This is a genomic window from Jidongwangia harbinensis (genome assembly GCF_020216025.1).
In the GTDB taxonomy this organism is placed as follows: Bacteria; Actinomycetota; Actinomycetes; order Mycobacteriales; family Micromonosporaceae; genus Actinoplanes; species Actinoplanes harbinensis.
In genome coordinates this window covers 170,272-227,942 of record NZ_JAIWNC010000012.1, presented here as the reverse complement: position 1 = coordinate 227,942, position 57,671 = coordinate 170,272, and the positions used below count along the sequence as shown (strand labels likewise).

The 57,671-nt window shown below is 72.4% G+C and carries 45 protein-coding genes and 1 pseudogene (2 of these 46 only partly in view); 24 read left to right on the top strand and 22 right to left on the bottom strand.

Translation table 11 applies throughout. From position 1 onward, the window contains the following. Positions 1-426: the 3' portion of a sigma-70 family RNA polymerase sigma factor gene (locus LDL48_RS18505; RefSeq protein WP_225256397.1), read on the top strand. The gene continues 423 nt to the left of window position 1, outside the view; only the last 426 of its 849 coding nucleotides appear in the window; its start codon lies beyond the left edge, outside the window; the stop codon is at positions 424-426. Between the two features lie 36 nt (positions 427-462). Here the strand turns inward: LDL48_RS18505 and LDL48_RS18500 are convergent, their stop codons facing one another. Continuing rightward, on the bottom strand, positions 463-978 hold the full coding sequence (locus LDL48_RS18500) for a hypothetical protein (RefSeq protein WP_225256396.1): 516 nt from the start codon (positions 976-978) through the stop codon (positions 463-465). A 182-nt stretch (positions 979-1,160) separates the two neighbouring features. On the opposite strand from LDL48_RS18500, the gene LDL48_RS18495 reads away from it, so the two are divergent. Continuing rightward, positions 1,161-3,491 (top strand): HelD family protein, encoded by a 2,331-nt coding sequence (locus tag LDL48_RS18495; protein WP_225256395.1) that lies wholly within the window; start codon positions 1,161-1,163, stop codon positions 3,489-3,491. Positions 3,492-3,555: 64 nt separating this feature from the next. On the opposite strand, the gene LDL48_RS18490 is transcribed toward LDL48_RS18495, so the two are convergent. Next, entirely contained in the window at positions 3,556-4,500 is a 945-nt protein-coding gene (locus tag LDL48_RS18490; RefSeq protein WP_225256394.1) for a sigma-70 family RNA polymerase sigma factor, read from the bottom strand. 136 nt (positions 4,501-4,636) lie between these two features. Further along, complete coding sequence (locus LDL48_RS18485) at positions 4,637-5,170, bottom strand: PIG-L deacetylase family protein (protein ID WP_225256393.1); 534 nt, start codon at positions 5,168-5,170, stop codon at positions 4,637-4,639. A gap of 249 nt (positions 5,171-5,419) precedes the next feature. On the opposite strand from LDL48_RS18485, the gene LDL48_RS18480 reads away from it, so the two are divergent. After that, positions 5,420-5,917, top strand: coding sequence for a DUF456 domain-containing protein (locus LDL48_RS18480; protein ID WP_225256392.1), 498 nt, complete (start codon positions 5,420-5,422; stop codon positions 5,915-5,917). A gap of 135 nt (positions 5,918-6,052) precedes the next feature. On the opposite strand, the gene LDL48_RS18475 is transcribed toward LDL48_RS18480, so the two are convergent. Beyond that, positions 6,053-7,558: a D-alanyl-D-alanine carboxypeptidase family protein gene (locus tag LDL48_RS18475; protein ID WP_225256452.1), complete on the bottom strand. Its 1,506-nt coding sequence runs from the start codon at positions 7,556-7,558 to the stop codon at positions 6,053-6,055. Further along, positions 7,558-7,989 carry a hypothetical protein gene (locus tag LDL48_RS18470; protein ID WP_225256391.1) on the bottom strand — a complete coding sequence of 144 codons (432 nt, stop codon included), beginning with the start codon at positions 7,987-7,989 and terminating at the stop codon, positions 7,558-7,560. The genes LDL48_RS18475 and LDL48_RS18470 overlap by 1 nt, the downstream gene beginning before the upstream one ends. Positions 7,990-8,211: 222 nt before the next feature. On the opposite strand from LDL48_RS18470, the gene LDL48_RS18465 reads away from it, so the two are divergent. Continuing rightward, positions 8,212-8,568 (top strand): histone-like nucleoid-structuring protein Lsr2, encoded by a 357-nt coding sequence (locus LDL48_RS18465; protein ID WP_225256390.1) that lies wholly within the window; start codon positions 8,212-8,214, stop codon positions 8,566-8,568. A 40-nt stretch (positions 8,569-8,608) separates the two neighbouring features. On the opposite strand, the gene LDL48_RS18460 is transcribed toward LDL48_RS18465, so the two are convergent. The 4 genes from LDL48_RS18460 to LDL48_RS18445 all read right to left on the bottom strand — a co-directional run bounded on the left by LDL48_RS18460 (position 8,609) and on the right by LDL48_RS18445 (position 11,697). Beyond that, the gene (locus tag LDL48_RS18460) at positions 8,609-9,508 is read right to left on the bottom strand and encodes an LLM class flavin-dependent oxidoreductase (RefSeq protein ID WP_225256389.1); all 900 of its coding nucleotides are present in this window, start codon (positions 9,506-9,508) and stop codon (positions 8,609-8,611) included. Positions 9,509-9,512: 4 nt separating this feature from the next. After that, positions 9,513-9,977, bottom strand: coding sequence for a MarR family transcriptional regulator (locus LDL48_RS18455; RefSeq protein ID WP_225256388.1), 465 nt, complete (start codon positions 9,975-9,977; stop codon positions 9,513-9,515). Between the two features lie 90 nt (positions 9,978-10,067). Next, positions 10,068-11,210: a PP2C family protein-serine/threonine phosphatase gene (locus LDL48_RS18450; RefSeq protein WP_225256387.1), complete on the bottom strand. Its 1,143-nt coding sequence runs from the start codon at positions 11,208-11,210 to the stop codon at positions 10,068-10,070. 91 nt (positions 11,211-11,301) lie between these two features. Then, positions 11,302-11,697 carry an ATP-binding protein gene (locus tag LDL48_RS18445; protein WP_225256386.1) on the bottom strand — a complete coding sequence of 132 codons (396 nt, stop codon included), beginning with the start codon at positions 11,695-11,697 and terminating at the stop codon, positions 11,302-11,304. 204 nt (positions 11,698-11,901) lie between these two features. Here LDL48_RS18445 and LDL48_RS18440 point away from each other — a divergent pair, with 204 nt between their 5' ends. Then, on the top strand, positions 11,902-13,749 hold the full coding sequence (locus LDL48_RS18440) for a sigma-70 family RNA polymerase sigma factor (protein ID WP_225256385.1): 1,848 nt from the start codon (positions 11,902-11,904) through the stop codon (positions 13,747-13,749). A 10-nt stretch (positions 13,750-13,759) separates the two neighbouring features. After that, positions 13,760-14,758 carry a glucose-6-phosphate dehydrogenase (coenzyme-F420) gene (fgd, locus tag LDL48_RS18435; protein ID WP_225256384.1) on the top strand — a complete coding sequence of 333 codons (999 nt, stop codon included), beginning with the start codon at positions 13,760-13,762 and terminating at the stop codon, positions 14,756-14,758. On the opposite strand, the gene LDL48_RS18430 is transcribed toward fgd, so the two are convergent. Both LDL48_RS18430 and LDL48_RS18425 read right to left on the bottom strand, forming a co-directional pair. Continuing rightward, entirely contained in the window at positions 14,716-15,219 is a 504-nt protein-coding gene (locus LDL48_RS18430; protein WP_225256383.1) for a hypothetical protein, read from the bottom strand. The two genes, fgd and LDL48_RS18430, sit on opposite strands and share 43 nt — an antisense overlap. After that, positions 15,216-16,601, bottom strand: a complete 1,386-nt coding sequence (locus LDL48_RS18425) for a glycosyltransferase family 2 protein (RefSeq protein WP_225256382.1) — start codon at positions 16,599-16,601, stop codon at positions 15,216-15,218. Before LDL48_RS18425 ends, LDL48_RS18430 begins: the two co-directional genes overlap by 4 nt. A 405-nt stretch (positions 16,602-17,006) precedes the next feature. Between LDL48_RS18425 and LDL48_RS18420 the strand changes: the two genes are divergently transcribed. The 5 genes from LDL48_RS18420 (at position 17,007) to LDL48_RS18400 (ending at position 20,986) form a co-directional block, all read left to right on the top strand. Further along, entirely contained in the window at positions 17,007-17,879 is an 873-nt protein-coding gene (locus LDL48_RS18420) for an LLM class F420-dependent oxidoreductase (RefSeq protein WP_225256381.1), read from the top strand. Then, positions 17,876-18,535, top strand: a complete 660-nt coding sequence (locus LDL48_RS18415) for an HAD family hydrolase (RefSeq protein WP_225256380.1) — start codon at positions 17,876-17,878, stop codon at positions 18,533-18,535. Before LDL48_RS18420 ends, LDL48_RS18415 begins: the two co-directional genes overlap by 4 nt. A gap of 75 nt (positions 18,536-18,610) precedes the next feature. Beyond that, complete coding sequence (locus LDL48_RS18410) at positions 18,611-20,272, top strand: sodium:solute symporter family protein (protein ID WP_372472145.1); 1,662 nt, start codon at positions 18,611-18,613, stop codon at positions 20,270-20,272. Between the two features lie 27 nt (positions 20,273-20,299). Continuing rightward, positions 20,300-20,629, top strand: a complete 330-nt coding sequence (locus LDL48_RS18405; protein WP_225256378.1) for a hypothetical protein — start codon at positions 20,300-20,302, stop codon at positions 20,627-20,629. Positions 20,630-20,737: 108 nt separating this feature from the next. Further along, the gene (locus LDL48_RS18400; RefSeq protein ID WP_225256377.1) at positions 20,738-20,986 is read left to right on the top strand and encodes a hypothetical protein; all 249 of its coding nucleotides are present in this window, start codon (positions 20,738-20,740) and stop codon (positions 20,984-20,986) included. Between the two features lie 75 nt (positions 20,987-21,061). On the opposite strand, the gene LDL48_RS18395 is transcribed toward LDL48_RS18400, so the two are convergent. Next, positions 21,062-22,201, bottom strand: coding sequence for a PQQ-dependent sugar dehydrogenase (locus tag LDL48_RS18395; protein WP_225256376.1), 1,140 nt, complete (start codon positions 22,199-22,201; stop codon positions 21,062-21,064). Positions 22,202-22,340: 139 nt separating this feature from the next. Between LDL48_RS18395 and LDL48_RS18390 the strand changes: the two genes are divergently transcribed. From LDL48_RS18390 to ggt, 5 genes are all read left to right on the top strand, one after another. After that, positions 22,341-25,409, top strand: a complete 3,069-nt coding sequence (locus LDL48_RS18390; RefSeq protein ID WP_225256375.1) for a M14 family metallopeptidase — start codon at positions 22,341-22,343, stop codon at positions 25,407-25,409. 144 nt (positions 25,410-25,553) lie between these two features. Continuing rightward, positions 25,554-27,038 (top strand): alpha/beta hydrolase, encoded by a 1,485-nt coding sequence (locus tag LDL48_RS18385; protein ID WP_225256374.1) that lies wholly within the window; start codon positions 25,554-25,556, stop codon positions 27,036-27,038. 54 nt (positions 27,039-27,092) lie between these two features. Next, entirely contained in the window at positions 27,093-28,856 is a 1,764-nt protein-coding gene (locus LDL48_RS18380; protein ID WP_225256373.1) for an ABC transporter ATP-binding protein, read from the top strand. Further along, positions 28,856-30,775 (top strand): ABC transporter ATP-binding protein, encoded by a 1,920-nt coding sequence (locus LDL48_RS18375; protein ID WP_225256372.1) that lies wholly within the window; start codon positions 28,856-28,858, stop codon positions 30,773-30,775. The genes LDL48_RS18380 and LDL48_RS18375 overlap by 1 nt, the downstream gene beginning before the upstream one ends. A 73-nt stretch (positions 30,776-30,848) precedes the next feature. Then, a complete protein-coding gene (gene ggt, locus LDL48_RS18370; RefSeq protein WP_225256371.1) occupies positions 30,849-32,648 on the top strand; it encodes a gamma-glutamyltransferase in 1,800 nt (599 codons plus the stop codon). A gap of 1,436 nt (positions 32,649-34,084) precedes the next feature. Here ggt and LDL48_RS18365 read toward each other — a convergent pair. From LDL48_RS18365 to LDL48_RS18340, 6 genes and pseudogenes are all read right to left on the bottom strand, one after another. Further along, on the bottom strand, positions 34,085-34,714 hold the full coding sequence (locus tag LDL48_RS18365; RefSeq protein ID WP_225256370.1) for a hypothetical protein: 630 nt from the start codon (positions 34,712-34,714) through the stop codon (positions 34,085-34,087). After that, positions 34,711-36,114, bottom strand: coding sequence for a selenium-binding protein SBP56-related protein (locus LDL48_RS18360; RefSeq protein WP_225256369.1), 1,404 nt, complete (start codon positions 36,112-36,114; stop codon positions 34,711-34,713). Before LDL48_RS18360 ends, LDL48_RS18365 begins: the two co-directional genes overlap by 4 nt. 58 nt (positions 36,115-36,172) lie before the next feature. Next, complete coding sequence (locus LDL48_RS18355) at positions 36,173-38,260, bottom strand: ATP-binding protein (protein ID WP_225256368.1); 2,088 nt, start codon at positions 38,258-38,260, stop codon at positions 36,173-36,175. Between the two features lie 438 nt (positions 38,261-38,698). Next, positions 38,699-39,292 (bottom strand): annotated as a pseudogene (trmB, locus tag LDL48_RS18350) (tRNA (guanosine(46)-N7)-methyltransferase TrmB); the annotation flags it as partial. A gap of 69 nt (positions 39,293-39,361) precedes the next feature. Then, entirely contained in the window at positions 39,362-40,342 is a 981-nt protein-coding gene (locus LDL48_RS18345; RefSeq protein ID WP_225256367.1) for a TolB family protein, read from the bottom strand. Positions 40,343-41,163: 821 nt separating this feature from the next. Beyond that, complete coding sequence (locus LDL48_RS18340; RefSeq protein WP_225256451.1) at positions 41,164-41,769, bottom strand: hypothetical protein; 606 nt, start codon at positions 41,767-41,769, stop codon at positions 41,164-41,166. Positions 41,770-41,922: 153 nt separating this feature from the next. On the opposite strand from LDL48_RS18340, the gene LDL48_RS18335 reads away from it, so the two are divergent. Beyond that, entirely contained in the window at positions 41,923-42,705 is a 783-nt protein-coding gene (locus tag LDL48_RS18335) for an alpha/beta hydrolase (RefSeq protein ID WP_225256366.1), read from the top strand. Between the two features lie 160 nt (positions 42,706-42,865). Here LDL48_RS18335 and LDL48_RS18330 read toward each other — a convergent pair whose 3' ends face one another. Together LDL48_RS18330 and LDL48_RS18325 are read right to left on the bottom strand one after the other, a co-directional pair. Next, positions 42,866-44,407 (bottom strand): GAF domain-containing protein, encoded by a 1,542-nt coding sequence (locus LDL48_RS18330; RefSeq protein WP_225256365.1) that lies wholly within the window; start codon positions 44,405-44,407, stop codon positions 42,866-42,868. A 116-nt stretch (positions 44,408-44,523) separates the two neighbouring features. Continuing rightward, positions 44,524-45,438, bottom strand: a complete 915-nt coding sequence (locus LDL48_RS18325) for a proteasome assembly chaperone family protein (protein WP_225256364.1) — start codon at positions 45,436-45,438, stop codon at positions 44,524-44,526. Positions 45,439-45,571: 133 nt separating this feature from the next. On the opposite strand from LDL48_RS18325, the gene LDL48_RS18320 reads away from it, so the two are divergent. Further along, on the top strand, positions 45,572-46,066 hold the full coding sequence (locus LDL48_RS18320) for a GNAT family N-acetyltransferase (RefSeq protein ID WP_225256363.1): 495 nt from the start codon (positions 45,572-45,574) through the stop codon (positions 46,064-46,066). A 7-nt stretch (positions 46,067-46,073) separates the two neighbouring features. Here LDL48_RS18320 and LDL48_RS18315 read toward each other — a convergent pair whose 3' ends face one another. After that, on the bottom strand, positions 46,074-47,702 hold the full coding sequence (locus LDL48_RS18315; RefSeq protein WP_225256362.1) for a methyl-accepting chemotaxis protein: 1,629 nt from the start codon (positions 47,700-47,702) through the stop codon (positions 46,074-46,076). A 62-nt stretch (positions 47,703-47,764) separates the two neighbouring features. Continuing rightward, positions 47,765-50,110, bottom strand: a complete 2,346-nt coding sequence (locus LDL48_RS18310; protein ID WP_225256361.1) for a putative bifunctional diguanylate cyclase/phosphodiesterase — start codon at positions 50,108-50,110, stop codon at positions 47,765-47,767. Between the two features lie 252 nt (positions 50,111-50,362). On the opposite strand from LDL48_RS18310, the gene LDL48_RS18305 reads away from it, so the two are divergent. From LDL48_RS18305 to treY, 6 genes are all read left to right on the top strand, one after another. Beyond that, on the top strand, positions 50,363-51,079 hold the full coding sequence (locus LDL48_RS18305; protein ID WP_372472140.1) for an EcsC family protein: 717 nt from the start codon (positions 50,363-50,365) through the stop codon (positions 51,077-51,079). Between the two features lie 63 nt (positions 51,080-51,142). Further along, positions 51,143-51,748, top strand: coding sequence for a hypothetical protein (locus LDL48_RS18300; protein ID WP_225256360.1), 606 nt, complete (start codon positions 51,143-51,145; stop codon positions 51,746-51,748). Positions 51,749-51,787: 39 nt separating this feature from the next. Further along, a complete protein-coding gene (locus tag LDL48_RS18295) occupies positions 51,788-53,359 on the top strand; it encodes a Na+/H+ antiporter (protein WP_225256359.1) in 1,572 nt (523 codons plus the stop codon). Next, positions 53,356-53,622: a UBP-type zinc finger domain-containing protein gene (locus tag LDL48_RS18290; protein ID WP_225256358.1), complete on the top strand. Its 267-nt coding sequence runs from the start codon at positions 53,356-53,358 to the stop codon at positions 53,620-53,622. Before LDL48_RS18295 ends, LDL48_RS18290 begins: the two co-directional genes overlap by 4 nt. Positions 53,623-53,794: 172 nt before the next feature. Then, positions 53,795-55,906, top strand: a complete 2,112-nt coding sequence (glgX, locus tag LDL48_RS18285) for a glycogen debranching protein GlgX (protein ID WP_225256357.1) — start codon at positions 53,795-53,797, stop codon at positions 55,904-55,906. Continuing rightward, positions 55,906-57,671, top strand: partial view of a malto-oligosyltrehalose synthase gene (treY, locus tag LDL48_RS18280; RefSeq protein WP_225256356.1) — the 5' portion only. Its footprint extends 547 nt past the window's final position; the window shows 1,766 of its 2,313 coding nt (coding positions 1-1,766); it begins with the start codon at positions 55,906-55,908; the stop codon falls past the right edge of the window. The genes glgX and treY overlap by 1 nt, the downstream gene beginning before the upstream one ends.

Below are 57,671 nucleotides of genomic sequence, written 5' to 3'. Positions count from 1 at the left end.
TTCAGCCTGCAGGGCTTCGCCACCGCGGGCGCCGAGGACCTGGTGACCGAGCCCAGCCCGGGACCGGAGGAGCTGCTGGTCCGCCGGGAACGCCTGGGTTACCTGCGGCACGCGGTCGACGCGCTGCCGGACCGGCTGCGGGCCGTGGTCGTCGGGTACTTCTTCGAGGAGCGGCCGATGGCGCAGATCGCGCGGGAGCTGGGCGTGACCGAGTCCCGGGTGTCGCAGCTGCGCTCGGAGGCCCTGGGCTTGCTGCGCGACGGGCTGAACACGCACCTGGATCCGGCGCTGGCCAGCCAGAACACCGACATGCAGGGCTGTGTGGCGCGCCGCCGGGCGGCGTACTACCAGGCCATCGCGACCCGCGGGACGCTCGCCAGCCGGCTCGCGGTCACCGGACCGGACGGTCTGCCCGCGGCCGCGTAGCCCGGTCCGGCCCTCGCCGAGGGCCGGACCGGACGGTCAGGCGTTGGCGCAGGTACCGGCCCGCTTCTGGATGGCGATGGCCCGGGTGACGCCCTTGGCGTAGAGCGCCAGGCCCTCCTTGGCGGGCTCCAGCTTCCAGGCGTCACCCTCGTAGACCATCGTGTACGACTGCGCCGCGACCAGCTGCTTCGCGATCACCACGGCCTTGTCGGTGCCCTCCATCCGGGCGCTGGACAGCTGGATGGCGAGGCCCTTGCGCGCGCACGCGGTGTTCAGCTTGACGTAGTCGTCCTTGCTGATCGCCTGCTTGCCCCTGGCGGTGTACATGTCCCAGGCGCCGGCGAAGTCGCCGCCGCTGAAGCGGTCGAACACGGTCTGGGCGGCCGCCTTGGCGCCCTCGATGGTCTTGGGTTCGGGGCCGTCGACGGCGGCGGCCGCCGCGTTTCCGGCGGGGGCGGGTTCGTCGTCGGAGCAACCGGCGGAGAAGGTGAGTACGGCGAGCGCGGCGAGGGCCAGCGTGGCGGGGCGCCGGAACGGGTGGTTGTGGTCCATGACCGGCTTAATCCCGATGGGCCGTTCGGCGTAACGGCCCCGATCGCGGGATGACGGATTCCTGACACCCATCCATGCGATGGTTGTCGTTCTCACACCGCTGCCGTGGTGCGTACCGATCGGCTATTCTGACCGTTTGCGGGAGAACGAAAAAAGCGACCTAAACGGTCGCCGACCTCGGAATGCTACCACAACAGGGAGTGGCTTTGTCAAGCTCCACCGCCGTTTCGAGGAACGATGACATCCGGACCGAGCAGACCTATCTGACCACGCTGTACGAGCGTCTCGACCAGCTGCGTGACCAGGCCGACCGCAGGCTGCGCGGCATCCTGCTGGAGTCCGGCGGTACGCCACAGGGCCGGTCCCAGCGGGAGGCGACCCGCAGCCACTACGCGGAACAACTCGCGCAGATGAATTCGGTGGAGAACGGCCTGTGCTTCGGCCGGCTCGATTTCACCGCGGAGAACCCCCGCTACATCGGGCGGATCGGGCTGTTCGCGGAGAACCCGGACCACGACCCGTTGCTGATCGACTGGCGGGCCCCCGCCGCGCGACCGTTCTACCTCGCCACCGCGGTGTCGCCCGAAGGGGTGACCCGTCGCCGGCATCTGCGCACCCGGGGCCGCGAACTGGTCGGCATCGACGACGAGGTGCTCGACCTCGAGGCCGGGAACGGCGCCGGCCGGGAGGACGTGACCGGCGAGGCGGCGCTGCTGTCCGCGCTCACCGCCGGGCGTACCGGGCGGATGCGCGACATCGTCGAGACCATCCAGGCCGAGCAGGACGAGGTGATCCGGGCCGGGCTGGCCGGCGTACTCGTGGTCCAGGGCGGCCCGGGCACCGGGAAGACCGCGGTGGCGCTGCACCGGGCGGCGTACCTCCTCTTCGCCCACCGGGCCCAGCTCACCCGCCAGGGTGTGCTGATCCTCGGTCCGAACGCGACCTTCCTGCGCTACATCTCCCAGGTGCTGCCGTCCCTGGCCGAGACCGGGGTGCTGCTGGCCACGCTCGGCGACATGTACCCGGGGGTACGGGCCCGTGCCGTGGAACGCCCGGCGACCGCCGCGCTCAAGGGCCGGACCGACCTGCTGGACGTGCTCGCCGAGGCGGTCGCCGACTGGCAGACCGTGCCGGAGACCTATGTGGAGGTCGACCACGACGGCTACCCGCTGCGGATCGACCGTGCGGTCTGCGAGGACGCCCGGGCGGTGGCCCGCCGCTCCGGCCGGCCGCACAACCTGGCCCGCGCGCTGTTCGTCACCGAGGTGATCCACGCGCTGTCGCTGCAGATCGCCGAGCGGATCGGCGCCGACCCGCTGGGCGGGGAGAACCTGCTCTCCGAGGCGGACCTCGCGGAGACCCGGCGGGAGCTGCGCGAGGACATCGACGTGCAGGCCGCGCTGCTGGAGATGTGGCCGGTGCTCACCCCGCGGCGGGTGCTCCGGGAACTGCTCAGCGACCCGGACCGGCTGGACTCGGCGGCCCGCACGCTCACCGCGGAGGAGCGGGCGCTGCTGCTGCGCGACCACGACGCCGCCTGGGCGCCGGCCGACGTGCCGCTGCTCGACGAGCTGGCCGAACTGCTCGGCGAGGACGACACGTTGCGGAAGCGGTCCGCGGACGCGCGGCGGCGACAGGCGGTCGAGTACGCCGAGGGCGTGCTGGAGATCGTCGCCGGATCCCGCTCGCTGGACTTCGAGGACGTCGAGGAGGAGATCCTGTCGGCGGTGGACGTGGTCGACGCCGGCCGGTTCGCCGAACGGTACGAGGAGATCGACACCCGGACCGCGGCGGAACGGGCGGCGACCGACCGTACCTGGGTGTTCGGTCACGTCATCGTGGACGAGGCGCAGGAGCTGTCGCCGATGGCCTGGCGGCTGCTCATGCGCCGGGTGCCGAGCCGGTCGATGACCGTGGTGGGCGACGTGGCGCAGACCTCCGAGCTGGCCGGCACCACCACCTGGGACCAGGTCTTCGAGCCGTACGTGGCGCAGCGCTGGCGGCTCGCCGAGCTGACCGTCAACTACCGCACCCCGGCGGAGGTCATGGCGGTGGCCGCGGACGTCCTCGCCGCGGTCGACCCGTCGCTGCAGCCACCCCGCTCGGTACGGTCCTCCGGGGTGCCGCCGTGGGCGGCACGGGTGGCGCCGGATGCGCTGGCCGGCGCGCTGGTCGAGGCGGTCCGGCGGGAGACCGCCGAGGTGGCGGACGGACGGCTGGGCGTGCTGGTCCCCGAGGGCCGGGAGGCCGCGCTGGGCCGGGAGTTGCTGGCGGCGCTGCCCGAGGCGGCCGTCGGCGAGCAGCCCGACCTGCGCAACCGGGTGGTTCTGATGACGGTACGCCAGGCCAAGGGCCTGGAGTTCGACGCGACGATCGTCGTCCAGCCCGACGAGATCATCGCCGAGTCCCCGCGCGGCCTCTCCGACCTGTACGTGGCGATCACCCGGGCCACCCGCCGCCTGGGCGTCCTCCACACCTCCGACCTTCCCAAGGTCCTCACCGCCCTCGCCTGACCCCGCGTCGCGCCGCACCGCGACGCGACGCGGGACCGCGCCGGGCCGGGCGGGCGGCCCGGCGTCAGGCGGCCGGCATGCGGACGGCGTGGGTGGTGTGGCCGTGGGTGTTGGTCAGGGACAGGCGGCTGTGCAGGGTGGTGTTGCCGGCGATGGCGGCGTAGTACGTGGCGCGGCGGCGGGCGGTGATCGACTCCGGGTTCTCCGGTGCGGGCGCCAGGTCGGGGTCGAGCTGGGTGTTCAGGCCGTCCTTGAGCAGCGACAGGGCCTCCGCGCGCAGCTGACTGATCCGGCTCTCGGTGACGCCCAGGTCGGCGGCGATGTCGGCCATCGGGCGCTCGTTGAGGAAGTACTCGGTCACCACGATCTGCAGCCGTTCCGGCAGCGCGGCGATCGCGTGGTGCAGGTAGCCGATCTGCTCGCGGCGCAGCAGCATGTCCTCGGGGCCCGGGGACGGCTCGGCGACCAGGTCGTCGGCGCTGGCCGTGGTGAAACCCTGCAGCGACAGTACGGTGGCGCGCTGCACGTCGTTACCGGTGCGGTGCAGGTCGTTCGTGGTGGTGCCGAGCGCCTGGGCGAGTTCCTCGTCGGTCGGGGTCCGGCCCAGCGTGGTGGTGAGCTGGTGGCGGGTGGCGTCGGTGGCCCGCGCCTTGGTGCGTACCGAGCGGGTGGCCCAGTCCAGCGCCCGCAGCTCGTCCAGGATGCCGCCGCGGATGCGGGTGGCGGCGAACCGGTGGAACGGGATGCCACGGTTCGGGTCCCAGCTGCGTGCCGCGGTGACCAGCGCGTGCAGGCCGGCGCTGGTGAGGTCGTCGCGGTGGATGTGGTTGGGGATCCGGCTGAGCATGTCCCGGACGAGGTGGCCCACCAGCGGCATGTGCTGGCGGATCACGTCCTCCTGCTCGGCCGCGGTCAGCGCCGGCGTTCCGGTGGAGGCGCCGTCGGCGGCGAGCGCCGTCAGAGCGGTGTCGGCGAGAAGGTCGGCATCGGTCGTAACGGTGCTGGTCATGTGGTTCCCCCGTGTGTTGTCGGCACCCCGTGGCTGGTGGGTGGCGCCGGCTGACAAGGGAGAACTTTGGGTGACTCCGGGTACAGGATTCGGTGGCGGACAGTTGCGTACCGGTTGCTTCAGAACCGGCCCCGGATCACAGGTCCCAGACGAAGCGGGTGGGTGCGAAAGCCTCCGCGTACCGGACCCGGGCGAGCGCGCCGAAATGGCGCGCGGAGGCCGCGGCGACCTCCGGGTCGGCGACCACGGCGAGCTTCCGGTCGAGGTACGCGGTCACGTCCACGAACACCGACGGCTCGAAGCGCAACGTCGACGGGCCCGGGTAGTGCAGGACCCGGCTGCCGTGCCGGGCGGCGGACAGCGTGGCCGCCACTGCCGCCCGGTGCTCGGCCGACGAGTCGTCCGGGGCCGGTAGGTAGATCACGTCGGCGTCCACCCCGGTGATCACGTTCTCGATGGCGGCGATGGTGACCGCGTCGGCGCGTACCTCGGTGTCGGTCTTGCCCGCCACCAGCAGGCAGTCGAGTGCGCGGGCCGAGGTCTCGGCCGGGTCGCCGGACAGCACCAGCATGGTGACCGAATCACCGGCCGCGCGATGGGCGGCCAGCGTGGCCGCGCAGCCGGTCTCGATGTCGCCGGGATAGGCGCCGACCGCGAGCACGCTGCGCATCTGTACCTCCGCGGACGTCGGCCACCGGGGGGTCGGCGGCACGGGTTGTCCATCGGCGGCCGGCCGGCCGGGATGAGGCATCCGGCCGGTTCGATTCGGGGCGCTCCGGCGGATTCGGTCCGGGGCGTTCGGCCGGTTCGATTCGGTCTTGCTCCGGGGCGGGCGAGGCCGGTCGGTGCCGGTGTCCGGCTCGGCGCGGGTCGGCGGGCCTGGTTGAGGGAAGCGGGGCGCTGGGGCAGGGTGAACGCCATGGATCTCAGCGACAGCGGCACCACCGTCACCATCGTCGCCGGCCTCACCATTCTGGTCGGCGTGCTGGGCGTGCTGATCCCGGTGCTGCCCGGCCTGATCCTGTGCTGGCTCGGCGTCCTGTTCTGGGCGGCCCTGAGCGACGCCGGCAGCGGCCGTTGGGTGGTGTTCGCCCTGGCCAGCGTGGTTGCGCTGGCGGGCATCGTGGTGAAGTACGCCTGGCCCGGCAAGCGCCTCAAGGACACCGGCGTGCCGACGTCCTCGCTGCTGGCCGGCGGTGTGCTCGGGCTGATCGGGTTCTTCGTGGTGCCCGTGGTGGGGCTGGTGCTCGGTTTCGTGCTCGGCATCTGGCTCGCGGAACGGACCCGGCTCGGGGCGGGCCAGGCCTGGCCGTCCACCCGTGGCGCGCTGACCGCGGTCGGGCTGGCGATGCTGGTGGAGTTCGCGGCGGCGCTGGCCATCGCGGTGGTCTGGGTCTTCGGCCTGCTGGCAACCTGACGCCCGCCCGGCGGGCCGCCCGGCTGCGCGGCGGGCCGCCCGGCTGCGCGGCTGCCCGGCCGGTGGGCCGGTGGCGGGCGGGGTGGCTGACCGGCGGCGGGCCAGGTGGGCCGGCTGGGTGGCGGGTGGGATGGCTCAGCGGGGGAGCTGGCCGCCGGGGCGGCGGCGGATGCGCTGCCGGCGGCGCTGGGTCAGCAGGAGCAGCAGCGGCGTGGCCGCCAGGACCACCGCGACCGTGGCCGCCGCGGCCAGGGACAGCAGGCGCGACGGCGCGTCCCGGGCCGCGGCCGGCGTGACCGGACGGTCGTCGTCCGGCGTCGACCGCGGAGGTACGTCGCCGGCCGTCGCGGTACCGGCCTGGTCCGCGCCGTCCGGCTCGACCAGTTTGCCGACCGCGGCGCCCTTCGGCTGCGCGAAGCCCCAGTCCAGCAGCGCCGCGCCCTGCTGCCAGCCGCGCAGTGGACGGGCCTCCGCGCCGAGCAGCGTCACCACCAGCCGGCGGTCACCGCGCCGCGCCGCGCCGACATAGCTGTGCCGGGCCAGCTTGGTGAAGCCGGTCTTGCCGCCCAGCGCGCCGGCATAGTTGTAGATCAGTTTGTTCTCGTTCTGGAACTGGAAGCCGCCCTTCTTCAGCGCCTTCTGCGCCGGCATGCGGGCGTTCCGGGTGAGCGCGTACCGGCGGAAGTCGTCCCGCTCGAAGCACACCCGGGCGATCAGCGCCAGGTCGTACGCGCTGGTGAACTGACCCGGGCCGTCCAGGCCCGACGGAGTGACCGCATGGGTCTGGAACGCGCCGAGCCGTTTCGCCAGCGCATTCATCTCGGCAATGGTCGCCGCCACGCCGCCGTCGCCGCCGGCCAGCCGGGCCAGCGCGTTGGCGGCGTCGTTGCCCGAGTTGAGGAGCAGGCCGAGCCACAGCGTGGACACCGGATACCTGCCGCCGCGAACCAGGCCGACGGCCGAACTGCCGGGCTCGATCTCCAGGTCGCCGGTGGTGATCGTGACGGTCGTCCTCGGGTTGAGCCGGGGCAGCGCGGTCGCGGCGAGCAGGAGCTTCTGGACGCTGGCCGGGGTCGCGTAGGCGTGTGGGCCGCAGCCGCCCAGCACCTCGCCGGTGTCCAGGTCGGCCACCAGCCAGCTGGTCGCGGTCACCGCCGGTGGGGCCGGTGCCCCGGCCGGAATGACCAGGCCGTCGGTGGCCAGGGCGTCCCCGCCGACGGCGCGCAGGACCGGGTCGTCCTTGGGCGGGGTGGGCCGTGGCGGGCGGCCGGGCGGCGGCGCGACCTTGGGGCGCGGGCAGGGCACGGTCGCCCTCCGGCCGGCCGCGACGCCGGTCACCGGCAGCGGTCCGGCGGCAGCGAGCGGTCCGGCGGCGGCGAGCGGTGGTGCGGCGGTGAGCGGTGGTGCGGCGGTGAGCGGTGGTGCGGCGGCGAGCGGTGGTGCGGCGGCGAGCGGTGGTGCGGCGGCAGTGAGCCGCTGTGCGACGGCAGTGGCCGGTGGTGCGGCGGCCGGCGGGGGAACGGCGGCCGCGGGCGCCGGCGCGGCCGGCAGCGCAAGCGTGGCCGCGGTCAGTGCCGCCGCCGGGACACGCCAGCGGGCCGGGACACGCCAGCGGGCCGGGGCCGCGGTGATGCCACGCATCACGGCCAGGTGGTTCCCGCGTCGAGGCGGCGTTGCAGCAACTGTGCCAGCGGCACGGTCTCGCCGTCCCCGCCGCCGGCGCCGACCACCAGGCGCGGCGTGCTCGGTGACACCTCCGCACCGGCGAACCGGGCGCGGAGCGACGACGGGACGGTCAGCACGTAGTAGGCGCCGTCCGCGCCCACCGCGACGGATCGGTTGGCCTTCAGATACCAGCCGCGGAGGGTGGTGCGGTAGCTGGTGCGGCCGTCGAACGAGCGGGCCCGCAGCACCGACGGGGCGAGGCCGCGTTCGCCCGCCTGCCGGACGAAGTCGGCCAGCAGTGCCGCGGCCTGCTGCGCCTCCGCGGCGCGGCCGGCCTCCAGCGCGGCGGCGTGTCCGGCGACGGCCTGCCGGCGTTGTTCGTGCCAGGCGGCGCGCTCGTCCTCCATGCCGACGACCCTAACGGCATCCGCGCGGTGACGGCCAACCGGGTTTTCCGGTCCGCGATCGGTCTCCGGGCGCCCGGTCCATTCCCCCGAATACCCGAGCAATTAATGCGGTGATCCACCTGGCGCGAAAAAAGAATTGCGGGATCCGCAGGAAGAGTTGCGCCGGATGGTGCACTCGGGTGACACTGAGCGCGGCTATTCGCAAAACCCACGGGAGTCGTCATGGCGCGGCAGGTAATCACCACTCTCATCGACGATCTGGACGGAAAGAAGGCCGATCGGACGGTCGAGTTCAGTCTGGACGGGACGAGCTACACGATCGACCTTTCCGATGCCAATGCCGGAAAGCTGCGCAAGGCGCTGGACCCGTTCATCAACGCCGGCACCCGGGTCGGCCGGAGCGGTTCGGGCCGCGGCCAGCGTCACGCCGCCACGGTGGGCGCCGGGCGCACGGCGAGCAGCCGCGACGAGAACAAGGCGATTCGGGAGTGGGCGGCCCAGAACGGACACCAGATCTCCGAGCGTGGTCGTATTCCACAGAGCGTGAGCGACGCGTACCGCTCAGCACACCGGCGCTGACACATCCGTTTAACGAACCCGCGACAGCCGTATTAAGCGTCTATAGCGCGCGCAGCCGGGGGAGGAGCCCGGCCACCGATTCCAGCACCTTCTCATCCCCGGCGTACCAACTCGACGCCCGTGGCCAGTGCGCCACCACATCGGTGAAACCGAGTGCCGCGGCCCGGCCCACGGCGTCGGTGAATGCGTCGGTGCTGCTCATCGAGAACACCGGCGACGAATCCAGGTTCAGATAACGGGCCACCGCGCCGGCCGGTCGGCCGGCGTCGGCCAGGGCCGCGTCGAAGCGGCTCGCCGCGGTGGCCACGGACGCCCACCACGCCTCCTCGTCGTCCGGCGCCTGGGCGCCGGTGGTGACCCAGCCGTCGCCGTACCGCGCGGCCAGGCCGAGCGCCCGGGGACCGTTGGCGGCGACCACGAACGGCGGCCTCGGGCGCTGCACCGGTCCGGGTGTGCTGCGCGCGTCCACCGCGGCGAAGTACGAACCGGACCAGGTGACCCGGTCCGTGCGGAGCAGGCCGTCCAGCAGTTCCAGGAACTCGGCGAACCGGTCCACCCGCTGCCGCGGGGTGAGTTCCGGCCGGCCCAGGACGGCCGAGTCGAACCCGATGCCGCCCGCGCCCACCCCGAGCAGCAGCCGGCCCTCGGAGATGTCGTCCAGCGCGGTGACCTCGCGGGCGAAGTGCACCGGGTGCCGGAAGTTGGGCGAGGCCACGAACGTGCCGAGCCGGATCCGGCGGGTCACCATCGCGGCCGCGGTCAGCGTCGGTACGGCGTCGAACCAGGGCCCGTCCGCCAGGTCGCGCCAGCCGAGATGGTCGTACGTCCAGGCGTGGTCGAAGCCGTACTGCTCGGCGCGCTGCCAGCGGCGGCCGGCCACGGACCAGCGTTGGTCGGGGAGGATCACGATGCCGATACGCACGGGCGACACCGTACCCAATTGATCAGGCGGAACGAAGGTCCTCGTCGGCGGCCCGGCCGGCGGCGGGCACCGCGGCGTCGAAGGCGGCCAGCGCGCGGACCAGATCGTCCCGGTCCTGGGCGGTCATCCGGTCCAGCACCTCGGCCAGCGCGTGCCGGCGCCGTTCCCGGAGATCCGCCAGCAGCCGGCGGGCCGCGGCGGTGAGCAGCAGCCGCACCTCCCGGCGGTCCCGCGGATCGGGCACCCGGCGGAGCAGGCCGGTGGCCTCCAGCCGGTCGCACAGCCGGCTCGCCGAGGACGGCACCACGTCGAGCGCCTCGGCCAGGCGGCTCATGTTGGTGTGCCGGTTGCGGGACACGATGCTGAGTACCCGCAACTGGGCCGGCGGTACCGCCGGTGACTGCGCCAGCCGGGCACCGTCGAGCACGGCGAGCAGCGATTCCACGGTTGATTCCACCGCCGCGGCGGCACCCGAGACGCGCTCCATGCCGGTCCCCTGTGTTCAGGTGAGAAGGTTGCCCGCCAGCCCTACCCACTGGGGGCGGGACTCAAGCGTGGTTTCCCGATCGGCGCCGGTTCAGCGCCGCCAGTCGAGGCAGACCGTCACCGCGTCGTCGGCCGGGTCGCGGCCGGCGTGGTGTTCACGCAGTCCGCGCATCACCGTACCGACCGCCTCGGTGGCCGGTTGCAGCCGCGCCCCGCGCAACGCCCGCAGCAGGCCGGACTCGCCGAACGGTGGGCTGCCGCCGGGCGCCGCGGCGTGCACCCCGTCGCTGACCACGAGCAGGCGGTCGCCCGGTTCGAGCTGGAACCGCTGGATCTCGTAGCGGCTCTCGGCGAACATGCCGAGCGGCAGCTGCTGCTCCAGGTTCACCGTGCGGGGCTCACCGCCACGCATGATCATGGCGCGCGGCGAGCCGGCGTCCACCGCGTCCACCTGGCCACTCACCAGGTCGATCTCGAGCAGCAGGGTGGCCGCGTGCCGGTCGCCGCCGTGGCACGAGTGCACCGCGTCGGACGCCAGCTCGGCCTGTTCGACGATGTTGGCGCCGGCCCGGCGGGCGTTGCGCATGGCGTTCACCGCGACCGTGGTGAGCAGTGCCGCCTCCAGCCCGGCACCGAAGCCGTTGAGCACGGTAACGGTCAGCCGGTCGCCGGTGACGGCCCAGTCGAAGTGGTCGCCGTGCACGTCGTACGCCGGTTCCAGCTGTCCCGCCACCAGGAACCGTTCGTCGCCGAGCGACCGCCCCGGCAGCAGTTCCCACTGCAGTTCGGCCGCCATGGTCAGGCGTTCCCGGCGCTGGACCCGGCGGTACCGGTCGGTGTCCCGGTCGGCCGCCCGCAGCGCGACGGCGAGTTCGTCGGCGATGCCGGCGAGCTGATCGGTCAGTTCCTGGTCCGGCGGCCGGGCGGTTTCGACGGCCAGCACGCCGAGGCGTTCACCCCAGGCGGTCAGCGGCAGGTGCGTCCGGCCGGCGCCGTCCGGTGTGCCGTCCACCACCGGGCGCTGGCTGCCGAAGCACCGCATCGCCGCCGGTCCGCCGTCGACGCCGTCCGGGTCCAGGACCGGCCGGACGCCGGTGAGCGTCAGATCGCCGAGCAGCACCTCGACCTCGGCGGCGGCGAAATGCCGGCGCAGGTGCTCCGACACCACCTCGGGGAGGCGGTCGGGCGGCGCCGCGCGCAGCAGTGCGCCGACGGGCGATGGACGGTCGGACACGGGGGACTCCTCGTACGCGAAACGCAATATTTGCCGTGGGGCAAGAATAATAGAGCCACCGGTGCCGGTGGATCCGCCCCGGAGGGCCGCGTCAGGCGAAGGACTTCTCGAAGTGGATGAGGCTGCCGCTGCGCGGGGTGGACTGCAGCCGGACGTTCTCGCCGAGCGCCCTGATCAGGAACAGCCCGCGGCCACGGTCGCTGTCCGCGGCGGGGGCGGCGGGCACCGCGGCGGCGTCGAAGCCCGACCCGTTGTCCAGCACGTCGATCGCGCAGTGGTCCTCGCCGACGTCGAGCCGTACCTCGAACTTGTCCGCCCCGGCCGCGTGCTTCACCACGTTGGCGCACGCCTCGGTCAGCGCGATCTCCAGATCGGCCCCGGACTGCCGGTCCACGTGCAGCAGGTTCAGTGCGCATCGCAGCAGCCGCCGCACGGTGGGCACACTGTCGGCCTCGAGCGGCAGATTGAGCCGTACCGACATGCGCATCCGTGCCAGCTCCTCTCGCATTGATCGGCGACGTACGGTGTCCTCTCTGTGCCCGCGCACCGCGTCCGCTAATCCAGCGGGGGCGAACCTCGCTCATCCGTGGCGCGGCGGAATTCGTGTTATCGGGTGGGGGCCGACGCGTCTCCCCTTGCGGCGGCCGGAACCCGGCCGCCGTGCACAGCCGCACCACGGGAAGGTCAGCACATGCCGCAACAACCCGACACCGCGACGGTGGTCGCCGCCCGCGCCGGCGACCCGGCCGCGGTCGACCGGCTGGTCGCCGGGTACCTGCCGCTGGTCTACACGATCGTCGGCCGGGCCCTGGACGGTCACGCCGACACCGACGACGTGGTGCAGGACGTGATGGTGCGGGTGCTGCGGAATCTCGGCGATCTGCGCGAGCCGGACGCGTTCCGGTCCTGGCTGGTGGCGATCACCGTGCGGCAGATCCGCGAGCGCTTCCGGTCCCGGCGCGGCACCGCGGACGTGCTGCTGCCCGAGGACCTGCGCGACCCCGGCGCCGACTTCACCGACCTGGCCATCACCCGGCTGGAGCTGTCCGGGCAACGGCGGGAGACCGCCGAGGCGACCCGCTGGCTGGACGAGGAGAACCGGGAACTGCTGTCGCTGTGGTGGCTGGAGGCGTCCGGCGAGCTGACCCGGGACGAGATCGTGACGGCCCTGGACGTCAGCCGCCAGCACGCGGCGGTCCGGGTCCAGCGGATGAAGGGCCAGCTGGAGACCGCGCGGGCGGTGGTACGCGCGCTGGCCGCCACGCCGCCCTGCCCGGACCTGCGGCCGATGCTCGCGGACTGGGACGGCCGGCCGGGCGCGCTGTGGCGCAAGCGGATCGCCCGGCACACCCGCGACTGCCGGCACTGCGCACCGGCCTGGTCCGGTCTGGTGGCGGCGGAACGGCTGCTGGCCGGCATGGCCCTCGTGCCGCTGCCGCACGCCTTCGGGGTGACCGGCGGCCTGACGGCCGGCAGCGGCGCCACCGCCGGCGGATCCGGTGCCGGCCAGGCGCTGGCCGGCAAGATCGCGGCGAAGGCGGCCGTGGGCGTGTCCCGGCGGGTACTCACCGCGGTCCTGGCCACCACCGCGGTGGCCGGCGGCGGCGCGGCCGTGGTCGTCCACCAGAACTCCGGTCCGCAGCCGGTCACCCAGGCCGCCGTGCTGTCCACCGGTGCACCCGCCCCGCGGCTCAGCCGCCCGGCGCCGGCACCGGTCGCGACGTCCGCCAAGCCCTCGCCCAGCGCCACGCCGAGCCGGACCACCCGCAAGCCCCGGCCGAAGGCGGCGGCACCGGCCGCGCGTACCTCGGTGAAGAAGGGGGTCGGCGTCTGGCAGTTCGCCGGCGTCAAGGCCGCGCTCGACGACGTCGGCGCCGGCTGGTACTACAACTGGTCACCGGCCGACGACGACATGCCCGGCCCGTCCGGGGTCGAGTTCGTCCCGATGGTCTGGGGCGCGGACAACGCGGTGGACGGCACCCTGGCCAAGGCGAAGCGGGAAGGCGAGGTCCTGCTCGGCTTCAACGAGCCGGACATGGACGGCCAGGCCGACATGACGGTGGAGCGCGCGCTGGAACTCTGGCCCCGGCTGGAGGCCACCGGCATGCGGCTGGGCAGCCCGGCGGTGGCGTTCGGCGGGGACACCGACGGCGGCTGGCTGGACCGCTTCATGGCCGGCGCGAAACGCAACGACCTGCGGGTCGACTTCATCACACTGCACTGGTACGGCTCCGACTTCAGCGCCGCCGCGGTCGGGCAGTTCCTCTCCTACGTCGACGCCGTGCACGACCGGTACGGCCTGCCGATCTGGGTGACCGAGTACGGCCTGATGAACTTCACCGGCTCCCCGAAGTACCCGACCGGCGCCCAGGCGGCCGCGTTCATCGCCGGCTCCACCAAGGGGATGGAACGCCGTTCCTACGTCGAGCGGTACGCCTGGTTCGGCCTGCCGGCGGTCGGCGACAGCGTGCAGTTCGGGCTGTACCGGGACGGCTCCACCCCGACGCAGGCCGGCCGGGCGTACCGCGCCGCGGGCTAGAGTCGGATCCATGATTCGGTTCGGGTATAAGGCATCGGCGGAACAGTTCCCGCCCGCGGAACTGCTCGGCTACGGCGTCCAGGCGGAACGGCTCGGCTTCGACTCGGTCTTCGTCAGCGACCACCTGCAGCCGTGGCGGCACGACGGTGGCCACGCCCCGGCGGCGCTGCCCTGGCTGGGTGCGCTCGCCGCCCGTACCGAACGGGTGCTGATCGGCACCAGCGTGCTCACCCCGACGTTCCGCTACCACCCGGCCGTCGTGGCGCAGGCGTTCGCCACCCTCGGCTGCCTGGCGCCCGGCCGGGTGGTGCTCGGCGTCGGGTCGGGGGAGTCGCTCAACGAGGTCCCGCTGGGCACGGTCTGGCCGGACGGCAAGGAACGCTTCGCCCGCCTCAAGGAGGCGGTGACGCTGATCAAGCGGTTGTGGACCGAGGAGCGGGTCAGCTTCGAGGGCACCTACTACCGCACCGAGCACGCCACCGTGTACGACAAGCCGGAACGGCCGGTGCCGCTGTACATCGGCGCGTCCGGCCCGGCCGCCACCCGTCTGGCCGGCCGCGTCGCGGACGGCTTCATCACCACCAGCGGCAAGGGTCACGAGCTGTACACCGACACGCTCCTGCCGGCCGTCGCCGAGGGGGCCGGCAAGGCGGACCGCACGGTCGACGACCTGGACCTGCTGATCGAGGTCAAGGTGTCGTTCGATCCGGACCTGGAGAAGGCCCGCAACGACACCCGGTACTGGGGTGCGCTGGCGCTGTCGCCGGAGGAGAAGACCGGCGTGGAGGACCCGGTGGAGATGCAGCGCCGGGCCGACGCCCTGCCGGTCGAGCGGACCGCGACCCGGTGGATCGTCTCGTCCGACCCGGCCGAGCACGCCGCCAAGGTCGCCGAGTATCTCGACATGGGGTTCAAGCACCTGGTGTTCCACGCGCCGGGCCCGGACCAGGACCGGTTCCTGCGGCTCTACAGCGACGAGGTGTTGCCCCGCCTGCGCGACCGCGGCTGAGCGTCGCTGGACATCGGGGCCCCGCGTCGCTGCGCCCCGATCCGCGCCGCGATCGCGACGCCGATGTCGGCACCCCGAAGACCGTTCTCGGGTACGCCGAGCAGCAGCTCGCCGACCGCCACACCGCCGACCCGGAGCAGCATCCAGACCCGGGTGACGGCGCCGCCGGCGATGTCCGGCAGCGGCTCGCGCAGATCCACCTCGAGCACCAGCGTCGGCTCGCGCGGCTCGGCGGCCGGCTCCGGCGCGGGCGGGACGGCGGTGGGGTGCACCGGGTCCCGGGGCCGCGGCACGTTGGCCACCGGGTCCCGCGGCCGCGGCACGTTGGCCACCGGGTCCGCCGCCGGGGGGCGCCCGCCGCGACGGTGCCAGGCCGGTTCGCCGGGCCACGGCCGGTCACCGGAACGGGCCTGCAGCAGGGTGCGCGGATCCGGCGGCCCGGGGTTCGTCGACCGGCTCATCGGCGGTGCCGGTCACCGGGCAGGGCGCGCAGGTGGGTGGTCCGGTCCGGTGCCGTCCCGGGCTCACCGCCGTCGCCCGGGATGACGGTGAGTTCCGGCCGTCCGGGATGCCGTTCCCGGTACTCCAGCCGGCGCCGGCCGCCGCCGACCTCGCGCGGGGGCGCGGGGTTCAGCAGCCGGTCGTCCGGCTCGAACCGCCGCCGCCGGCCGCCGATCTCCGGTACACCGGTGCCGTAGACCGCCCCGGCCCGGCGCCGGCGGTCGTCCGGCTCGAGCTGGTGCACGCCGGAGTCGTCCGGCTCGAGCCGGTGCACGCCGGAGTCGGCGGGATCGGCCTGGTGCGGGCCGGAGCTGGCCGAGTACAGGTGGTGGGGGCCCGAGGCGGCCGGGTGCAGGTGGTGCACGCCGGAGTCGCCCGGATCGAGCCGGTGCACGGCCGGGTCGCCCGGTGCGGCGTGCCGGCCGGCCGGTGTTCCGTCGCGGGTGGAGCGTCGCGGGGACGTCGGGTACCGGACGCCGCCGGTGGTCTCCTGGCGGGCGGCGCTGCGGTCGTAACCGATGCCGGTGAGCGTGTCGTACAGGCTGCCGCCGGTTGCCGGGGCGGGATTCGTGGGGAAGCGGGACGCGGCGCCGGACGGGTTCGCGTACCGGGATCCGGTCGTCTCCCGGCGGTCCGGCCCGAGGCGCGCCGGGACCGGGGGGCCGGACCGGTGGCGCCGCCATTCGCGGAGCACGGTGCGCAGCGCCCGCAGGGCGGGCCGGCGCGCGGGCTGCGGGCCGGACCGGCGCGGATAGCCGACGCTGGACACCTCGACCACCCGCAGGCCCTGCGCCGCCGCCCGGACGGCCAGCAACGGGTCGATCTCCGGCCCGTCGCCCCACGCGGGTGTTCCGCGGCGCCGGTCCGGCAGGTCTACGGCCGGCAGGTCGAGCACCGGCAGGACGGCCCGCCAGTAGGCGTGGTAGCCCGATCCGACGTCGGTGAACCGGGCGCCGAACAGGAGGTTGACCAGCCGGCACAGCAGCGCGTTGAGGAACCGGTCCAGCCGGCCGCCGACGAGGTCGCCGCCGCCGGGCCGGTATCGCGATCCGTGTACCACGTCCGCGCCGGCCCGCAGCGCCTCGACGAACCGGGGCAGCTCGCCCGGGTCGGCGCTGCCGTCGGCCGCCAGGGTGACCACGACGTCGCCGGTACTCGCGGCGAATCCGCGGGCCAGGGCGTGACCGGGGCCGCCACGGGCGGGTGGCAGCACGCGTACGCCGGGTCCGTACCCGGAGACCGTGCCGTCGTCCACGACGATCACCTCGTGCACCGGCGGCAGCCCGGCCAGGACCCGGGGCAGATCGTGCGGTTCGTTTCGGGGCGCGAGGACGACGCTCACCGAGGGTGACGGTTGGCCGGCGGTTCCGGATGCCGGGGCGGGCGGCGAAGGAGGCATGGCGGTGCTCCTCGACGGTTGCGATGCGGGTGGTCCCCGCTGGCGGTCGGGGGCCGCTCTCAACCTAGCAACCGATTACCGAGAGTCAACTCACCGAAACGGTGGCCGGGTGGCACCGTCCGGCTACCCCGTACTTGTGCTGCTGGAGGTGGTGTCGGCCGGTCGGGCGGGGGCCGTTACGGCCGAGAGCGACATCACTCTCAGTTACGGCACGCGGGGAGGAGTGCGGTGATCTTGGGGTAAACCGGTCGGCGGCCGGCGGCGGCACCACGGGCGCGTCCTCTCGTCACCCTCCGTACATCTCAAGGTCGCTGTTGGTATGACCGGCGGCGGAGTTAGGGTTCCCCTGTGAAACTTGGTCTGCACATCTCCGACTTCACCTGGCCCGACGGACCGGCCCGGCTGGCCCCTGTGCTCGCCGACATCGCCTCGGCGGCCGACGAGACCGGTTTCGACCGGATCAGCGTCATGGACCACCTGTGGCAGATCAGCGCGTTCGGCCCGCCGGAACACGAGATGCTCGAGGCGTACACCACCCTCGGTTTTCTCGCCGCACACACCCGGCGGGCGAAGCTTCTCACGATGGTGACCGGCGTCGTCTACCGCGAACCCGGACTGCTCGCCAAGGCGGTCACCACGCTGGACGTCCTCAGTGGGGGCCGGGCCATGCTCGGCATCGGCGCGGCCTGGAACGACGACGAGTCGCGCGGTCTGGGCCTGCTCTTCCCGCCCACCGCGGAACGTTTCGAGCGGCTCGAGGAGGCGCTGCGGATCTGCCGGCAGATGTTCGACGGCGACGAGACGCCGTTCCAGGGCCGGCACTACCGGCTGGACCGGCCGCTCAACTCGCCGGCACCGCTGAGCCGGCCGCGCCCGCCCATCCTGATCGGCGGCGGCGGGGAGAAGAAGACGCTGCGGCTGGTCGCCCAGTACGCCGACGCCTGCAACCTGTTCGGCGGCGTGGACGTGGTGCGCAAGTTCGACGTGCTCCGGCAGCACTGCGCGGACGTCGGGCGGGACTTCGACGAGATCGAGAAGACCGTGATGTACGCCTTCGACCTGGGCGAGAACGGCGAGCGCGTGGGCGCGGTCATCGAGGACCTCCGGCGCCTCGCCGAGGCCGGGTTCACGGTCGCCCACGGCAGCCTGCGGCACTCGTGGAAGATGAGCCAGTTCGACCTGTTCCGCGACGAGATCATCCCGGCGGTGGAGAACCTGTGAGCCGGATCCGGGCCGTCGTCTTCGACCTCGACGGCGTCATCATCGACACCGAAAGTGTCTGGGAGGACGTGCGCCGGGGGTACGTGGCGGAGCACGGCCGCGAGTTCCTGCCCGACAGCCAGCAGCGGATGATGGGCATGAGCACCCCGGAGTGGGCCCGGCACCTGAGCGACGAGGTGGGCGTCGGTGGCACCCCGGAACGGGTCGCCGCCGACGTGCTGGGCCGGATGGCCGAACGCTACCGGGAGGCGTTGCCGCTGATCCCCGGCTCGGTCGAGGCGGTACGCCGGATCGCCGCGAACTACCCGGTGGCGCTGGCCAGTTCGTCGGCCCGGATCCTCATCGACCAGGTGCTCGCGACGGCCGGCCTGGCCGAGGTGTTCCGGGTGACGCTCTCCACCGAGGAGGTGCCGCGGGGCAAGCCGGCGCCGGACGTGTACCTGGCCGCCGTGGAGAAGCTCGGACTCGCGCCGGAGGCGTGTGCCGCGGTGGAGGACTCCAGCAACGGCCTGCGCTCCGCGGCGGCGGCCGGGCTGGCCGTGGTGTGCGTCCCGCACGGCGTGTACCCGCCGGCGCCGGACGCGCTCGCCCAGGCCGACCTTGTGGTCGACTCGCTGGCCGACCTGACCGTGGCGGCGATCGGCGGGCTGCGTTAGCACATTCAGGTGTGAAAGATCTTCACTACGGGTACACCGCGGCCGACCCGGTCTTGGAGGTGGCCCGTGGAGATTGTGGCGGCGGAGGGGCTTCGGCTCGATCTTGACGTATTCGACTATCTGATCCTGGTGATCTATTTCGCGACCGTCCTGGGCGTCGGGTTCGCCGCCCGCAGGGCCATCAAGACCAGCGCCGACTTCTTCCTCTCCGGACGGTCGATGCCCGCCTGGGTCACCGGCCTGGCGTTCGTCTCGGCCAACCTGGGCGCCCTCGAGATCATCGGCATGGCGGCCAACGGCGCCCAGTACGGCCTGATGACGCTGCACTACTACTGGATCGGCGCGGTGCCGGCCATGGTGTTCCTCGGCATCGTGATGATGCCGTTCTACTACGGCTCCAAGGTGCGCAGCGTCCCCGAGTTCCTCCGGCTCCGGTTCAACCGCCCGACCCACCTGCTCAACGCGATCACGTTCGCCATCGCCCAGGTGCTCATCGCCGGCGTGAACCTGTACGCGCTCGCGCTGATCCTGGACGCGCTGCTGGGCTGGCCGCTCTGGGTGTCGATCGTGGTGGGCGCCGCGATCGTGCTGATCTACATCAGCATCGGCGGTCTGTCCTCCGCCATCTACAACGAGGTGCTGCAGTTCTTCGTCATCCTGGCCGGCCTGATCCCGATCACCATCGTCGGCCTGGTCAAGGTCGGCGGCATCGACGGGCTGTTCGACTCGGTACGGGACAGCCGGCTCGGCGACCAGGCACTGCACACCTGGCAGGACACGGCGAGCACGGCCAACCCGCTCGGCGCGAACTGGATCGGCATCGTGTTCGGCCTGGGCTTCGTGCTCTCCTTCGGGTACTGGACGACGAACTTCGCCGAGGTGCAGCGCGCGCTCTCGGCCAAGGACATGAGCGCGGCGCGGCGTACCCCGATCATCGGCGCCTTCCCGAAGCTGTTCATCCCGATCATCACGGTGATCCCCGGCCTGATCGCGATCATCACCATCCGCGGCCTCGGCGCCGAGGAGGGCGACCTGGTCTACAACAACGCGATCCCGCTGCTGATGAACGACCTGCTGCCGAACGGCGTGCTGGGGGTGGCGGTGACCGGTCTGGTGGCGTCGTTCATGGCCGGCATGGCGGCCAACGTCAGCGGGTTCAATACCGTGTTCACCTACGACATCTGGCAGCAGTACGTGCGCCGGGACCGGTCCGACGAGTACTACCTGCGGATCGGCCGCTGGGCCACGGTCGGCGGCATCGTGGTGGGCATCGGCACCGCGTTCATCGCGGCCGGCTTCAGCAACATCATGAACTACATCCAGGCGCTGTTCTCGCTGTTCAACGCGCCGCTGTTCGCCACCTTCATCGTGGGCATGTTCTGGAAGCGGATGTCCGCCTGGGCCGGCTTCTGGTCGTTGCTGCTGGGCACCCTGTCCTCACTCACGCTGTACCTGCTCTACCTGGCCGACGTGGTCCCGTTCAACTCCGACCTGGAGGAGAGCTTCTGGGGTGCCGGCCTGGCGTTCGTCACCGCCGTGGTGGTCGCGGTCGCGGTCACGCTGTTCACCCCACCCCGGCCGGAGAACGAACTGCGCGGCCTGGTCTACGGCCTGGCCGGCCCGACCACCTCGGGTCAGGCCGTGCTGGCCGCGGACAAGGTGTGGTGGCGCAACCCGGTCCTGCTCGGCACCATCGCGGTGGTCCTGGCGTTCGTGCTCTACATCCCGGTCTGGTAGGCCGCGCGGCCCCGGAAAGGAACCATCATGGCTGACGAAACGAACCGCCCCGACGACGACATGCTCGCCCAGGGCGAGGAACTCGAACGCCGGTCGGCGGCGGCCAAGCTGTTCGACGTGCGGCTGGTGATCGGCGGGCTGTTCGTCGTGTACGGCGTGATCGTCGCGCTGCTCGGCCTGTTCGACAGCGCCGCCGAGATCGACAAGGCGCAGGGTGTCCGGATCAACCTCTGGATGGGCCTGGCGATGCTGGGGCTGGGCGGGTTCTTCCTGCTCTGGCGCTGGTGGCGCCCGTTGCAGATCAGCGTTCCGGAGCCCGGTGCGGACGACGACCAGCGGCGTCCCGGCGGCCACTGAGCGCTCGGCCGAGCTTCCTGATTGTCGGGGCGGTGCGGACCGGTTGCAGTCCGGTTGCACCGCCCACGGCTTCTCCAGTCGGCGGACCGGCGCCCGATAGCAGGGGGCATGGAACCCCTCGCCCCAGTGAGCTTCAGCAGCGCCGGGCGACACCCGGTCGGCTGGCAGATGCAACTACGTGTCGACTATGTCGTCAATCAGGTCATGCAGACGCACCGCGGTCAGTCCGAGGAGGTGGTGGCCCGGGCAATCAACGAGTCCTTGCGGACGTTCGGCGTGGTGCCGAACGGCCGGCAGATCGCCCAGTACGCCGCGGTGATCGCGCAGCTACCGCAGCTGCCGCCGCGCGACGCCTGACGCCCAGCTCTGGTGTACCACTGGAGCGCTCCAGTGGTACACCAGCGTCGCTTCCCGGCCCGGTGATTCCCCCGATCAGCGGGCCGGGAAGCGCAGGATGCGGTCGTCGCCGGACTTCTCGTCGCCGCGGCCGTCGGTGTTCGACGTGGTCAGCCACAGCGCGCCGTCCGGTGCGACGGCCACCGTGCGCAGTCGCCCGTACCGGCCGGAGAACTCGGCCTTCGGTGCGCCGCCGCCCAGCGGGACCGTCCACAGCCGTTCGCCGCGCAGCGCCGCCACGTACAGCGTGTCGCCGCTGACCGCCGCGCCGGACGGCGACGCCTCGTCGGTGCTCCAGGTGACCAGCGGGTCCGCGTACCGGCTGTCGCCGGCCTTGCCCTCGACCTCGGGCCAGCCGTAGTTCTTGCCCGGCTTGATCACGTTGACCTCGTCGACCCGGTTCTGGCCGAACTCGACGCCGTACATCGTGCCGTCGGCGTCCCAGGCCAGGCCCTGCACGTTGCGGTGCCCGAGACTCCAGACCGGCGAGCCGTCGGTGGGGTTGCCGGGCGCCGGTTCGCCGTTCGGGGTCAGGCGCAGGATCTTGCCGTTGGTGTCGCCCGGGTCCTGCGACGCGCCGCCCTCGCCGGCGTCGCCGGTGCCGACGTACAGCATGCCGTCCGGGCCGAACGCGATCCGGCCGCCGTTGTGGATCCCGGCCTTGTCCAGGCCGTCGAAGATCACCTCGGGCTTGGCGTCGCTGCCCAGCTTGAACCGGACGATCCGGTTGTCGTCGTCGCCGGTGTAGTACGCGTACACCCAGCGGGTCTTCGGGTAGTCCCGGGCCAGCGCCACGCCGAGCAGGCCACCCTCGCCGCCGGCATCCACCCCGGCCACCCGGTACGCCTCCCGGGGCGCGCCGCCACCCGGCGTGACCTGCACGATCACGCCGGAGTCCCGCTGCGCGACCAGGGCGCTGCCGTCCGGCAGGAAGGCCAGCCCCCACGGCACGTTGAGATCCGTCGCCACGGTTTCCGGCGCACCGAGGTCCGGGGTGCCGGTCGGCGCGGTGGACGGCGCCGCGGGGGCGGACCCGGAGCCGGCGGGGGACGGCACCGCGAACGACGGCGCCGGCGGCTGCGCGCCGCTCTCGTCGCCGGAGCAGGCGGTCAGCAGCGCGCCGGCGGTCACCACGGTCAGGGCGAGCCGCGCGCGGGTGGGTGTCGCAGATGTCATGCTCTCTACCGTGCCACGTGGTCCCAACCTGCACTTTAGGTAACCTGATCTTGACCGATCCAACCGGATGAATGATTGACACCCCTGCTCCGGGCGGAGAGGGTCCACTCACGACCTTCCTACCCATGGAGGCCTCTAGATGAGGACACGACGTTGGGTCACCGCCGGTGCAGCTGCGCTGCTCGGCGTGACCTCGGCGATAATCACCGGACCGTCCGCGACCGCGGCGCCTCCGGACGACAGCATGAAGGTGTACGTCGGTACGCTCGACGGTGCCCAATTGGACAAACTCCGCCATGCCGGCGTGGACAACCACGAGAGCGTCATGGCCAAGCCGTCCGGCGGCAAGGTGCCGGTCGAGGCCGTCCTCACCGGGCGCCAGGCCGAGCGGCTGATCGCGGCCGGCGTGCCGCTGACCGCCAAGCGGCCGAACGCGGCGATGCGCTCGCGTGCCGCCGCCGGGCCCACGGTGTTCCGGCAGTACAACGCTCCGGGTGGCCTGCGCGACGAACTGGCCGCGGTGGCGGCCCGCAACCCCACGATCACCAAGCTGGTGACGCTCGGCACCAGCCTGCGCGGCGTGCCGATCCAGGCCGTCAAGGTGACCAAGGGTGCGCGGAACGTGCCGGACGGCGCCCGTCCCTCGGTGCTGTACGCCGGCGCCCAGCACGCTCGCGAGTGGATCACGCCGGAGATGAACCGGCGGCTGCTGCACCACGTTGTCAACGGGTACGGCACCGACGCCACGCTGACCAACCTGGTGAACACGACCGAGCTGTGGTTCCTGCCGGTGGCCAACCCGGACGGGTACGACTTCACGTTCACCGAGGGCAACCGGCTGTGGCGCAAGAACCTGCGCGACAACGACGGCAACGGTGAGATCACCACCGCCGACGGTGTGGACCTGAACCGGAACTTCGCCGAGAAGTGGGGCTGGGACAACGAGGGCTCCTCGCCGGACCCGGCGGACCAGACGTACCGCGGTCCGAGCCCGAACTCGGAGCCGGAGACCCAGGCGCTCAACAACCTGTTCCGGCGGGTCGGCTTCGAGTTCTTCGTGAACTACCACTCGGCCGCCGAACTGCTGCTGTACGGCATCGGCTGGCAGGTCAACACGCCGTTGCCGGACGACCAGATCTCGATCGCGATGGCCGGCGACGACGCTCACCCGGCGGTGCCCGGCTACGACCCGGACATCTCCGCGGAGCTGTACACCACCAACGGCGACACCGACACCCACGCCCAGGTGCGCTTCGGGACCATCGGCTTCACCCCGGAGATGACCACCTGCCAGGTCGCGTCCGGAATCGACCCGGACGACCAGTGGAACGCGGAGGACTGCGAGAGCGGCTTCAACTTCCCGGACGACGAACGGCTGATCCAGCAGGAGTTCGAGAAGAACATCCCGTTCGCGCTCTCCGTGGCGCGGTCCGCCAAGGACCCGGCGAACCCGGTGTCGGCGGTCGGCTGGACCGCGCCGGACCTGCAGGCCGACCCGTTCGAGGTGTCGTACGGCAAGACCCAGCCGGTGGCCGTGCTGGCCGAGCGCAAGCTGAAGGACAAGAAGCTGCACTACCGGATCAACAACGGTGCCGAGCGCACCGGTGCGGTGAAGGAGTGGCAGGGCGGGGAGCGCTACGGCGAGACCCACGACAAGTACTTCGCCGAGTTCCGCGGCACGGTCCGCGGTGCGAAGCCCGGCGACAAGGTGACGGTCTGGTTCACCGCCACCGGGGCCGAGTCGAGCGAGCCGTTCACCTACACGGTGGCCAGTGACATCGGCGGCGACGTGCTGGTGCTGGCCGCGGAGGACGTCACCGGCGTCTCGCCGGCCAACCCGGACGGGGCCACCTCGGCCCGGTACGCCGACGAGCACGTCGCGTCGATCGAGGCGGCCGGCCACTCGGCCGACGTGTACGACATGGACACCCGGGGCCGCAAGGCGCCGCACCACCTGGGCGTGCTGTCGCACTACAAGGCGGTGGTCTGGGAGACCGGCGACGACACCATCCCGCGGGCGACCGGCCAACCGGCCGGCACCGCCGCCCGGTCGACGCTGGAGGTGGAGCTGGCCCTCCGGGACTACCTGAACGAGGGCGGCAAGCTGCTGTTCGGCGGCAAGTACGCGGGCTTCGCGCAGGGTTCCGACGGCCAGTACGTGTACCAGCCCAACCCGCCGGCGGAGTGCACCAACCCGGACGACGTGACCTGTCTGCCGCTGTTCAACGACTTCCAGCAGTACTGGCTGGGGGCGTACTCGTACATCTCGGACGGCGGCACCGGCGAATCCGGGCCGTTCCCGCTGATCGGCCGGGAGGGGCGGTTCGAGGGCTTCACCGGCACGCTGAACGGGCCGGGGTCCGCGGGCAACCAGAACCACACCGCGGCGTTCCTGTCCACCTCCAGCTACCTGCCGGCGGACGAGTTCCCGCAGTTCGCCAGCCAGGCCCCGGTGGACTGGCAGCAGGGCGGCGCGGCGCCGTACGACCCGTTCGACGGCGACTGGTACCTCTACAGCGGCCAGTCCGACGTGTCGTGGAAGCGGCTCACCAAGACGGTGAACCTCACCTCGGCGGAGTCGTCGCGGCTGAAGTTCCAGGTCTCCCACGACATCGAGGTGGACTGGGACTACATGTTCGTCGAGGCGCACGTGGTGGGCTCGGACGACTGGACCACGCTGCCGGACGCGAACGGTCACACCCAGACCGGGACCGGGGAGAGCTGCCGGGCCGATTCGGAGCTGACCAGCATCCACCCGTTCATCGCCCACTACCAGGGCGAGGACTGCTCGCCGACGGGCACGACGGGCACCTGGAACGCGGCCACCGGCAACAGCGGCGGCTGGCAGGAGTGGGACGTCGACCTGTCCGCGTACGCGGGCAAGCAGGTCGAGGTCTCGATCTCCTACATGTCCGACTGGGGCACCCAGGGCCTCGGGGTGCTGCTCGACGACGTGCGCGTCGAGGTGGACGGTGCGGTCGCCGAGCGGACCTCCTTCGAGGGTGACCTCGGTGGCTGGACGGTGGCCGGTCCGCCACCGGGCACCGCCCAGAACCTCGACGACTGGCGCCGCAGCCAGCAGGCGTTCGACACCGGTGCGGTGACCACCACCGCGGACACGGTCTTCCTCGGCTTCGGCCTGGAGGGTCTGCCGTTCGCGGAACGCACCGACTTCGTCAAGCGGGCGTTGCGCCACCTGAAGATCTAGTCGCACGACCGACGAGGGGGCCCGGAGTGATCCGGGCCCCCTTTTCGCGGCAAAACGCCCGTTTCTACCGGACTGTCGGGGCTTTCTGCTCCAGGATGGGACGGCGCGCGGCAGGGCTGCCGTGCAGGGCGGAGAGACAGCGCAGTGCCAGCAACCACCCGGCCGATCCTGGCCGTGTTCCTGACCCTCGTCGCCGTGGTGGCCGCCGCGCCGCCGGCCGCCGCCGACCGGGGCACCGGGCTGAGGTGGAGACCCTGCGCCGAGGACGACACGGCCCGGTGCGCGAAGCTGCGGGTGCCGATCGACCGGGCCGACCCGTACTCCGGCCGGGTCGACATCGCGGTGGCGCGGCGGCCGGCCACCGATCCGGCCCGCCGGATCGGTGTCCTGGTGGTGAACCCGGGCGGGCCGGGCGGATCCGGGGTGGACATGGCGCTGGGCGCCGCCGAGTTCTTCAGCCCCGAGGTGCGCGCCCGCTTCGACATCGTCGGATTCGACCCGCGCGGCGTCGGCCGCAGCCGGCCGGTGGTGTGCACCCGGGCGCTGGTGGACGCGACGCCGTCGCCGCTGCCGACCACGCCGCAGGAGTACCTCGCGGTGATCGCGCACAACCGGCGGCTGGCCGCGGACTGCCGACGGCAGACCGGGCCGGTGTTCGACCACGTCGACACGCTCAGCGTGGTGCACGATCTGGAGGCGCTGCGGGCCGCGCTCGGCGAGCGGCGGCTGACCTTCTACGGCGCCTCGTACGGCACGCTGCTCGGCGCCCAGTACGCGCAGGAGTACCCGGACCGGGTGCGGGCCGTGGCCCTGGACAGCGTGGTCGACCACAGCGTCGGCACCGCCGCGTTCCTGTCCGTGGAGACCGACAGCGTGCAGGCCGCCTTCGAGCAGTTCGTGGCCTGGTGCGCCCGGGACCCGCTGTGCGCGCTGCGCGGTCGGAACGTGCCGGCGTTGTGGGCGTCGCTGCGGGCCCGGGCGGCGGCGGGGACGCTGTGGGACCCGTACCGTCCGGCGTACCGTCTGACGGTCTTCGATCTGATCGGGGTGGCCTTCAGTTCGTTCTACGATCCGCAGTGGTACTCCCTGGCGTACTACCTGAAGGACGCCGAGGCGGGCGCCCGGCGGACGGCGGCGCGCCGGGTGGATCTGGTCGAGCACACCTTCCCGGCGGTGTTCTGCGCGGACTGGCGGCTGCCGGTGGACGGCTGGCCGACCCTGGCCCGGGTGCTGCGCAACCTGCGGAACCGGGCGCCGCAGATGTGGGTGTCGCCGCTCGCCGCCTCCGCCGTGGTGGGCTGCCTGGGCTGGCCCACGCCGGCCGCGAACCCGCAGCGGGCGCTGCGGCCGGCGAGCACGCCGACCCTGCTGATCAACGCGCGGTACGACCCGGCCACCGCGCTCGCCTGGGCCCGCAACGTGGCCGCCCAGCTGGGGCCGGCCGCCACGCTGGTGACCTACCGGGGGTGGGGGCACGTGGTGTACGGCCGCAGCCCGTGCGTGACGTCCGTGGTGGACCGGTACCTCATCGACCTGCGCCGCCCGCCGGCCGGGGCCGCCTGTCCCGGCGTGGCGCCCGATCCGTTCGGTGTGGGCGTGCGGGCGCCGGCCCGGCGGGGGTATCGTTAGCCAGGCTAAGTACCGGGCCGATGCAGCACCGTCGGTAGAAGCAGGAGCCGCCGTTTGAGCCGTCGCGCCCCCCGGGCGTCCATCGACCCGGACACCCGCAAGTCCTGGTTACGTCGGGCGTACCCGCTGGTCCGGGCGCACCGCGTGCTGCTGATCAGTTCGTTGGTGCTGTCCTTCGCCGGTCTCGTGGTCCAGGTGCAGATCCCCAACCTGGTGCGCCTCGGCATCGACGACGCCGTCGTGGCCCGCACCGCCGACCTGGCCCCGTACGTCTGGTGGATCGTCGGGCTGGCCCTGCTCCAAGGCGTGATCAACTATCTGGCCCGGCTCTACCTGCTGCGCACCGCGTACGAGATCGAGTACGACCTGCGCAACATCGTCTACGCCCACCTGGCGCGGCTGCCGTTCGGTTTCTACGACCGGGTGCAGTCCGGCGAGCTGATGTCCCGGTCCAGCTCGGACATCCGGGCCGTGCAGATGTACCTGGCGTTCGGCCCCTCGATCCTGGTCCAGTGCACGATCGCGGTGGTCGCGTTCGTGCTGATGCTGTCCATCAACGTGCCGCTGGCGATCATCGCGATGGCCACCATGCCGGTGATCGGCGTCCTCGGGGTCAGCATGCGCAAGGCGATCTTCCCGGTGTCCTGGCTGATCCAGGCCCGGCTCGCGCACCTGGCCACCGTGGTGGACGAGAACATCCAGGGGGTACGGATCGTCAAGGCGTTCGCCGCCGAGGGCCGGCAACTGCGCACCCTGGCCGCGTCCGCCGACCGGATCCGCTGGGCGTACCTGCAGGACGCCCGGATCCGCAGCCGGTGGAACCCGCTGCTGGACAACCTGCCGCGCCTCGGGCTCGCGCTGGTGCTGCTGGTCGGCGGCATCATGGTGATCGACGGCGGCACCACGGTCGGCACCATCGTGGCGTTCAACTCGTACGTCCTGATGCTGCAGCCGCCGTTCCGGATGCTCGGCATGATGATCATGATGGGTCAGCGGGCGTCGGCGTCGGCCCGGCGCATCTACGAGATCCTGGACACCCGCAGCGAGGTGACGGACCCGCCGGACCCGGTCGACGCCGCGCTCACCGGGGACATCCGGTTCGAGGGGGTGCGGTTCGCGTACCCGAACGGCACGCCCGCGCTGGACGGCCTGGACCTGCACGTCCGGGCCGGTGAGACGGTGGCCGTGGTGGGCGCCACCGGTTCCGGCAAGTCCACCCTGGGGCGCCTGGTGGCCCGCTTCTACGACGTCGACGCCGGCCGGGTCACGGTGGACTCCCACGACGTCCGCACGCTGCGGCTCGCCCGGCTGCGCGACCAGGTGGGCATCGTGCCGGACGAGCCGTTCCTGTTCTCGCTGTCGATCCACGACAACATCGCGTACGGGCGGCCGGACGCCACCCGCGACGAGGTGGTGACGGCGGCCCGGGCAGCCGGTGCCGACGGGTTCGCCCGGGCGCTGCCGGACGGCTACGACACGGTGGTCGGCGAGCGCGGCTACACGCTCTCCGGCGGCCAGCGGCAGCGCATCGCGATCGCCCGGGCGCTGCTGGTGAACCCGCCGATCCTCATCCTGGACGACGCCACCAGCGCCATCGACGTGGCGGTCGAGCAGCAGATCCACGCCTCGCTGCGCCGGGCCATGCGGGGCCGGACCACGATCGTGGTGGCCCACCGGCTCTCCACCATCGGGCTGGCCGACCGGGTCGTGCTGATGGACCGCGGCCGGGTGGTCGCCTCCGGCACGCACCGCACGCTGCTGCGGAACGAGCCCCGGTACGGCCGGGTGCTGGCCGCCCAGGGCGCGGCGGCCGCCTGATGAGCATGTTCGCGGGGGGCTTCGGCGGCTTCAACGTCGGCGGGCGGTCCACCGTGGGGGCGGCCGGGCGCAAGGGCAACGGCCTGCCGTTCGCCGGCATCCCGCCGGACCTGGCCGAGGGCGTGGCCCGGCTGGAGGCACGGGAACCCGGGCACGGCGATCCGCGGGTGAGCTACGACCCGGCCGGCGACACCGGCGGCCGGATCACGTTCACCCGGCTGCTCACCGGCCGGCCCGGGCTGCTGCTGGCCGCGGCGCTGGCCGTGCTGGTGGAGACGCTGCTGCTGCAGGCCGGGCCGCTGCTGGTGCAGATCGGCATCGACCACGGCATCGCGGCCCGCGACCTGCGGGTGCTGGTCGCCGCCACGGCGGCGTTCGCCGCGGCGGTGCTGCTGACCGGCCTGGCCACCGCGGTACGCATGCGCCAGAGCGGCCGGCTCGCCGCGTCCGCCACCCGCGACCTGCGCATCCGCGTCTTCGCCCACCTGCAACGGCAGTCGCTGGACTACTACACGTCGGAGAAGGCCGGCGTCACCATGACCCGGATGACCTCGGACGTGGAGGCGCTGCAGAGCCTGCTGCAGGACGGCTTCGCCCAGTTCCTCATCCAGGGCCTCACCATGGTGGTGGTCACCGGCGTGCTGTTCCACTACGACGCCGGGCTGGCCCTGATCACCCTGGCCCTGGTGGTGCCGCCGCTGACCGTGGCGTCGCTGTGGTTCCGGCACGCCGCCGACCGTGGCTACAACCGGCAGCGCGACGCCATCGCCGCGATGTTCGCCGACCTGTCCGAGAGCCTCAACGGCGTCCGGGTGGTGACCGCGCACAACCGGCAGGACCGCAACGTCGTCGCGCACCGCGAGGTGGTCGGCGGGTACCGCGACGCCAACGACCACACCGGCCGGATCAACGCGGTGTACGGCCCCGGCACCTCGGTGATCGGCCTGCTCGCGATGGCGGCCATGCTGTACGTCGGCGGCCGGATGGTGCTGCGCGGCGAACTCACCGTCGGCGAGCTGACCGCGTTCGTGCTCTACCTCAGCGCGTTCTTCCAGCCGGTCCAGCAGCTGGTTCAGCTCTACACCCAGTACCAGCAGGCCAAGGCCGCGGTCGGCAAGCTGCGCGGGCTGCTGTCCACGGTGCCGTCGGTCCGGCCCCGCCCCGGCGCCCCGGACCTGCCGCCGATCCGCGGCGAGATCGTCTTCTCCGACGTCACGTTCGGGTACCACCCGGACCGACCGGTCCTGCGCCACGTCGACCTGCACGTCGCCGCGGGGGAGACCATCGCCTGCGTGGGCCCCACCGGCGCCGGCAAGTCCACGCTCGCCAAGCTGGTCACCCGCTTCTACGATCCGACGTCCGGCCGGATCCGGATCGACGGGCACGACCTGCGCGACGTCACGCTGGCCTCGCTGCGGCGGCAGATCGGCGTGGTGCCGCAGGAGCCGTTCCTGTTCGCCGGGACGCTGCGCGACAACATCGCGTTCGCCCGTCCGGACGCCACCGACGACGAGGTGTGGGCCGCGGTCGACGCGGTCGGCCTGCGCGAACTGGTCGAACGGTCCCCGGACGGCCTGGACACCCTGCTGCACGAGCGCGGCCAGTCCGTGTCGTCCGGGGAGCGGCAACTGCTCGCGCTGGCCCGGGCCTTCGTCGCCGAGCCCCGGGTGGTGGTGCTCGACGAGGCCACCTCCAGCCTCGACCTGCGGTCCGAACTGCGGGTAGAGGCGGCCCTCGACACCCTGCTGGAGGGCCGTACCGCGGTGCTGGTGGCGCACCGGCTGTCCACCGCGATGCGGGCCGACCGGATCATCGTGGTGGACGACCACCGGATCGTCGAATCCGGCTCGCACGCCGACCTGGTCGCCGCCGGCGGGAGATATGCGGCGATGTACGCCACCTGGGCGGCACATACCTGACCGTTCCGGTTGTGCCATCGGGTGCGGACCGGTAGGCAGGGGTGGACCGTCCACTTCGCCTCCCGGAGGAACGATGCGGTTCCGACGTACCACGGCATCGGCCGTCACGGCCCTGCTGACCCTGACCACCGTCGGCGTCACCGCCGCACCGGCGGCGGCGCGCGGCGCCCCGCTCGGACCCACCGCCTACGGGTACGGCGGCGCCGTCTCCACCGTCGACCCCACCGCCACCGCCGTCGGCCTCGACGTGCTCCGCCGCGGCGGCAACGCGGTCGACGCCGCGGTGGCCGCGGCCGCGACGCTCGGCGTCACCGAGCCGTTCTCGGCCGGCATCGGCGGCGGCGGCTTCTTCGTCTACTACGACGCGAAGCAGCGCAAGGTCCACACGATCGACGGCCGGGAGACCGGGCCGGCGAGCATGACCGAGGACTGGTTCCGCAACCCCGAGACCGGCCAGCCGTACGCCTTCCCGGAGGCCCGCGTCAGCGGACTCTCCGTCGGCGTGCCGGGCACCCCCGCCACCTGGGCCTCCGCGGTCCGCAAGTGGGGCAGCCGGCCGCTCGGCAGCCTGCTGGAACCGGCCGCCCGGGTCGCCGACCGCGGATTCGCCGTCGACGCCACGTTCCGCCAGCAGGTCGCCGACAACGCCGCCCCGTTCGGCCAGTTCGAGTCCACCAGCGAGCTGTACCTGCCCGGCGGCGCGCCGCCCGCGGTCGGCACGGTGCTGCGCAACCCCGATCTGGCCGACACGTACCGGCTGATCGCCCGGCAGGGCACCGACGCCTTCTACCGGGGTGCGCTGGCCCGCGACATCGTCGCCACCGTGCAGGAGCCGCCGGTCGCCGAGAACCCGCTCAGCCCCTGGCAGTACGAGATCCGCGGCGCCGACCTGCGCCTGAGCGACCTGGCCAACTACCGGCTGCGGCACCCGGCGCCGACCCGGTCGACCTACCGCGGTCACACCGTGTACGGCATGTCCACCCCGTCCAGCGGCGGCGTGGCGGTCGGCGAGGCGCTCAACATCATGGAGCGCACCAACCTGTCGTCGGCGTCCGAGGTGCAGGTGCTGCACCAGTACCTGGAGGCGAGCGCGCTGGCCTTCGCCGACCGCAACCGGTACGTCGGGGCGTACACCCCGCAGTGGCAGTTGGACCGTCTGATCAGCGACCGCTGGGCCAGGCAGCGGGCCTGCCGGATCGACCCGGGGCAGGCACTGACCAAGCCGGTCCCACCCGGCGACATCCGGGGCAGCGGCTGCACGCCCGCCCCGGTCGGTGCCCCGGTCTCGGACGGCAAGAGCACCACCAACCTGACGGTCTCCGACCGCTGGGGCAACGTGGTCGAATACACGCTCACCATCGAGCAGACCGGCGGCAGCGGCATCGTCGTGCCCGGGCGTGGCTTCCTGCTCAACAACGAGCTGACCGACTTCAACTTCGCGCCCACCCAGGGCGACGCACCCGACCCGAACCTGCCCGGCCCGAACAAGCGCCCGCGCAGCTCGATGTCGCCGACCATCGTGCTCAAGGACGGCAAGCCGTTCCTGGCGCTGGGCTCACCCGGCGGGGCGACCATCATCACCACGGTGCTGCAGATCCTGGTGAACCGGATCGACCTGGGCATGACGCTGCCCGAGGCGATGGCGGCGCCGCGGGCGTCCCAGCGCAACAGCGCGGGAATCCCGGCGGAGCCGGCGTTCCGCAGCCGGTACGAGGCCGGGCTGACCGGACTGGGCCACTCGTTCGCCGCCGACGTGCCGGAGCTCGGCGCGGCCACGGCGATCGAGTTCCGGCGCGGCGGCGGGTTGATCGCGGCGGCCGAGCCGACCCGGCGGGGCGGCGGGGCGGCGGGCACCGTCCGGCCGCGTAGGTGAGCTCGCCGGTGCCGGTCCTCCGGGACCGGCCCCGGCCGTCTCCCGACCCGGAACAAACGCGAGGCGCGGTTGAGTGCAAGGTGACCGTTCGCGGAGTCGATCCGTGGATCCGCCCCGGTCTCCCGTTCGCGCCGGGATGGCGGCCCGGGTAACCCGGCAGACCATCCAAGCCACCCCTCAACACCAACCCTCACAGATCTCGGAGGAGCGGCCAGATCTTGGAGGAGCGGCCAGATCTTGGAGGAGTGGCCAGATCTTGGAGGAGTGGCCAGATCTTGGAGGAGTGGCCAGATCTTGGAGGGCGAGGCGATTCTTGGAGCGAAATGCCCCCCATGAGGGCGAGCAGCCTCCAAGATCTGCCTATGCCTCCAAGATCTGCCCGATTGCTGCGGGATTGACGAGCGTGCCGTTTCTCTGCTTGCCGGGTCGGGCGATGCCGCGTGTGTGGTTCCCCGGTGCGCGGCGGGCCGTATCTCTGCACGCTGTGCTCGGGCGACAGGGGTGCGTGGATTTGTGGTGCGCGGCGCGCCGTAACTCCGCACGCTGTGCTCGGGCGACAGGGGTGCGTGGATTTGTGGTGCGCAGCGCGCCGTAACTCCGCACGCTGTGCTCGGGCGACAGGGGTGCGTGGATTTGTGGTGCGCGGCGCGCCGTAACTCCGCACGCTGTGCTCGGGCGACAGGGGTGCGTGGATTTGTGGTGCGCGGCGCGCCGTAACTCCGCACGCTGTGCTCGGCCGACAGGGGTGCGTGGATTTGTGGTGCGCAGCGCGCCGCAACTCCGCACGTCAGGCCGCGAACTCACCCGGTGTCGTCCGTCCGCGCCCACCCGGCCCGGGAGAGGAGCGCCTACCGTGCGGCAAAAGTTGCACAAAAGGGCCACTTCGCCGCCTAGTGGCCGGATCGGGGTCGAGGTCCGTAGTCGATACACGACCGAAGCCCACCAGATCTAGGGTGGCGGAGCCGCGGTTGATCGTGGACGGTGACGAGGCTGAGAGCGGGCCCAGGTCGCCCAGCTCCGCGGCTCCTGGAAGCCAACGCCGTCACCGCTTGACGGAACACTTCACAGATCTTGGAGGCTCCGACGAATCTTGGAGCGGAGTGGCCCCCGAGGCGTTCCCGTGCCAAGATCCGCCCTGGCTCCAAGATCTACCGCTCGAAAGCCGCATACCGACCAAGTGTGCTGCCGGATCGACACCGAGCCCGTCGGCATCAGCCAGAGTGACTCGACTCGTCCGGTTTCCCGGTTGCGCCGCGGTCTCGCTCCCTCGCCACAACCTCAGTCAGGCGACGACGAGACCGCGCCCAGCGCCCGGGACAACGCCTGCGACCATCTCGCCCTGCCCTCCGAGATTCGTCCCGCGTTCCAGGATCGGGGAGGCCAGGCGGTCAGGAGGCCAGGCGGTCAGGAGGCCAGGCGGTCAGGAGGCCAGGCGGTCAGGAGGCCAGGGCGATCGTCAACGCGCCCGCGCCCACCATCACCGCCGCCCACAACCGGTCCACGTTGAACCAGGCCCGCCGCAGCACGTTCACCCCCACGAACCCGTACACCACCCCCGCGCACGCCGCCATCACCGCCAGCATCGCCACCGTGTGCACCCCGGCCGCCGCCAGCCCGGTGAGGCCGCCGGTCGCCGGTGCCGCGTGCCCGCTGTGCACGCCGGCCGGCGGCACGGTGGCCAGCACCGGCAGCAGCATCAGCCCGGCACCGTGCGCCGACGACACCAGGAACGACCAGCCGGCCAGCTGGGGCAGCGACAGCCGCATCCCGGCCCACCGGAAGTGCCGCTCGCTGAGCAGCCGCCACAGCCCGTAGCCCACCAGGATCAGCCCGCCGGCGATGCCCACCACGTTGCCGGCGACCACCGAGCGGGTCGCCGCGATGACGGCCGCCACGACGGCGACCGACGCCAGGTGCCCGGCCGCGATCGGCGGCAGCGAGTGCAGCAGCGCGCGCGGGCTGCGTTCCTGCATGCCGCGGGCCACCGCGAACAGCCAGCCCATGGCCGGGTTCAGCCCATGGAACGCGCCCAGCCCGGCCAGCGCCGCGAGGTGCCCCCAGCTCACGGGAAACAGTACGAGTCGGACGAGGCGTCGCCGCCCTGCAGCCGGGTCTGGTGTACCCGCCGCCCGCGGAAGTCGTCGCCGTGCGGGAAGAACCGCGGGTCCAGCGTGATGCCGCCGTTCTCGGTGTCCACGTCGATCTTGGCGAGCCACGCGCCCACGCCGTCCGGGTAGAACTGATCGTCCCACGCCCCGTACAGCGAGTTGGTCACGTACACCCGCTTGCCGTCGCGGGAGACCTCGACCATCTGCGGGCCGCCGGCCAGGCGCTCGTCCGGGAATGACGGGTGCGGCACCCGGCCCACCACGCCGCCGAGCCGCACCGACCCGGTCTGCACCGGGTGGAACGGGTCGGTCACGTCGAACTGCTTCAGTTCGCCGGTGCCCCAGCAGGAGACGTAGAGGAATCGGTCGTCGACCGAGAGGTCGATGTCGGTGACCAGCGGGGGTACGGCGCCGAACGGCTGCAGGGCCGGCGGCAGCGCGTCCGCGTCGGCGGGCTCGGCCGGAATGTCAATCACCTTGGTGACCGCGAACTGGCCGTTCTGCCGGTGCCACACCCAGACCGAGGCGGACAGGTCCTCGACGCTGGTGACCACGCCCAGGAAGCCGTACTCCTTGGTGGGGTCGTGGGCCGGCCGCAGCTCCAGCGTCATCTGGTACTGGTCGCCCAGGTCCACGGTCTGGGTGAGGGTGCGCTTGGCCAGGTCCCAGAAGTGCAGGCGGTGGCCGTATTTGCGGCCCAGCAGCAGCTCCGGCACCAGACCGTCCTCGATCATGCTGGGCGTGCCCCACTCCGAACTGACCAGCACGTCCCGGGTCAGGTGCCACCAGAAGTCGTACGCCAGGTACTGGTCGCCGCGGTCGTTCTCCCACGCCCCGCGCACCTCGAATGTGGTGTGGTCGAGCACCGCGATGCCGCCCGGCCCGTCCGTGTCGCCGCCGCCCAGCGCGGACACGTAGATGCCGTCCGGTCCGCAGTGGATGGTGTGCGGCCGCGAGTATCCGGCCTTGCCGGCCAGGTCGGCGGCCGGGATCTCCTTGACCAGCCGCGGCTGCCGGGGGTCGTCCTTGGTGTCCAGCACGTAGATCCGGGACGACCGGAGGCCGGGAACGATCAGGTAGCGGCGTTCCACATGCGGGTGCGGCGCGGTCGGGCAGAGCGCGCTGCTGCACGCGTTCCACCCGAAGTGATGCAGTTCGTCGCCGGTGTGCGGCAGGTCGGTCCAGCCCACCACCCGGCCGTACGAGTCCGATTCGGGGTCCGTGTCGACGACCGCGATGGCGTCCGGCAGCGCGGCCGCGCGGTCGAAGGCGGCGATGTACGCGAGCTGCTCGGGCGGTGCGGTGGCCGCGTCGCGGGGGGACGGATAGAACGTCGGGTCCGGTGTCCAGCGCGTCATGACCCCAGTCTTTCCTGGTCGAGCCGCCGTGACCAGGGTCACATGTGTGAAGGATCGGTCAACGCGGGCCCAGCGGGAGGCGGACCCGCACGGTCGTCCCGGGTCCGTCGTGATCAACGAGTTCGATCGTGCCGTGGTGACGTTGCACCACCGCCCGGCTCATCGCCAGGCCCAGCCCGGTGCCCGGAATGGCCCGGTCGCGGACCGTGCTGCTGCGGTACAGCCGGGTGAACAGCTCCCTGCGGTCCTCCGGGGACACGCCGATGCCGGTGTCCGCCACGGACAGCTCGGCCGCCCCGCCCTCGGCGCGCAGGGTGACCGTGATCCGGCCGCCGTCCGGGCTGTACTTCACCGCGTTGCCGAGCAGGTTGTCCACCACCTGCCGCAGGCGGCGCTGGTCGCCCGGGAGCACCAGCCGGTCCGGCATCTCGGTGATCAGGTCCAGCGGCGCCCCGGCGATCGCGGACCGGGTGGCCTCCACGGATTCGCGTACCATCGCGGCCACGTCCACCGGTGCCGCGGAGACCGCGGCGTGCCCGGTGTCCAGGGCGGACAGCTCCATCAGCTCGTCGATGATCCGGCGTAGCTGGACGGCGTTGCGCTCGACCACCTCCAGCATGGCCGGCCCTTCCGCGGCCAGTTCCTCGCCGGTCAGCTCCCGGAGCAGTTCGGTGTACGCGCTGATCGAGGTCAGCGGGGTACGCAGCTCGTGACCGACCAGCGACAGGTACTCGTCCTTGCTGCGCGCCAGCTGCCGCTGCAGGTCCTCGACCAGGCGCTGCTCCACGAACTGCCCGAGGTGCGCGGCGATCCCGGACATCAGCGCGAGGATCTCGTCCTCCGGATCCTCGATCCGGTCCGCGAACACGGTCAGCACGCCGAGCGGCCGCCGCCCGGCGCGGACCGGGACGGCCAGCGCGGTGTGCAGCCGGGAGCTGGTCGCGGTGTGCTGCGAGATGAGGCTCTGCGGGCGGCCCACGTCCCGGATCCACAGCGGCTTGTCGGCCTGCCACGCGCGCCCGGCCAGCCCCTCACCGTACGAGAGCTCGACCGGAACGGCGATCTCCGAGTGCCAGCCCGGCTCGCTCCAGTGCGCCGCCGACCGCACCACGCCGGCGGCGTCGTCCACCAGCCACAGTTCGGCGTGCACCCAGTCCAGCGTGCCGACCACCGCCTCCAGCACCTTCGGCCCGGCCTCCTCGATGCACGGCGCCTCGGCCAGCGCCGTGGTCACGCCCAGCTCGCATGTCCGGAAGCGTTCCGCCCGCCGGCGCCGGGTGACGTCCTGCACGGCCTGGACGGCGCCGACGGTACGCCCGTCCGGCCCGACGATCGGCTGCGCGTCGACCAGCAGGTGCCGGGTACGCCGGTCCGGGTCGTTCAGCACCAGTTCCGCGTGGCGTACCGTCTCGCCGCGCAACGCCCGCCGCAGCCCGGCCTCCACGGCCTGATCGTCCACCGTGGCCGACGCGTCCCCCCAGAGTTCCTGCATGCGCCGGTTCACCAGCAGAATCCGGCCGTCGGCATCGCACGCGGTCACCCCGTCGTGCAGGCTGTCCAGCACCGCGTCCAGGAACCGCCGCTGCCGGTCCACCTCGTGCCGGGCCACCTGCTCGCGGATCAACAGCGCGCTGACCTGCGCCGCCTCGGCCACCGCCGCCACCTCGCCCGGGGTCCACTCCCGCGGCACCACGTCGACCGCGCAGCACGTGCCGATCACCGCGCCCTCGTCGTCGCGCACCGGATGGGCAAGGTACGACCCGGGCACCCCGCGCCCCCGGATGGGGGAGCGGGCCGGCACCCGGGGGTCGGTGCGCAGATCCGCGATCAACAACGGTGCGCCGGTGGCCAGCACGGCGCCGGACAGACAGTCCCGGATCGGGGTGTCGGCGACCTCCTCCCACGGCAGGACCGGTCCCCACCCGCCGTACCGGCGCAACCGATCGCCGTCGACCACCTGGATCAGTCCGGCGGGCGCGCGGGCGGCCCGGGCCACGAGCGCGGCGAGCTGGTCGGCGGCGCCGTGGGCGAGCACGCCGCCGCGTCCGCTGCCGTCGCGCACCGGGTGCAGCGGGAGATCGTCGGCCGGGGCGTCAGACGGGCTTCCCGCCTGCCCGGCGCCGGCGCCGGGGTCTTCTCGCCGCATCCGACCTCCCGATACAGCCTAAAGCCGGGAAAGCGGGAAAAACGCGAAACGAAAGGGTACGACCGGAGCCGGCCACCGCGCAGCTCAAGCGCGCCGGAAGATCAGGTCAGTGATCGGCCGGCCGGCGTCCCGCCCACGCCGCTCGAACTTGGTCTCCGGCCGTCCCACGGCCCCCATCCGCCCTGCGCGTCCCGCCCGCGCCGCGGTTGCCGTCTGCCCGGTGGTGTCCGCCTGCCCGGTGGTGTCCGGTGGCGCCGTGGGTGCCGGCTGCGCCGCGGGTGCCGGTTGCGCTGCCGGTCCCGTTTGCGCCGCGGGTGCCGGCTGCGCCGCGGGTGTCGGTTGCGCTGCCGGTCCCGTTTGCGCCGCCGGTGCCGGCTGCGCTGCGGGTGTCGGTTGCGCTGCTGGTCCCGTTCGCGCTGCGGGTGCCGGCTGGGTTGACGCCGGCTTCGGGTGCACCCGGTGCAGGCCCGGGTCGGCCGCCAGCGTCTCGGCCATCGACTCCGCGTAGTCCGGCCAGTCGGTCGCGCAGTGCAGCACCCCGCCGGACCGCAGCCGGTCACGCAGCAGCGCCACGTGGGCCGGCCGGATCAGCCGCCGCTTGTGGTGCCGCGCCTTCGGCCACGGATCCGGGAAGAACACGTGCACCGCGTCCAGGCTGCCCGGGGCGAGCCGGTGCACCAGTTCCATCGCGTCACCGTGCGCCACCCGTACGTTATCGAGATTCTGCTCCTCGACCAGCGCGAGCAGGTTGCCGATGCCGGGCGTGTGCACCTCCACCGCCAGGTAGTCGCGCCCCGGGTCGGCAGCCGCCATCGCCGCCGTGACGTCGCCCATGCCGAAGCCGATCTCCAGCACCCGAGGCGCCTCCCGGCCGAACAGCGCCGCCAGGTCGAGCGGGGTGCGGTCGCCGTCGGTCACCGTCACGCCGTGCGTCGGCCACAGCCGGTCCAGCGCGCCGGCGTGGCGTGCGCTCATCCGGCCCCGCCGCGGATGGAACGTGCGGATCGGGCGCGCGGTGTCGGTCTCCGTCATGGCGCCGCCCACGATACGGCGGCGCCGGTCGACTTCGCCGACCGGCGCCGCGCACAGTGTTCCCCGTCGCTACTTCACCAGCGGCTGCACGCTGGGCTGCGACCCCGAGCGGAACGGCGCCCGGGAGCCGTTGGTCAGGCTCACCACCATCACCCAGGACCCGCCCCGGTACTGGCCGGTCGCCACGCCGCGCTTCGCGTCCACGTACGCCATCTCCCGGTCCAGCGCGCCGCCCACGGTCCGCTTCGCGCCGGTCGCCACGTCATACTCGACCAGGTGCACCGGCCGGTCGTCGGCCGCGGTCTCACCCTCCTGGTACGCCGTCCAGGACAGCTTGGTGCCGTCCGCACTCCAGCACGGAACCACCGCGAAACCGGAGTTCTGCAGGCTGCCACCGCCGTACGCGGCCGCCGTCTTCTCGTCGCCCGTGTCCACCCGGCCAATGCTCAGGCAGGCGTCGTAGACCGACTCGCAGATGCCGCCGCGGAACGCCACCCTGGTGCCGTCCGGCGACCAGGCCACCGCGTCGTCGTACCGCAGCCGGTCGCTCAGCGTCCCCACCTGGGCCGGGGTCACCGCCGGCTCGGCCGGCAGTTCCTCGCCGCGGCATTCGCTCGGAAAGAGCACCTCGGGAAAGGCGTTCGGCGTGCTCGTGGAGATCCGGTAGACGCCCGGCCCGCCGGTGCACGACAGCGAGGCGAACGCGATCCACTTGCCGTCCGGCGACCAGGACGCACCCGACGCCGCGCGGGTGGTGAGCCGCCGCTTGGCGGTGCCGTCCGCCTTCATGGTCCACAGCTGGCCGCCCTTGAGCAGGACAAGCTGCTTACCGTTCGCCGACCAGCGCGGCCGGGAGTGCCCACCGCCGGTGGTCAGCCGCTTCTCGGTGGCACCCTTGCTGACGTAGACGTCCCCGCCCCGCACGTACGCGACCAGGCTCGGCAGGCTCGGCGTCGCAGCCCCGGCCGGAGCCGGCTGGAACAGCATCCCGGCCGCCGCGCCCAGCAGCGCCAGAGCCGTGTTTCCCGCGATCCGAGTGATTGCCTGCATGACCGAACGCCCCCCGACGTTGTTCCCCCGCTTACACCGAGAGACATCGTCGCAACCGGTCTGCACCTAAGCGGTTCCCGCGCCGAAACCCGGAAAAATCCTGCCGATTCGGCCGGCCGACCCAGCCGAAGAGCGCATCCGCGACGCCGACCGGATGCCTGGGTGGTGCGTGGGGAGACGTGGTGCGGTGCTGGCCGCTGGTTCACCCGAGGACGGCGGGAAACGAGCGTCGATCATCGAACTCGGCACAGGTGCCGGCGACGCGACCCGGCTGCCGAGTGCGGGGAACGGCCGAGTGCGGGGAACGGCCGAGTGCGGGGAACTGGGGCGCGGATCAGGTCCCAGGTCCCCACGGGGGTAATCGAAGCTGAGCGTGTGGGGGGCTGGGGCGTGGAGCGTGCCGTAGGTCCCCACGGGGGTGGTCGGGGCTGGGTGTGTGGGGGGCTGGGGCGTGGAGCTTGCCTCAGGTGCACACGGCGGCGGGTCGGACGTGAGGTGCCGGTGATCGACACCCCGCGACACGTCAGGGCAGCCGCGCTCGAGTGGGTGCGACGTGGTGGGCGTCGGGGTCGCCGTGCTCGACGGCGGGTGCGGGCGAGGCCTGCGGGTGCGGGAGGCCGGCGGGTGCGGTGAGGCCGGCGGTGCGTCGCACGAGGAAGCGTCACCGCTGGACCGGCTCCCGGGGCGCGCCCCGGGAGCCGGTGATCCGCGGTGATCCGGTGATCCGCGGTGATCCGGTGATCCGCGGTGATCCGGTGATCCGCGGTGATCCGGTGATCCGCGGTGACCGGCGGCAAGGACCGTCGGTCGTCGTCAGCGGGTCAGGCCGCCGTGGTTCCCCACATCGCGGTGAAGGCGGCCGCCTCGCCGGCGAGCCAGCGCTCCACGTCGGCGGTCTTGGTGGCCGGGTCGAGACGGTGGGTGGCGCCGCGACGGACGTCGACCAGCACCGGTTCGGCGTTGGGCAGGATCTGATCGGCGTGGCGGGCCATCAGGTGCAGCGTGGCGGTGACGGCCTCGGTGGTGGGCGGGTCCTCGTCGAAGTGCAGGCGGACGGCTTCGCGGCGGCCGTCGTCGTACCGTAGGCCGAAGTGGGGGTTGATCTTGACTGCCAGAGGGCCGACCGTGGCGAGCGCGTCCCGGGTCTGGGCGAGGCCGACCTGGGCCGGGTCGCCCAGGGAGTGCAGGTAGGACGTGGCGCCGGCGCTGACCGACTCGTAGAGCGGTTTCCATCGGGGCTTCACCAGCTCGGGGACGGCGGCCAGGTAGCTGCCGCCGGTGCGGAACGCGATGTCCGCCTTGAGGGCCTTGACGAGCTGGCCGTGCGGGTTGAAGCCGGAACGGCGTTCGCGCTGGCGGCGCAGGCCGCCGACGAACGTGGCCTTGGCGGGGCCGGTGCGGGCGACATAACGAGTGAACCCGAGCATCGTGGCGTAGGGAGGAACGACAGGCAGGACGGGTGTGGACACGTGATCTCCCCCGCAGGTCAGAGGCGGTATTAGTACATACATTCTAATCGACGGGTACGACATTCCCAACCCGCTGTGGCCACCCGGGTACGCATCGTCGAGACTGGCACGATGGCCCTGATCCGCTGCAACTTCTCGTCCGAGGTGCTGGAACTGGGCACGTCGATGACCGTCCTGCTGCCGGAGTCCTCGGCGGCGCAGATCGGCGTCACCGGCTCCACCGGCGCCGCGCCGCCTCCGGTGCTCTACCTGCTGCACGGGCTCACCGATGACGACTCGGCCTGGGCGCGCTACACCTCGATCGAGAGGTACGCGGCGGACCGCGGCCTGGCGGTCGTGATGCCGCAGGTGCACCGCAGCTTCTACGCCGACGAGGCGTCCGGCGGGCGGTACTGGACCTTCCTCGCCGAGGAACTGCCGCAGGTGGTGGCGCGCTTCTTCCGGGTGTCCACCCGGCCCGCGGACACCTTCGTGGCGGGGCTGAGCATGGGCGGGTACGGCGCGCTCAAGTGGGCGCTGCGTCATCCGGAGCGGTTCGCCGCCGCGGCCAGTCTGTCCGGCGCGCTGGATGTGGCATACATCCAGAAGTACGACATGCGGCCGTTCATGCGCGCGCTGACCGACCGGGTCTTCGGCGACCGGGACCTCGCCGGCACCGACGAGGACCTGCTGCACCTGGTCGCCACCGCGGACCCGGCCGGGTTGCCCCGGCTGATGGTGCGCTGCGGCACCGAGGACCATCTGCGGGCGCAGAACGAGCGCTTCGTCGCGGCGTGCGCCGCGCACGGCGTTCCGCTGGACTCGGGGTTCGGGCCGGGCGCCCACGAGTGGAGCTACTGGGACGCCGGGATCCGTACCGTGCTGGACTGGCTCCGGCCCGTGCCGGCGAGCTGAGGCCTGTTTCGAACCCGGCCAGGGCTACGGCCTGGCCCAGGCGCCGCCTGACGGCGTCCGCAGAACGGCCACCTACAACCCCGGTATGAGGCCGCCATGCGGCCGGCGCCAGCCGACCCCTGGACCTCGCCTCGCACTTGGCCGGGTTTCGAAACAGGCCTCAGAGCTGCAGTGCCGACGCCATCCGGGCCTGCTCCTCGAGCACCTCGTTCATCCGGGCCTGGACCGCGTCCATCTGCCCGATCGTGTCGCTGGTGGTGAGGATGCCGGAGGAGACCGTACGGGCGCTGGACTGGATGCCGGTGATCTGCTCGGACACCCGCTGCGTCGCCTCCGCGGTCTCCCGGGCCAGGTCCTTCACCTCGCCGGCGACCACCGCGAAGCCGCGGCCCACCTCGCCGGCCCGGGCCGCCTCGATGGTGGCGTTGAGGGCGAGCAGGTTGGTCTGGTCGGCGATCGAAGAAATGATCTTGATGACGTCGCCGATCGCGATGGACGCCTGGCCCAGCGCCTCCACCTCCTGGGTCATCGCGGAGGCGCGGCTCACCGCCTCCTCGGCCACCCGGGTGGCGTCGTCCGAGGCGGCCCGCAACCGGGACACCGTGTCCAGCAGTGACCGGGCGTTCTCCGCCGACATCTCCGCGGCGCGCAGCACCTCGAGCCGCTGGGAGACCAGCTGGCCGACGTTGCGCAGCGCCGCGGCCCGGGTCTCGGACAGCTCGATGTACTCGGTGGTGAAGAAGTCCATGGTGCCGACGATCCGGTCATGGCTGAACAGCGGGAAACACACCCCGGAACGTACGCCGGCCCGCTGCGCCGCGGGGGCCCGGACGCAGTCGGTGAGTTCCGCCAGGTCGTGGACGAACACCAGGTCGCGGGAACGCCAGGCGCGCCCGGACAGGCCCACCCCCTCGGCGAACGTGGCGGCCAGCGTGACCTTGCGGAACTCCTCACCCGCCGAGCCGGACTCCACCCGGAAGGTGAGGACGTTCTCCTCGCCGTCGACCTCCCAGTAGGAGCCGTACGCCCAGCCGAACGCGGTGCGTACCGCGTCCAGCCCGATGCGCAGCGCGGACTGGGTGTCGGTGGCCTGGCCGAGCTTGGTGACCACCTCGGTGACGGCGAGCCGGTCGGCCGCGACCTGGCGCAGTTCCGCGGCCACCACCGTGTTCGTCCGGGCCTGCTCGGCGATGCGGGCGATGCACGCCCACTTCTCGCTGCGCGGGCCGTCGATGTAGAGCGGCTCGGCGGAGAAGTACTCGAGGACCGCGATCACCTCGTTGCCCTGGATCACCGGCGTCACCACCGCGGCGGCCATGCCGTGCCGGCCGGCCGCCTGGCAGCGCTGGCAGTCGCCGCAGTCCGCCATCGAGCCGATGTACACCGGTTGCCGGGTCTGCGCCGCGCGGCCGACCAGGCCCGCGTCGGCCGGCACCGGCCGGCCGGCGACCGAGGCCCGCATCTCCTCGACCAGCGGCCCGGTCTCGTAACCGACCGTCACGTGACCGCGGCCGTCGGGCAGCCAGACCGCGCCGTAGCTGAAGCCGTGCGAGCGGACCGTGCTCTCCACGGTGATCCGCCAGGTGGAGGCCTCGTCCGTCGCCTTCTGGAGGTCGATGATCAGCGTTTCCAGGCTCTCGACGTCGCGCGGCACCGCGCGAGCCGCCGGTTCACTGACCGACCTGGACCGGAAGAGACCCACCCCGTGCTCCCTGCTGATCGCCCGACTGCCCACTTGCCTCCATCATCGGGCAGGGTGGGCAATCCGGTCGGCGAATCGGCGAATCGGCGAAGCGGGTCCGCTCCGGGGCAGACGGGTCAGTTCTCGTTGTCCTTGTCCTTGGCCTGCTCGGCCAGGAAACGCTCGAGTTCGGCGCCGAGTTCCTCGGCGGTGGGCAGCGGGCCGTCCGTGTCGGCCAGCAGGTTGCTCCGGCGGCCGCGCAGGAACGCGTCGTACTGCTGCTCCAGCGAGGTGACCAGCCGGCTCGCCTGCTCGTCCTCGGCGACCTGCTTGTCCACCTCCTCGCGGATCAGCTCGGCGGCGTCGCGCAGCTCACCGGTGGGCAGGGCCAGCCCGGTGTTCGCGGACACCGAGTCGAGCAGCAGCTCGGCCGCGGCCGGATAGGTGGTCTGCGCCAGATAGTGCGGCACGTGCGCGGCGAACCCGAGGGCGTCGTGACCGGACTCGCCCAGCCGGAACTCCAGCAGGTTGCCCATGCTGGCCGGCACCTGCACCCGCTGCAGCCAGGACTCGTGGTCGCCGAGCAGGCGCCGGTCGGTGGCGTGCGCGGTCACGCTGACCGGCCGGGTGTGCGGCACCGCCATCGGGATGGCGTTCAGGCCGACGGTCAGGCGTACCCCGAAGTGTTCGATCAGGCCGGTCACCGCCGCGATGAAGCGTTCCCACTGCATGTCCGGCTCCGGACCGGCGAGCAACAGGAACGGCGTGCCCAGCTGGTCGTGCAGCAGGTGCAGGGCGAGGCGGGGCTGCTCGTAGCTCTCCCAGTGATCCTCCATGAAGATCATCGGAGGGCGGCGGGACCGGTAGTCGAGGAGCTGGTCCAGGTCGAACGTCGCGACGACGCGGCCGTCCAGGTGCTCCAGCAGGTGTTCGCGGGCCATCTGGATGGCGCTGCCCGCATCGACGAACCCGGTGAAGGCCTGGATCAACACCGGGCCGTCCAGGGCCGGCAGATCGTCGGCCAACTCGTAGAGCTCGTGTGGGTCGAGCACGCTAGCGGACCTCCTCGTACGACGCCCGGACGGTACGGGCGGATGTGGTCACAACACTGCCCGGGTGTCCATCATTCCAGCCCGCCGCCCGGCCGGGACGTGGCCCTTGACACGGTCACGCGAAGATGGGCACGTGTCTGACCTCAATGTGCGCCCGATGGTGGCCACCGATGCCGACGCCGTCCTCGCCGTGTACCAGGCCGCGCTGGACGGCGGGGACGCCAGTTTCGAGACCACCGCACCCGACTGGGCGGCGTTCAACGCGGGCCGCCTTCCCGCCCACCGCTGGGTGGCGACCGACGGTGCCCGCCTGCTCGGCTGGGTCGCGGTGAGCCGGGTGTCACCCCGGCCGGTGTACGCCGGGGTGGTCGAGCACAGCGTGTACGTCGATGCGGCGGCGCAGGGCCGCGGCGTCGGGCGGGCGCTGCTGGACCGGCTCATCGCCTCTACCGAGGCGGCCGGCATCTGGACCATCCAGTCGGGTGTCTTCCCGGAGAACGAGGCCAGCCTCGCGTTGCACCGCAGGGCCGGCTTCCGGCTGATCGGCACCCGGGAACGGGTGGGCCGGCACCACGGCCGGTGGCGGGACGTCCTGCTGCTGGAACGCCGCAGCCCGGTGGTCGGCTAGATACCGGCTACACCCGGAACCGGCCGACCAGCGTCTGCAGATCGCTGGCCAGGCGGGACAGCTCCTCCGCGGTGCGCTGCGACTCGGCCACGCCGGTGTTGGTGTGCTGCGCCGCCTCGGCCACGCCGGTGATCGTCTCGGCGATGTTGGTGGAGCCGGCCGCGGCCTCCGCGACGTTGCGCCCGATCTCGCTGGTGGTCGCGGTCTGCTCCTCGACCGCCGAGGCGATGGTGTCGGAGTAGGTGTTGATCCGCTCGATCACCTCGGCGATCTGCCCGATCGCCTCGACCGCGGCCGACGTGTCGGTCTGGATCGCCTGGATCCGGCCGGAGATCTCCTCGGTCGCCTTGGCGGTCTCCTGCGCCAGGTCCTTCACCTCGCTGGCCACCACCGCGAAGCCCTTGCCCGCCTCGCCGGCCCGGGCCGCCTCGATGGTGGCGTTGAGTGCCAGCAGGTTGGTCTGCTCGGCGATCGAGGTGATCACCTTGACGATGTTGCCCACCTCGGCCGACGAGACGCCGAGCTTGGCGACCGTGCTGTTGGCGGACTGCGCGACGTCCACGGCACCGCGGGCGATGCCGGCCGCGTCGGCCGCGCTGGACGCGATCTCCCGGATCGACGCGGTCATCTCCTCCGAGGCGGCGGCCACGGTGTCGACGTTGGCCGAGACCTCCTCCGCGGCGGCGGCGACCAGATCGGCCCGGGAACTGGTCTGCTCGGCGTTGCCGGCGATGGTGGTGCTGACCGTCGACATCTCCTGGGCGGAGCCGGCCAGCGTCTGGCTGCCGGCGCCGATCTGGCCGACGGTGTCCCGCAGGGTCGCGGTGGCCCGGTCCAGCTGCCGTGCCATCACGCCGATCTCGTCGGTGCTGGTGACGCCGGCCGAGCGGGTCAGGTCACCGGTGGCCATGGCGTCGACCACGCCGGAGACCGCGCGTACCCGGCGGACGATGCTGCGGGCGATCAGCAGGCCGAACAGGGTCGCCAGGGTCAGCCCGACCACCAGCACGACGATGGTCACGGTGCGCGCCGTCTCGAATTCCTGCCGGGCCTGCCTCGCCTGGACGCTCGCGGCGGCGTCCTCCGCGTCGGACACCTTGTCCAGGGCGGACATCGTTCCGGCCGCGGCCTCGCCGAGCACGCCGTCCCGGATCTCGGCCACCTGGGCCCGGTCGTCGCGCAGGCTGGCCGGCAGCATCTGCTGGTCGCGCACGGTCCGGTACTGCTGCCACGCGGCGACCAGCAGGTCCAGCAACCGCGGATCGGCGGCGGTCACCCGGTACTCGGCCAGGTGCTTGTCGAAGGACTCGTCGCCGGCCCGGATCGCCGTCTCCTGCTCGCTCTTGTCCGCGGCGTTGTCGGACAGTGCGTGGGCGAGGACGGCGGCGCGCATCACGCCGATGTCCACGGACAGCTGCTCGATCTGCTGCGACGGCACCACGCTGCCGGTGTAGAGGTCGCTCGTCGCCGCGCTGAGTTCGGCCATCCGGGTGATGGCGAACGTGCCGATGGCGGCACCGACCAGGGACAGCGCCGCCACGACCGACAGGATCTTGACGTTCAGGCTCCAGTTCGCGATCCAGCGGGCCAGGAAGCTCTCCCGGCCGGCCGCCGCGGCGGTGGTCTGTGCGGTCATGAGCTCGATGACTCCGTTGCTGGTCCGAGGGCTTCGTTCTCCCTATCGGTGCAACTTCGGAGTCACTGAGTGGCAAAGGCGCGTTCGTCCAGGCGTTCGCGTACCTGCTCGGGGCTGAGCGGGCGGGAGAAGTGGTAGCCCTGGGCGAACCGGTACCCCAGCCGGTACAGCGTCTCCGCCTGCTCGGCCGTCTCCACCCCCTCGGCGATCGCCTGCAGGTGCAGGCCGTCGGTGATCTGGATCATCGCGGTCGCGATGACCGCCTCCTCGCTGGCCAGGCCGATGCCGTCGACGAACGACTTGTCCACCTTCAGCGTGTCGGCCGGCACGGTACGCAGCAGGCCGAGCGACGAGTGACCGGTACCGAAGTCGTCCAGCGCCACCTTCACGCCCAGCCCGACCAGGTTCTGCAGGGTGTCCACCGCGATGCCGCCGTCGAACACCGCGGTCTCGGTGACCTCGACGACCACCCGCTCCGGGTCGAACCCGGTGGCGGCGAGCGCGTCCTTGACGTCGTCGGCGAAGCCCGGCTCGCGCAGCTGGCGGGCGGACACGTTGACGCCGATCTCGCGCGGCGCGTGCGGGCCGTAGCGGGCGTCCCACTCGGCGGCCTGGCGCAGCGCGGTCCGCAGGATCCAGTCACCGAGCGGGATGATCAGACCGGTGCGTTCGGCGATCGGGATGAACAGGTCCGGGCGGATGAACCCGCGATCCGGGTGGTGCCAGCGCACCAGCGTCTCCATGCCGGTCCAGGCGCCGTCGGGCAGCCGCACGATGGGCTGGTAGACCAGGGTGAACTCGCCCCGGTCCAGAGCCTGGCGGAGGGCGGCGCCCATCTCCGCGTCGGCCGCCTGGTGCTTCTCCAACTCGGCGTCGTAGACCGCGTGGCGGCCCTTGCCGCGTTCCTTGGCGGCGTACATGGCCAGGTCGGCGCGGCGCAGCAGTTCCTGCGGAGTGGCGTCCGGCCACACCTCGGCCAGGCCCACGCTGGCGCTCACCAGCAGGTCGTAGCCGAGGGCGTGCACCGGCCGGCTGAGCGCGTCGGTGATCCGGGCGAGGACCTCGGTCGCCTCGTCGCTGCGCAGGCCGTGCAGCAGCAGGCCGAACTCGTCCCCGCCGAGCCGGGCCACCACGTCGTCGGTCCGGACGCACTCCCGCAGCCGTTGCGCCACCACCACCAGCAGGGCGTCGCCGACCGCGTGCCCGAGGCGGTCGTTGATCGCCTTGAAGTCGTCCAGGTCGATCAGCGCGAGGCTCAGCGTGGTCTCCGGGCTCCGCTCGGCCGCGAAGGCGTCCAGCGCGTCCCGGGTCGCGTTGCCGAACAGCGCGCGGTTCGCCAGGTCGGTGAGATCGTCGTGGGTGGCCCGGTGGGTGAGCTGGCTCTGGTAGCGGTTGAGCTGGAGCAGGTTGGTGTCCACCCGGCTCAGCAGCCGCGCGTTGTCGCGCAGCGCGACGACCTGGCGGACCACCACCAGCACGGTCAGGATCACCGCGGCGAGCGCCACGGTCAGGACCGGTCCGCCGGCCTGCTCGCTGACGGTGAGCAGCAGGCCGTCGGTGGCCGCCACCGCGAGGTACGGCACCAGGCTGGTGGCCCGGCGCTGCTGCGGCGGGCGGGGCAGGTGGGCGGCGCGGCGCTGGCGGTCGGCGGCGAACGCGGTGAGGAGCATGGTGGCCGGCACGAACAGCTGCGAGCCGCTGAGCCCCGGGTGCACGTCGACCAGCATGGGGAACAGGCCGCCGCCGAGCGCGCCGACCGCCGCGCCGGCGGCGAGCAGCCGGACGGTGCCCCGGTCCAGGCCGCCGAGGCCGCTCACCGCGACCTTGACGAAGGCGAGCGAACCGATCAGGCCGAGGATGGCCAGCACGATCAGCGGTACGGGGTCGGTCCGGCCCCAGCCGCCCGAACCGGCGGTCGAGTACCAGCCGAAGATGCCCATCGTGACGCTGACCGTGGCGGCGTCCAGCAGGAACCGGAACATCTGCCGGGTACCGTCGTCCCGGGCCATCGGCAGCCGCAGCAGCGCCCACAGCAGCACCAGCATGGCGAGGACGTACACGATCGAGGTCACCGCGTCGTGCTGCTGCTGATTCAGGCGGTGCGGATACAGCATCATCTGCCGGGTGTCGCCGACCAGGCCGCATGTCACCAGCGCGCAGACCAGCGCGAACTGCCGCCAGATCCGGCGGCCGTGCCGGTCCGGGCCGGCCTTCGCGGCGGTCTGCCAGCACGCCAGCCCGGCCACGGCGGTGCCGAGGACGGCCGGCATCCAGCTCCAGAACGGGCCGACCCGCGGTTCCGCCAGGTTCACCGCGAACAGGACCGCGGCAGCGACCAGCAGGACGGCGGCCGTGACCAGCACGGGCGTCGGCCGCAGCCGTTCCGCAAGCGGTTCCTCGCCGGTCATCCGGAGCCTTCCTGGTGCGGGTCTTCGCGTCCCGCAGCGTGCCGGGTGCGGTGAGCGGGCACGTGGCACCCGGTGCGCTCGGTCATGCCTGTGCCGCCCTCCGCCGGACTGTCCCGTCCGGTCGCTTAATCGGTCGTCGCGCCCGGTGCCTGAGCGGAACAGGGCGTGTCCGGACCGACGCATTCGCGTGCACGTGCATCCGCACGGCACAATGGCTCTCAAGATCCGTCGCCAGCCCTTCGGAGTGACCCGGTGACCGAACCAGAACGCCCCTCGTCCGCTCTCCAGCCCGCCCCGGTCCCGGACCCCGGCACCGACTCCACGGAAGGCGCCGGCGCACCGCCCGGATCGCTGTGGGCGCGGATGAAGGCGGACCCGCAGTACGCGCCCGAGCACCTCGCCCTGGAGGCGGTCCGGCGGCTCGGACCGGAAGCCGCGCGCTGGGCCGAGGACGTGCACGCCGCCCAGCCCGATCTGGCCCCCGACGCCGCGGCCCAACTGGCCGCCCGGCGCTTCACCAACTACGCCCGCCTCTCCGGCGCGGTGTCCGGTGCCACCGGCCTGCCCGGCGCGGTGGTGGACGTCGGCGTGCTGGCCTGGACCCAGGCGCGGATGGTGCTGCACATGGCCGCCGCGTACGGCGTCGACCCGACCGGCCCGGAACGCGCCACCGATCTGCTGGTCCTGCAACGGGTGCACAAGGCGGCCGAGACCGCCCGGGTGGCGCTCGGTGTCGCGGCCGGCCGGGAACGGGCCAGCCGCCTGTTCGCCTCGTCGAGCGACCGGCCGCTGACCGGCGTGATGGTGCGGCTGGGCGTCAAACTGGCGCAGATGGCCGGGGTACGCGCGGCGAAGCGGATGTTCGCCAAGATGATCCCGGGTGCCGCGGTGGTGCTCGGCACCTGGGCGAACTCGGCGGCCACCAAGGACCTCGCCCGGCGCACCGTGGAGCTGTACCGGAAGGGCTAAGGTCCGGGCGTCCGCCTCCGATCTGAACCCGGTAATGCTCGACGGGCAGACCCGGGAGGTTCGGTGCGGCGGACGACCTGGGCGGTGCTGGCGCTGCTGCCGGCGCTGCTGTCCGGTTGCAGCGCCGTACCCGGTCTGTCCACCGGAGCCGGCGGCACCGGCACGGCCGCGGCGGAGGATCCGGCCGGCGGCGAAGAATGGCTGGTCAGTGACCGGGGCCGGCCCACCCCGTCGGCGAAGCCGGTCACCGGCACCGCGCCGAAGCCCACCCCCACCGGCGGGTTCCTGCCGCTGCCGTCGACCAGCCCCACCGCCAAGCCGGTGGCGAAATGCTCGCCCAACACCTTCAAGTTCGACCAGACCGGCAGCCTGAACGTCCGCCCCGGCCCGACCAGTGCCGTCCTGAGCTGGTACAACGTGGGCGGATCCAACCTGGTGGAATTCCGGCTGTACGCGATCAGCCAGGACCTCGCCAGCGGCCGGCAACGCGACATCGGTTTCACCACGATCAAGCCCGGCGCGAAATGCGGCTGGATGAGCGCCACGATCGGCAACCTGGACCGCCGGACCGAGTACGTCTTCTCGGTCGACGCGGTGACCGACCGCCGCAGCGGCGACGGCACCTACGCGGCCACGGTCGCCCGCTCCGGCTCCACCCCCACCACCTGACCGCGTCACCGGAACGGATCGCCTCTTAAGCTTCGCGGCATGGAAGGCATCGTCGACACGGTCGTACTGGTGGGGATCGCCGTGGTCGGCGCGGCGCTGGCCCGGCGGCTGGGCTTCGTCGCGCCGCTGGTGCTGCTCGTGGCGGGGCTGGGGCTGTCGTTCGTACCGGGCGTGCCCGAGGTGCACCTGGAACCGGAACTCGTGCTGGTCGGCATCCTGCCGCCGCTGCTGTACGTGGCCGCGTTGCAGACCTCGGTGCCCGCGTTCCGGCTGGCGATCCGGCCCATCCTGCTGCTCGCGGTCGGGCTGGTGGTGGTCAGCGCGTTCGCGGTCGGGCTGGTGGTGCACGCGGTGCTGCCCGAGGTGCCGTTCGCCGCCTGCGTCGCGCTCGGCGCCATCGTCGCGCCGCCGGACGCGGTGTCGGCGACCGCCATCGCGCGCCGGATCGGGCTGCCCCGCCGGGTGGTCACCATCCTGGAGGGCGAGAGCCTGCTCAACGACGCCACCGCCCTGGTGCTGGTGCGGATCTCGGTGGCCGCGCTGCTCGGTTCGGCGGTCGGGTTCGCCGAGATCGGCGCCGCCGTGCTGCGCAACGTGGGAGGTGGACTGCTCATCGGGTTCGCCGCCGCGGTGCTGGTGGCGTGGCTGCTGCGGCACATCTCCGATCCGCTGCTGGACGACGCGGTGTCGCTGCTCACCCCGTTCGTGGTGGTGATCGTGGCGGAGGAGTTGCACACCTCGAGCGTGGTGGCGGTGGTGGTCACCGGGCTGTACCTCGGGCACCGCATCCCGTACCTGTTGTCGCCGACCTCCCGGCTGCAGATGGACGCGGTCTGGCGGCTGCTGATCTTCCTGCTCGAGGGCGTGGTGTTCCTGCTGGTCGGACTGCAGCTGCGGACCCTGGTGACCGGCCTGGAGACCGACCTCGCGACCACCGTGCAACTCACCGCGCTGGTGTTCGGCACGCTGGTGGCGGTGCGTTTCGTGTGGGTGTACCCGGCCACCTACCTGGCCCGGCTGGTGCCGTCGATCCGCCGGCGGGAGCCGCGCCCACCGCTCAGCGTGCCGGCCGTGATCGGCTGGGCCGGGATGCGCGGGGTGGTCACGCTCGGTGCGGCGCTCACCCTGCCGAACACGCCGGACGTGGCCGACAGCTACCCGCGCGACCTGTTCGTCTTCGTGGCGTTCGCGGTGATCGTGCTCACTCTGCTGATCCACGGCACCACGCTGCCGGCGCTCTCCCGCCGGCTCGGCGTACGCGAGGACACCAGCACCGAGGACGCGCTCGCCGAGGCCGCGGTGCAGCACGCGGCCAGCCGGGCCGCCCGGGAGGCGCTGGAGGAGCAGGCCGGCGACGCGCCGGCCTCGGTGGTGGACCGGCTGCGGGCGCTGACCGAGGGCCGGTCCAACGTCGCCTGGGAACGGCTGGGTGACCAGTCACAGGAAACCCCCTCGGCGGCGTACGGCCGGCTGCGGCGGGAGATGATTCGAGCCGAGCGCCGGGTCTTCAAGGAGGCCCGCAACTCCGGGCGTATCCCGGAGGAGGTGCTGGTCCGTGCCCAGCGCGAGCTCGACCTGGAGGAGTCCCAGTTGAACCGGAGTGACGATTGAGCTGCCCGCACCTGTCCGACACCGGCGTCGAAGCCACCCCGCGCACCCCGTACGCCGACGGCTGCCCGCAGTGCGTGGAAGGCGGGCACACCGACTGGGTGCACCTGCGCCTCTGCCTCGACTGCGGCCTGGTGGCCTGCTGTGACTCGTCGCCCCGGCGGCACATGTCGGCGCACTTCGAGGCCGAGAAGCACCCGGTGATGCGGTCGTTCGAGCCGGGGGAGACCTGGCGGTGGTGCTTCGTCGACGAGCAGCTGGGCTGACTATCTGCGGGTAACCGGACAGTCGCGCGGACGTCGGTAGCTCGATCGGTGAGAATGACCGCTGACGTGGCCGTGCAGGGTTTGGCCGGGCCGTCGCGGGGCAGACTTGGCCCGTCCGCGATGGGACCGGTCGCGGCCAAGGGGGACGACGGTCGAGGGGTGGGAGCAACATATGCAGGTTTGGCCTGGTCACCGGTACCCGCTGGGTGCCACGTACGACGGGACGGGCACGAACTTCGCGATCTTCTCCGAGGTGGCCGAGGCGGTCGAGCTCTGCCTCTTCGACACCTCGGGCAACGAGCGCAAGGTCCAACTCCACGAGCAGGACGCGTTCGTCTGGCACGCCTACCTGCCCGGTGTCGAGCCCGGCCAGCGGTACGGCTACCGGGTGTACGGCCCGTACGAGCCGTCCCGCGGCCTGCGGTGCAACCCGCACAAGCTGCTGCTCGACCCGTACGCCCGGGCGGTGGACTCGGACATCGACTGGCACCCGTCGCTGTACGCCTACGACTTCGCCAACCCGGACCAGATGTCGGATCTGGACTCGGCACCGCACATGGCCAAGGGCGTCGTGGTCAACCCGTACTTCGACTGGGGCAACGACCGCCGGCCGGACATCCCGTACCACCACTCGGTGATCTACGAGACGCACGTCAAGGGGCTGACCGAGCGGCATCCCGAGGTGCCCAAGGACATGCGCGGCACGTACGCGGCGATCGGCCACCCGGCGATCATCGAGCACCTGAAGAGCCTGGGCGTGACCGCGGTCGAACTGATGCCGGTGCACCAGTTCGTGCACGACAACCGCCTGGTCGACCTGGGCCTGCGCAACTACTGGGGCTACAACACGCTGGGCTTCTTCGCGCCGTACCACGGGTACTCCGCGATGGGCTCGCTGGGCCAGCAGACCCAGGAGTTCCGCGGCATGGTCAAGGCCCTGCACGCGGCCGGCATGGAGGTCATCCTCGACGTGGTCTACAACCACACCGCGGAGGGCAACCACCTGGGCCCCACGATGAGCCTCAAGGGCATCGACAACCGCACCTATTACCGGCTGGTGGACGACCAGCCGCAGTTCTACATGGACTACACCGGCACGGGTAACAGTCTGAACGTGCGCAGTCCGCAGAGCCTCCAGCTGATCATGGACTCGCTGCGCTACTGGGTGACCGAGATGCACGTCGACGGGTTCCGGTTCGACCTGGCCTCCACGCTGGCCCGGGAGTTCTACGACGTGGACCGGCTCTCCACGTTCTTCGAGGTGGTCCAGCAGGACCCGGTGGTGGGCCAGGTGAAGCTGATCGCCGAGCCGTGGGACGTCGGCCCGGGCGGCTACCAGGTCGGCAACTTCCCGCCCAACTGGACCGAGTGGAACGGCAAGTACCGGGACACGGTCCGCGACTTCTGGCGCGGCGAGCCGGCCACGCTCGCGGAGTTCGCCAGCCGGATCACCGGGTCGGCCGACCTGTACCAGGACGACGGCCGCAAGCCGTTCCACTCGATCAACTTCGTCACCGCGCACGACGGCTTCACGCTCAACGACCTGGTCTCGTACAACGACAAGCACAACGAGGCCAACGGCGAGGAGAACCGGGACGGCGAGAGCCACAACCGGTCCTGGAACTGCGGCGTGGAGGGGCCGGCCGACGACGCCGGCGTGCTCGCGCTGCGGGCCCGGCAGCGCCGGAACTTCTTCGCCACGCTGATGCTCAGCCAGGGCGTGCCGATGATCTCGCACGGCGACGAGATGGGCCGCACCCAGGGCGGCAACAACAACGCGTACTGCCAGGACAACGAGATCAGCTGGATCGACTGGGACAACGCCGACGAGCAGCTCCTCGAGTTCGCCCGCAAGGTGACCGCGTTCCGGCACCGCCACCAGGTGTTCCAGCGCCGCCGGTTCTTCACCGGCCTGCCGGTCACCGCCCGCGGCGGCGGCGACCCGCTGCCCGACCTGGAGTGGTTCACCCCGGACGGGCGCCCGATGGCCGGCGACGACTGGGGCAACGACTTCGGCCGGGCGGTGGCGCTGTTCGTCAACGGCGAGGGCATCCGCGAGCGCGGCCAGTACGGCCAGCGCCACGTGGACAGCTCGTTCCTGCTGTTCTTCAACGCGCACGACGCGCCGCTGGAGTTCGCCACGCCCCCGACCGAGTACGGGGAGAAGTGGGAGAAGGTCATCGACACCGCGGACCCGGTGGAGGACGGGCCCACGATCGTCGAGGCCGGATCGAAGGTCATCGTGCCGGACCGCTCGCTCATCGTTCTCGACAGGACGGTCTAATGCCCACATCCGACCACCCCGCCACCGCCCTTGGCCGGACTCAAGGCTCTCCTACCGGCACGTACCGCATTCAGGTCCGCCCGGACTTTCCGCTGACCGCCACCGCCGAGCTGGCCGACTACCTCGCCGATCTGGGTGTCAGCCATCTGTACACCGCCCCGCTGCTGGCCGCCTCGGCGGACTCGGAGCACGGCTACGACGTGGTGGACCACAGCCGGGTCAACCCGGCGCTCGGGGGTGAGGAGGGCCGGGTCGCGCTGAAGAAGGCGCTCGACGCGGCCGGGCTCGGGCTGGTCGTGGACATCGTGCCGAACCACGCCGGCATCGCCGACCCGGCGGCCAACCCGGCCTGGTGGGACGTGCTCAAGCACGGGCGCGACTCGCGGTACGCCCCCTGGTTCGACATCGACTGGGACCGCGGCCGGCTGGTGGTCCCGGTGCTGGCCGACGAGCCGAACGCCCTGGACGCGCTGACCGTCGAGGGCGACGAGCTGCGCTACTACGACAAGCGGTACCCGATCGCCGAGGGCACCGGCGGCGGCACCGCCCGGGAGGTGCACGACCGGCAGCACTACGAGCTGGTGAACTGGACCCGCGGCGACGCCGAGCTGACGTACCGCCGGTTCTTCGCCATCACCGACCTGGCCGGCCTGCGGGTGGAGGACCCGGAGGTGTTCGACGCCACCCACGCCGAGATCCTGCGCTGGTACGCCGAGGGCGCGGTGCAGGGCATCCGGGTGGACCACCCGGACGGGCTGCGCGACCCGGGCGGCTACCTGGAGCGGCTGCACGACGCGGCGCCGGACGCCTGGCTGGTGGTGGAGAAGATCCTGGAGCCGGGCGAGGAACTGCCCGACTGGCCGGTCGCCGGCACCACCGGGTACGACGCCATGGCCGAGGTCGACGGCGTGTTCGTGGACCCCGGCACGGAGGCGTTCTTCGACACCCTCGACCACCACCTGACCGGCGGCCAGACGTCCTGGCAGGACCTGGTGCACGGGTGCAAGTACCACGTGGCGACCACGCTGCTGGCCGCCGAGCTGGCGCGGATGGCCCGGCTCGTACCCGAGCTGGAGTCCGCGCCCCGGGCGCTCGCCGAACTGGCCGCCTGTTTCCCGGTGTACCGCTCCTACCTGCCGTTCGGCTCCCGGCACCTGGCCCGGGCCCGGTCCGAGGCGGGCCGGCGGCGCCCGCAGCTGATCCCGGCGCTGGACCGGCTCACCGCCCGGCTGCGCAACCCGTCCGACGAACTCGCCATCCGGTTCCAGCAGTTCACCGGCGCGGTGATGGCCAAGGGCGTGGAGGACACCGCGTTCTACCGGTGGACCCGGTTCACCGCCCGCAACGAGGTCGGCAACGACCCGGTGAAGTTCGGCGTGGCGCCGGACGAGTTCCACGACGCCGCCGAGGCCCGGCAGCGCCGCTGGCCGGACAGCATGACCGCGCTGTCCACCCACGACACCAAGCGCAGCGAGGACGTCCGGGCCCGGCTGGCCGTGCTGTCCGAGGTGCCGGGGGACTGGACCGAGGTGGTGCGCCGGTGGGTGCGCGCCGACCCGCTGCCCGACCCGGCGCTGGCACACCTGGTCTGGCAGGCGGCCGTGGGCGCGTGGCCGATCGAGCGGGAGCGGCTGCAGGCGTACGCGCTGAAGGCGGCCCGCGAGGCGGCGGCCAGCACCACCTGGACGCGGCCCGACGAGCGGTTCGAGACCGCGCTGCGGGCGATGGTGGACCGGATCTACGACGACCCGGCGCTGCACGCCGA

Coding starts and splice junctions, on each gene's coding strand:
- LDL48_RS18335 (WP_225256366.1), top strand. CDS start 41,923: ATGGCCCTGATCCGCTGCAACTTCTCGTCCGAGGTGCTGGAACTGGGC.
- LDL48_RS18480 (WP_225256392.1), top strand. CDS start 5,420: ATGGATCTCAGCGACAGCGGCACCACCGTCACCATCGTCGCCGGCCTC.
- LDL48_RS18295 (WP_225256359.1), top strand. CDS start 51,788: ATGGAAGGCATCGTCGACACGGTCGTACTGGTGGGGATCGCCGTGGTC.
- LDL48_RS18390 (WP_225256375.1), top strand. CDS start 22,341: ATGAGGACACGACGTTGGGTCACCGCCGGTGCAGCTGCGCTGCTCGGC.
- LDL48_RS18400 (WP_225256377.1), top strand. CDS start 20,738: ATGGAACCCCTCGCCCCAGTGAGCTTCAGCAGCGCCGGGCGACACCCG.
- LDL48_RS18455 (WP_225256388.1), bottom strand. CDS start 9,977: ATGGAGCGCGTCTCGGGTGCCGCCGCGGCGGTGGAATCAACCGTGGAA.
- LDL48_RS18310 (WP_225256361.1), bottom strand. CDS start 50,110: ATGACCGGCGAGGAACCGCTTGCGGAACGGCTGCGGCCGACGCCCGTG.
- LDL48_RS18345 (WP_225256367.1), bottom strand. CDS start 40,342: ATGCAGGCAATCACTCGGATCGCGGGAAACACGGCTCTGGCGCTGCTG.
- LDL48_RS18485 (WP_225256393.1), bottom strand. CDS start 5,170: ATGCGCAGCGTGCTCGCGGTCGGCGCCTATCCCGGCGACATCGAGACC.
- LDL48_RS18440 (WP_225256385.1), top strand. CDS start 11,902: ATGCCGCAACAACCCGACACCGCGACGGTGGTCGCCGCCCGCGCCGGC.
- LDL48_RS18470 (WP_225256391.1), bottom strand. CDS start 7,989: ATGGAGGACGAGCGCGCCGCCTGGCACGAACAACGCCGGCAGGCCGTC.
- LDL48_RS18340 (WP_225256451.1), bottom strand. CDS start 41,769: ATGCTCGGGTTCACTCGTTATGTCGCCCGCACCGGCCCCGCCAAGGCC.
- LDL48_RS18465 (WP_225256390.1), top strand. CDS start 8,212: ATGGCGCGGCAGGTAATCACCACTCTCATCGACGATCTGGACGGAAAG.
- LDL48_RS18360 (WP_225256369.1), bottom strand. CDS start 36,114: ATGACGCGCTGGACACCGGACCCGACGTTCTATCCGTCCCCCCGCGAC.
- fgd (WP_225256384.1), top strand. CDS start 13,760: ATGATTCGGTTCGGGTATAAGGCATCGGCGGAACAGTTCCCGCCCGCG.
- LDL48_RS18355 (WP_225256368.1), bottom strand. CDS start 38,260: ATGCGGCGAGAAGACCCCGGCGCCGGCGCCGGGCAGGCGGGAAGCCCG.
- LDL48_RS18445 (WP_225256386.1), bottom strand. CDS start 11,697: ATGCGCATGTCGGTACGGCTCAATCTGCCGCTCGAGGCCGACAGTGTG.
- LDL48_RS18375 (WP_225256372.1), top strand. CDS start 28,856: ATGAGCATGTTCGCGGGGGGCTTCGGCGGCTTCAACGTCGGCGGGCGG.
- glgX (WP_225256357.1), top strand. CDS start 53,795: ATGCAGGTTTGGCCTGGTCACCGGTACCCGCTGGGTGCCACGTACGAC.
- LDL48_RS18315 (WP_225256362.1), bottom strand. CDS start 47,702: ATGACCGCACAGACCACCGCCGCGGCGGCCGGCCGGGAGAGCTTCCTG.
- LDL48_RS18495 (WP_225256395.1), top strand. CDS start 1,161: ATGCTACCACAACAGGGAGTGGCTTTGTCAAGCTCCACCGCCGTTTCG.
- LDL48_RS18405 (WP_225256378.1), top strand. CDS start 20,300: ATGGCTGACGAAACGAACCGCCCCGACGACGACATGCTCGCCCAGGGC.
- LDL48_RS18475 (WP_225256452.1), bottom strand. CDS start 7,558: ATGCGTGGCATCACCGCGGCCCCGGCCCGCTGGCGTGTCCCGGCCCGC.
- LDL48_RS18430 (WP_225256383.1), bottom strand. CDS start 15,219: ATGAGCCGGTCGACGAACCCCGGGCCGCCGGATCCGCGCACCCTGCTG.
- ggt (WP_225256371.1), top strand. CDS start 30,849: ATGCGGTTCCGACGTACCACGGCATCGGCCGTCACGGCCCTGCTGACC.
- LDL48_RS18395 (WP_225256376.1), bottom strand. CDS start 22,201: ATGACATCTGCGACACCCACCCGCGCGCGGCTCGCCCTGACCGTGGTG.
- LDL48_RS18490 (WP_225256394.1), bottom strand. CDS start 4,500: ATGACCAGCACCGTTACGACCGATGCCGACCTTCTCGCCGACACCGCT.
- LDL48_RS18500 (WP_225256396.1), bottom strand. CDS start 978: ATGGACCACAACCACCCGTTCCGGCGCCCCGCCACGCTGGCCCTCGCC.